This window comes from Hafnia paralvei ATCC 29927, from assembly GCF_001655005.1.
GTDB classification, from domain to species: domain Bacteria; phylum Pseudomonadota; class Gammaproteobacteria; order Enterobacterales; family Enterobacteriaceae; genus Hafnia; species Hafnia paralvei.
Genome location: NZ_LXET01000062.1, coordinates 57,672 through 115,342, shown reverse-complemented (window position 1 = coordinate 115,342; position 57,671 = coordinate 57,672). Strand labels below are relative to the sequence as shown.

The following is a 57,671-nucleotide window of genomic DNA, read 5'->3' as shown; positions in this document are numbered from 1 at the left end:
AATTGAGCGCTCAGCGTGCCCTACCTGCGGCTCATGTTCCGGTATGTTCACCGCTAACTCCATGAACTGTTTAACTGAAGCGCTGGGTTTATCTCAACCAGGAAATGGTTCATTGCTGGCCACCCACGTTGACCGTAAAGATCTGTTCCTGAATGCGGGCAAACGCATTGTCGAACTGACTAAACGCTATTACGAGCAGGACGATGAACGCGTGTTGCCACGCAATATCGCTAACAAAGCGGCGTTTGAAAACGCGATGACGTTGGATATCGCCATGGGCGGCTCAACTAATACCGTTCTGCATCTGTTGGCTTCGGCACAGGAAGGCGAAGTTGATTTCACCATGACGGACATCGATCGTCTGTCACGTAAGGTTCCTCATCTGTGTAAAGTCGCGCCAAGCACCCAGAAATACCATATGGAAGACGTACATCGCGCAGGCGGCGTGATGGGGATCTTGGGTGAACTGGATCGTGCTGGGCTGCTAAATCGGGAAGTGAATAACGTTCTGGGCATGACCTTACCTGAAACGTTAGCAACCTACGACGTGATGGTCACAGAAGATGAAAGTGTCAAAAAGATGTATACCGCTGGCCCAGCGGGTATCCGTACAACAAAAGCATTCTCGCAAGAGTGCCGCTGGGATTCTCTGGATACTGACCGCCAAGAAGGCTGTATCCGAACCCGCGAGTTTGCCTATAGCCAAGACGGTGGTTTGGCCGTGCTGTATGGCAATATCGCTGAAGATGGCTGTATTGTGAAAACCGCCGGTGTGGAAAAAGAGAGCCTGATTTTCCGTGGCCCAGCGAAAGTGTATGAAAGCCAAGATGCGGCAGTAGACGCTATTCTGGGGGGGAAAGTTGTCGCGGGTGACGTTGTTGTTATCCGGTACGAGGGGCCAAAAGGCGGCCCTGGCATGCAAGAAATGCTGTATCCGACGACCTATCTGAAATCGATGGGGTTAGGTAAAAGCTGTGCGTTGATTACCGATGGTCGCTTCTCTGGTGGTACATCTGGTCTGTCAATTGGGCATGTTTCTCCTGAAGCGGCGAGCGGCGGCATCATTGCCCTAGTACAAGACGGCGACATGATTGATATCAATATTCCACAGCGTGGCATCAAGTTAGACATTTCGGAAAGTGAACTGGCCAATCGCCGGGAAGAAGAGCTGGCGAGAGGTGATGCGGCATGGACACCTAAAGCGCGTGAGCGTCAGGTATCCTTTGCTTTGCGTGCTTATGCCATGCTGGCAACTAGCGCAGACCGTGGTGCGGTACGCGATAAATCGAAGCTGGGAGGCTAACCATGACTTCCTCTGCTAAGGCGCAAAAAGAAGTGCTTCCAGAGCAGCCCTGTGGAGCTGAATATCTGCGTGCGGTGTTACGAGCTCCAGTGTATGAGGTTGCTCAGGTAACCCCGCTGCAGACCATGACTAAGCTATCCGAACGAATTGGCAATACGGTTTTAGTCAAACGAGAAGATCGTCAGCCAGTGCACAGCTTCAAATTGCGTGGGGCCTACGCGATGATCGCCGGTCTTAACGAAGAGCAAAAATCTCACGGTGTGGTAACGGCCTCCGCAGGCAACCATGCTCAGGGAGTCGCGCTTTCCGCCTCACGTTTAGGCATTAAATCCACCATTGTGATGCCGGTATCTACCGCTGATATTAAAGTAGATGCGGTGCGTGGCTTTGGCGGTGAAGCCGTGCTGTACGGTGCAAATTTTGATGAAGCCAAAGCCTACGCGATTGAATTAGCCAAGAGCAAAAATCTGACGTTTGTTCCTCCTTTCGATCACCCGGCGGTTATCGCGGGCCAAGGCACTTTGGCTATGGAGTTGTTACAACAGGATGCTCATCTGGATCGCGTGTTTGTTCCCGTTGGTGGCGGTGGCTTAGCCGCTGGTGTCGCGGTGTTGATCAAACAGCTGATGCCGCAGATTAAGGTGATCGGCGTTGAAGCCGAGGACTCGGCCTGTTTACGCGCGGCGTTGGATGCGGGGCATCCGGTAGATTTAGCCCGTGTTGGCTTATTTGCTGAAGGTGTGGCGGTGAAACGCATCGGTGATGAAACCTTCCGCCTTTGCCGCGAATACCTAGACGATGTGATCACCGTCGATAGCGATGCGATCTGTGCGGCAGTGAAAGATCTGTTCGAAGATGTGCGAGCTGTGGCAGAACCTTCTGGTGCATTGGCGCTAGCGGGTTTGAAGAAATACGTTCAGCAGCATCAGATACAGGGAGAGCGATTGGCGCATGTACTTTCGGGAGCCAACCTTAATTTCCATGGCTTGCGCTATGTTTCTGAGCGCTGTGAGCTTGGCGAACAACGCGAAGCGCTATTAGCCGTGACGATCCCAGAGCAGCAGGGCAGCTTCCTCAAATTTTGCCAATTGTTAGGTGGCCGTTCGGTCACTGAGTTTAACTATCGCTATGCCGATGCTGATAGTGCCTGCATTTTCGTTGGTGTACGTCTAACGCGCGGAGTGGCGGAGCGACAAGAGATTTTAGCACTGTTGCAGAATGGCGGTTATCAGGTAGTCGATCTTTCTGACGATGAAATGGCGAAGCTGCATGTGCGTTATATGGTCGGGGGACGTCCATCTAAACCACTGCAGGAGCGACTTTACAGCTTTGAGTTCCCTGAGTCGCCAGGTGCGTTGCTGAAGTTTTTAAGTACGCTGGGCACCCATTGGAATATATCGTTATTCCATTATCGCAGTCATGGCACCGATTTTGGCCGCGTTCTAGCTGCGTTTGAACGTGCAGATAGCGATCCAAACTTTGAATCGCGACTGCATGAACTTGGCTATGAGTGTCATGATGAAACGGATAATCCGGCTTTCCGTTTCTTCTTGAAGGGCTGATTTGAAGAGGGTGCTGGTGGCTATAACAGCTGCCAGAATGCATGAATCAACGGCTCTTCCAACCGTTTTTTCTGCACGCAAACGCCCAATTCGAAAGGAGCAACCATCGAGACATGTTCAAGTTCGGTGATACGAGCACGAATTGACTCAGGGCTGTTATTCAGCACCACATCGGGTAACAGGGCGATGCCGCAGCCGAGCGCGACCATCGACACAATCGCTTCATGGCCGGAGACAGTGGCGTAGATTTGCGGGTTACTGATTTTTTGCCGACGGAACCACAGATCGATTCGCTGACGCGAAGGCCCATGCTGCGGCAGGATAAAGGGAATCTGTGACCAGTCAGGCTGCTCTGCAAGCGCTAAAGAGCGAATGTGGCACGGTAGCGCAGGGGCAATCAGACGCAGCGGGATCTCACCAATCTTGGTGAATTCAATGCTGGTGGGCAGTGTTTCTGGGCGACCAGCGATGCCGAGGTCGGCTTCGTCCGACTGAATCTTGCTGACGGCATCGGCGGCGTCACCGGTGGTGAGCTTGATCTCGACCAACGGATGCAGAGCACGAAAGCGATCAAGCACTGACGGCAGGTGGCTGTAGGCGGCAGTCACCGAGCAGAACAGACGTAGTTCTCCAGTGAGTGCTGGCCCAGTCTGTCCGAGTGCATTGCGCAACTGTTGGTATTGCAGCAGCGTTTGTTGAGCAAAGATTTTGAACTGTTCACCGGCGCTGGTTAGCCGAACATCTCGGTTATCACGCAAGAACAGCGGCTGGCCGAGTTCTTCTTCGAGCCGTTGGATCTGTCGTGAGAGCGTTGATGGGCTAACGTGCACGGCATGCGCGGTGCGGCCAAAGTGGCGCGATTCGGCTAGGTGGATAAATAATTTTAAATCTCGAAGATCCATGGGTGATTTCCGCTCATTACATTGCAAAAACTGCAATGACATCTTCGTAATATATCAATTTAAGCAATACAAATCCTGTCATATGATGGGTTCATTCTCCTTGACGAGAACCTCCCCGACAGACAGGCGGGGAAGTGAAAAATAATTAACTTGCAGACGTCGCCTTTAGAGCGAAAACACAACGTCCAACAACAAAACAATGGAGCACACGATGGCTAACTATTTCAACACATTGAACCTGCGTCAGCAGTTGGCGCAACTGGGTAAGTGTCGCTTTATGGGGCGCGAAGAATTTGCAGATGAAGCGGGTTACCTGAAAGGTAAAAAAGTGGTGATCGTTGGCTGTGGTGCGCAAGGGCTGAACCAAGGCCTGAATATGCGCGACTCCGGTTTGGATGTGTCCTACGCGTTGCGTGCAGAGGCGATTGCCGAGAAGCGCGCCTCATGGCGTAAAGCGACCGAAAACGGTTTTAAAGTCGGTACCTACGAAGATCTGATCCCACAGGCAGATCTGGTGGTTAACTTGACTCCAGACAAACAGCATTCGGCGGTGGTAAAAGCCGTACAGCCGCTGATGAAAGATGGCGCAGCGCTGGGTTACTCGCACGGTTTCAACATTGTTGAAGTGGGTGAGCAAATTCGTAAGGACATTACCGTAGTAATGGTTGCGCCGAAGTGTCCGGGTACTGAAGTACGTGAAGAGTATAAGCGTGGCTTTGGTGTACCGACGCTGATTGCGGTTCATCCTGAAAACGATCCTAAGGGTGAAGGTATGGCGATTGCTAAAGCCTGGGCCGCAGCCACTGGGGGGCATCGTGCGGGGGTTCTGGAGTCTTCTTTCGTTGCAGAAGTTAAATCTGACCTGATGGGTGAACAAACTATTCTGTGTGGCATGCTGCAAGCAGGTTCTTTGCTGTGCTTTGACAAGCTGGTGGCGGACGGTACCGATCCTGCTTATGCAGAAAAATTGGTGCAGTTTGGTTGGGAAACCATCACTGAAGCGCTGAAGCAGGGGGGAATTACCCTGATGATGGATCGTTTGTCGAACCCAGCCAAACTGCGTGCTTATGCATTATCTGAACAGTTGAAAGGCATTATGGCTCCGCTGTTCCAAAAGCATATGGATGACATCATTTCTGGCGCATTCTCAAGCGGAATGATGGCTGACTGGGCTGAAGATGATATCAAATTGCTGACTTGGCGCGAAGAGACCGGCAAAACAGCATTTGAAACTGCGCCACAGTTCGAAGGCAAAATTGCGGAGCAGGATTACTTCGACCAAGGCGTTCTGATGATTGCTATGGTTAAAGCGGGCGTCGAACTGGCATTCGAAACGATGGTAGCCTCTGGCATCATTGAAGAGTCAGCATATTACGAATCTCTGCATGAGCTGCCGCTGATTGCGAACACCATTGCCCGTAAACGTCTGTATGAAATGAACGTGGTTATCTCTGATACCGCAGAATACGGTAACTATCTGTTTGCGAATGCGGCAGTGCCATTGCTGAAAGAGAAGTTTATGTCTTCACTGCAAACTGGCGATTTAGGCAAAGCCGCTAGCACAGCGACGGCGGTTGATAACGCTCAGTTGCGTGACGTGAACGAAGCGATTCGCAATCATCCAATTGAAGCCGTTGGTCATAAGCTGCGTGGCTATATGAAAGATATGAAGCGTATCGCCGTGGCGGGTTAATTCGCGAAAACATGAAAAAGGCGCCGAGGCGCCTTTTTTACTGCTTCAATTTTTACTAGTTGCGATAAAGCACTTTGATAATGTGATAACCGAACTGTGTATGCAGCGGACCATAAGGTTCCAGCAGTGGGCAAGAGAACACGACTTTATCGAAAGCAGGTACCATTGCGCCTTGCTTGAATTCACCTAAGTGACCACCTTTACGGCCAGATGGGCAGATAGAGTGTTTCTTGGCCAGCTTCTCAAAATCACCGCCATTTTTTAGCTGTTCGAGAAGATCCAGCGCCTGTTTTTCTTCCTTTACAAGGATATGCAATGCTGCCGCGTTTTTTGCCATCGAGGATACTCCAGATGAAGGCATTAGAGAGATTTTCTCTAGTGTACTCAGCTAAGGGTTATTTCTGCAATGGCACTGACTTCGAGCAGTGCTCCATAATGTAGGGCTGAGCAAGGTACCACGGTACGGGCAGGTCGATGATCTCCCATCCACTCGGCATACAGCCGATTGAGTTCTGGCCATAGGGCGACATCACAAAGATAGATCTGCACATTGATCAAATGGCACTTATCAATATTTTCAGTAGCTAGCAAGGCGTCAATATTGCTAAAAACGACATGCGCCTGCTCGGCTAAATCGCCTCGCGGTTGCGGGTTGTCGAGCGAAATTGGTAACTGACCAGAAATATAGAGATGGTTGCCCGAAAGCACCGCGGGGGAATAGTGCCCTCCGGGGGCTGGTAACTTATCTGAATGGATTATTTTCATGATAGACTCTGGCCGCGTTTAATAAAGTCACCATAGGACTCTGCGTCTACGTTGCCGCCGCTAACGATGATTCCCACACGTGCTCCGCGGATATCAATGTTTCCACTCATCGCTGCTGCAGCGGCTAAGCACCCAGTGGGTTCAACCACCATTTTCATTCGTTCCATGAAGAAACGCATCTGATTGCAGAGTTGCTGATCGCTGACGGTAAGAATATCTTCGACAAAGTTCCGAATAATTGGGAAGGTTAGTTCACCAACGCATTGGGTTTGTGCGCCATCGGCGATAGTATCGGGAACAGGGATGCTAACGCGCTCCCCGCTGCGCAAAGATTGCTGAACGTCGTTACCGGCTTCTGGCTCAACGCCAAATACACGACAGTCTGGAGCTAAGTGGTTAGCCGCGATGGTGCAACCAGAAAGTAATCCACCGCCGCCAGTACAGACAAATAAGAAATCAAGCTCACCAACCTCTTCGAATAACTCGAGAGCTGAGGTGCCTTGGCCTGCAATCACGTGTGGATGGTTGTACGGAGGTATGATGCTTAAGCCGCGTTTAGCCGCCAGATCGGCAGCGATCGCTTCTCGATCTTCTTTTTGGCGATTGTAAATAATGACCTCGGCCCCATAACCGCGTGTTGCTGCTAGTTTGGCCGCAGGAGCATTGTGTGGCATCACTATAGTCACCGGCACTTCTAATTCTCGTGCCGCTAGCGCCATCGCCTGCGCATGATTGCCGGAAGAGAAAGCGACGACCCCACGCTTCTTTTGTTCCTGTGTTAAATGGCTTATTGCGTTATAAGCCCCGCGAAACTTAAATGCTCCAACTCGCTGGTAGTTTTCACATTTGAAAAACAGATTTGCGCCAGTGATAGCGTTCGCTTGGGTGGAGGTGAGAACTGGGGTGCGGTGTGCCGCACCTTGAAGGTTTTTTGCCGCTTCTCTTACATCATCTGCACTAACTGCCATCGTTAACAGGGGCATGATTTTCTCCTCGGGGTGCAATTTTCTTTGTCATTTTGTATAATTTTATACGATCAGTAAAACAAAAAGGAAAGCGCTATATGAAAAATAATGAAAGCTCCACTGCAGAAGTGTTGAGCGAAAACCAGCTATTGCTGCGTGAAGGCGCTAAAATTGCTAAAGCGTTGGGAGAAATGTTTGCGCCTACCTGTGAAGTGGTACTGCACGATCTGACCAACCCGATGCATTCTATCGTGGCGATAGAGCAGCCATTGTCTGGTCGAAAGATTGGCGACCCCTCAACCGAGATGGGATTGGCTCGCATTCGAGATCCACACTATCCTGATGTGGTGCAAAATTACGCCAATCGATTTCCTGATGGGCGCCCAGCAAAAAGTACCTCGATCGGCTTGCGTAACAGTCAGGGCGAGTTTGTTGCCGCGCTATGCCTGAATATGGATGTTTCTTTGCTGGATTCCGTTCAGCGTGTGCTTTCTCAGCTTACCTCTGTGGATAGCGAGCATGCTCCTACTCAGGAAAGTTTACGCAGTAGTTTCGGGTCTAAGGATGTGAAACGCGCGATTGAAGATTATGCTGCGGCAATGTCGAGTCAGCCGCGTGCGCTATCGGCTCCACAACGAAAAGTATTGATCCGTCATCTGGCAACCTCCGGTTTGTTGCAACTGCGTGGGGCGGCAAAAATTGTCGCGGATGAACTGGGGATTTCACGTGCTTCGGTATATAACGCATTGAAGGTAGAACCCACGCGCTGAGTTTATTTTCGCTGCTTGGTTTCTGCTACAATTCGCCTCCGTCTTGTTCTTTTGTCGCAATCATATTCAGGTTAAGTCATTCATGCGTTTAAATCCCGGTCAGCAGCAGGCTGTTGAATTTGTTACTGGTCCTTGTTTAGTTCTGGCTGGGGCCGGCTCAGGCAAAACCCGTGTTATTACAAACAAAATTGCGCATCTGATCCGTGAATGTGGCTATCAGGCTCGCCATATTGCCGCGGTGACTTTTACTAATAAAGCTGCCCGTGAAATGAAAGAGCGCGTAGCGCAGACTCTGGGCCGAAAAGAAGCGCGTGGCCTGATGATTTCCACCTTCCATACCTTGGGATTAGAGATCATCAAACGAGAATATAAAGCGTTGGGAATGAAGGCGAATTTCTCATTGTTTGACGATCAGGATCAGCTGGCATTGCTAACGGATCTGACTGAACAATGGCTAGAGAAAGATAAGGATCTGCTCAAGCAACTGATTTCGACGATCTCAAACTGGAAGAACGATCTTATCGATCCCCAGCAGGCGGCGACGCATGCATTTTCTGAGCGCGACAAGATATTTGTGCATTGTTATCAGCTGTATGATGCTCAGCTAAAAGCCTGCAACGTGCTTGATTTCGATGACCTAATCCTGTTGCCAACGTTGTTGCTGCGTAGCAATGAAGAGGTGCGTGAACGTTGGCAGCAGCGCATTCGCTATTTGCTGGTGGATGAATATCAAGATACCAACACGAGTCAGTATGAATTGGTAAAACTGTTGGTAGGCAATCGAGCACGATTTACCGTCGTGGGCGATGACGATCAGTCGATTTATTCGTGGCGTGGTGCGCGTCCGCAGAATCTGGTATTGCTGAAAGAGGACTTCCCTGCTTTGCAGGTGATTAAACTGGAGCAGAATTATCGCTCTTCGCAGCGCATTCTGAAGTCAGCTAACATTCTCATTGCCAACAATCCGCACGTATTTGAAAAACGACTGTTCTCTGAATTAGGGTATGGTGAAGAGCTAAAAATCATTACGGCAAATAATGAAGATCACGAAGCGGAACGCGTCGTGGGGGAGCTCATCGCTCATCACTTTATCAATAAAACCTCCTATAGTGACTATGCGATTTTGTATCGCGGGAACCATCAGTCTCGCGTATTTGAAAAAATGCTAATGCAAAACCGCATTCCGTATCGTATATCCGGGGGGACTTCATTCTTCTCGCGCCCAGAAATTAAAGATTTATTGGCCTATCTGCGTGTTCTGACCAACCCAGACGACGACAGCGCTTTTCTGCGCATTGTTAATACGCCGCGGCGTGAGATCGGCCCTGCGACGCTGCAAAAATTGGGTGAATGGGCCAATCATCGAGGCATTAGCTTGTTCCGTGCCAGCTTTGATTTTGGTCTTAGCCAAACGCTGACCGGACGGGGGTTAGAATCTCTGCAGCGTTTTACGCACTGGATGCAGGAAGTTTCTGCGCTGTCAGAGCGTGAGCCAATAGCGGCGGTGCGAGATCTTATTCATGGCGTTGACTACGAGAGCTGGCTGTTTGAAACCTCGCCTAGCCCAAAAGCAGCCGAAATGCGCATGAAAAACGTCAATCAGCTGTTTAGCTGGATGACAGAAATGCTAGAAGGCAGTGATATTGATGAGCCAATGACGCTGACTCAGGTCGTCACACGTTTTACTCTGCGCGATATGATGGAGCGAGGCGAAAGTGAAGATGAGGCCGATCAGGTACAGTTAATGACGCTACATGCTTCTAAAGGGCTAGAGTTTCCGTATGTTTATCTTGTCGGCATGGAAGAAGGTTTACTGCCACATCAGAGCAGTATTGACGAAGATAACGTCGACGAAGAGCGGCGATTGGCCTATGTGGGAATAACCCGAGCACAAAAAGAGCTCGTGTTTACCCTATGCCGCGAGCGCCGCCAATACGGAGAATTAGTGCGTCCTGAGCCAAGTCGGTTTCTATTAGAGTTACCACAAGACGATCTGAATTGGGAGACGGAGCGTAAAGTGGTCAGCCCACAAGAGAGAATGCAAAAGGGTCAAGCAAACGTCGCGAATATTCGTGCGATGTTGGCGAAGGCAAAGGGCGGAAGCTAATTGTTATTGCGCGTATTTCATCGTTCATAATGAGAAAAGGCATCTGTTAGGATGCCTTTTTCATATCATTAAATCGGGCTTATTCGATTTCTTCTACCAACAGGGTCCAGTGTACATAGCTTTCCCACAGGCTTTCCTGATGTAGGTTTTCCGCGCGTAGCGGGTGTGCCTGTAGCCAACCCGCGGGTAGGACAACATGTAATTTGTCGCCTTCAGCTTTTAGATTCAGGAGTGGCATGGTGTCATCACGGCGGCGGCTAGCAAAGATAATCGCCAACCGTAGAATGCGGCACAAGCGATGTGCTATTTCTTGTGGAACCGCATTTTGTTGACTTAAAGCAGTCATATCTAGCATGCCGTTTTGATTTTGCAGCAAAGCAGCCAGTAGCTTCTTTTGTGCCGGGGTAAACCCTGGCAGATCTATGTTTCTAATCAGATAGGCGGCATGCTGCGTTGACTGTTTGAAGTCTACGCTTAGGCCAACTTCATGCAGCAAACAGGCCCAGTGCAGTAGCTCAGCACTGCGGCTATCGATTTGCCAACTTTTAGATAATTGCAGAACAAAACTTTCGGCCAGCAGGCTGACACGCTCAGCTTGCTCGATATCGAGCTGATAGCGGCGCTGAATATTACGAATTGTCCGCGAGCGAATATCCTGCTCCACGGGAAGATCTAGCATGCCATACACCAGACCTTCGCGCAGAGCGCCGCCGGATAATGTCATGCTTTCGATCTCTAAGGTTTCGAAAATCGCAATCAGGATCGATAAGCCGCTCGGAAACACCAGCGCTCGCTCAAGAGTGAGCCCTTCAATTTCCAGCTCTTCGAGTTTGCCACACTGAATCGCGCGTTGGCGCATTTGCAGTAGTTTGTTCAGCGTGATGCGTTCATCCATCCCCTGAGCAACCATTATTTCCTGCAACGCTTGAACCGTGCCTGACGCCCCGACGCAGATCTGCCAGCCATGCTGTTTTAAGCTGTCGACCACGGGCAACAGCATCTCGCGCGCAGCCAGACCTGCACGATCGAAGTTTTCTTGGGTGAGATTACGATCGTTAAAATAGCGTTCAAGCCATGTCACACATCCCATTTGAAGGCTGTGTAGGACATCTGCCGTCGCGCCTGTCCCAGCCGCTAATTCGGTGCTACCGCCACCGATATCCACCACTAAACGTTGCGCCGAGCCACCTGTGGTATGTGCTACGCCTTGATAAATCAGGCGAGCTTCCTCTTCACCACTGATAACTTGGACTGGGCGGCCGAGGATTTCTTCAGCTTGAGTAATAAACTGCTGCGCATTTTTAGCAATGCGCAACGTCGCGGTTGCCACCACGCGGATTTGTTCGCGCGGAATATCCTGTAAGCGCTCAGAGAATAAGCGCAGGCATTGCCAACCGCGTTGCATGGCTTCGTCAGATAGTTGATTCTCGCTATCTAAACCCGCAGCTAAACGTACTTTGCGCTTAATACGGGCCAGTACCTGAATACTTCCCGCCACCTCACGCACAACCAGCATATGAAAGCTGTTAGAACCAAGATCAATAGCGGCATACAATGAGGCGGAGCTGCGCATAAATAATTAACTCGTACGTTTACGACTTTGACGCATCGAACCGTTATTACGGCGCGGACCTGAACTACGGCGTTGGCCGTTGTTACTCCGAGGGCGAGTTAATCGCTTCGGTGCAGGTAAATCAGTCAGCAGCGCTTCGCTATTGTACTTACTTACGGGGATTGAGTGCTCGATATAGGCCTCAATTGCCGGCAGATTGAGTACATATTCTTCACAAGCTAGTGTGATGGAATAGCCACTTTCACCTGCACGCCCAGTTCGGCCGATACGGTGAACGTAGTCTTCACAATCGTCAGGTAAGTCGTAGTTGAATACGTGAGTCACCAGTGGGATATGTAATCCACGGGCAGCCACGTCGGTTGCCACTAAGATATCCAGATTGCCTTTGGTGAAGTCATCCAGAATACGCAGACGTTTTTTCTGAGCCACATCGCCTGTCAGCAGGCCTACACGATGTCCGTCTGCGGCTAAATGGCCCCAGATATCTTCGCAGCGGTGCTTGGTATTGGCAAAAATAATGCAGCGATCTGGCCACTCTTCTTCGATCAGCGTCTGTAATAAACGCATTTTTTCTTCGTTAGAAGGGTAGAACAGCTCTTCTTTAATGCGATGACCCGTTTTTTGTTCTGGTTCCACTTCAATATATTCAGCGTTGTTCATATGTTCGAAGGCCAGTTCGCGTACACGATAAGATAATGTAGCGGAGAACATCATATTTAGGCGCTGATTGGTCGCAGGCATCCGACGGAATAGCCAGCGGATATCTTTAATAAAGCCTAAGTCGAACATGCGGTCGGCTTCATCAAGAACCACAACCTGAATACAGCCGAGGTCAATATGGCCTTGTTTAGCATAGTCGATCAAGCGACCCGTAGTGCCAATCAGAATATCAACACCACTTTCGAGCACTTTCAGCTGTTTATCGTAGCCATCGCCACCGTATGCCAAACCAAGTTTCAGACCTGTTTCGTGCGCAAGTGCCTCGGCATCAGAGTGAATTTGAACGGCTAATTCACGTGTCGGAGCCATAATCAGCGCTCTTGGCTGATTGGTTTTACGGTTCTCTGCGACAGGATGAGTGAGTAAATAATGGAAAGTTGACGCTAAAAAAGCCAGCGTCTTGCCGGTGCCTGTTTGTGCCTGACCTGCTACATCACGCCCATTCACTGTCAGGGGTAATGCGAGTGCCTGAATAGGCGTGCAGTTATGAAAGCCTTTAGATTCAAGGGCTTTGACCACCGTTGGGTGCAGGGCGAAGTCGGCGAACTTCTGTTCAGTTAAGTGTGTTTTGCTCATAGTGTCGTAGAATAACAGTTAACGCTATGTTCACGAAAGACGTTCACGAAAGTATTGCTTTACGAACGCGTATCCGTTGAAATAAAGTCAACCCTTTATTGGAAGATGATCGGTCTAGTAGGTTAAGATTATACCAATAAAGGCAGACTTAATCCTGTGGAGTAGAACATGAGCGATAAAATTGTTCACCTGAGTGACAACAGCTTCGATACCGATGTATTAAAAGCTGAAGGCCCGATTCTGGTTGATTTCTGGGCAGAATGGTGTGGTCCATGCAAGATGATTGCTCCGATTTTGGATGAAATCGCGACTGAATACGAAGGCAAGTTGACCATTGCTAAACTGAATATCGATGAAAACCCGGCGACTGCGCCGAAGTTTGGCATTCGCGGTATTCCAACCCTGCTGCTGTTTAAAAACGGCGCAGTGGCTGCGACTAAGGTCGGTGCTTTGTCCAAAACTCAATTGAAAGAGTTCTTGGACGCGAATCTGTAACCATCATATTTATGATGTTGTCTGGTGGTTAGTCGTTTTCTTGCGACTGACCGCTAGACGTCCGCGAATAAGCGTGTTAAGTTTAACCTCACTGCAATACAGTACTTACCTGTAGTTTGAATCATAAAGTTAGAATCTAAGTTTTATTCTGTTTTGAGACCTCTGTGTTTTAAACCCTAGTGTGACCTTCGAGAACTACTGCGGTCATCACGGTTGGGGCCAGCAAGCTAAAACATAGGTTTTAAACCGTAAGGCACCTTCATATCATCAATGAGTACACGCGAATTGGATCTGCAATCTTTTGGCATGGGTGCGATTTATCCGCGCTGTAATCCATACTGGGTGCTATGAAAGTCCACAAACAGGCATGGATGACCCCTGTCATACCATTCACAATACGTTCGAGATATACCCCGAGTTTAAAGAACCCACCATTATGAATCTTACCGAATTAAAGAATACGCCGGTCTCTGAGCTAATTACTCTCGGCGAAAACATGGGCCTAGAGAATCTGGCTCGTATGCGCAAACAGGACATTATTTTTGCAATCCTGAAACAACATGCAAAAAGCGGCGAAGATATCTTCGGTGATGGGGTGCTAGAAATATTGCAGGACGGATTTGGTTTCCTCCGTTCAGGCGATAGTTCCTACCTAGCAGGCCCTGATGATATCTATGTTTCTCCAAGCCAAATCCGCCGTTTCAACCTTCGCACTGGCGATACTATTTCCGGTAAAATCCGTCCTCCTAAAGAAGGTGAACGTTATTTTGCCCTGTTAAAAGTTAACGAAGTTAACTACGACAAACCAGAAAACGCCCGCAGTAAAATTCTGTTCGAAAACCTTACTCCTTTACATGCAAACTCTCGTCTTCGTATGGAACGCGGCAATGGTTCCACTGAAGATTTGACGGCTCGTGTCTTGGATTTGGCATCTCCGATCGGTCGTGGTCAACGTGGTCTGATCGTGGCGCCACCGAAAGCGGGTAAAACGATGCTGCTGCAAAACATTGCACAGAGCATCGCTTATAACCACCCTGACTGTACTTTGATGGTTCTTCTTATCGACGAACGTCCAGAAGAAGTTACCGAGATGCAGCGATTGGTGAAAGGTGAAGTTATTGCTTCTACCTTTGACGAACCAGCATCTCGCCACGTTCAGGTTGCTGAAATGGTTATCGAAAAAGCCAAGCGTCTGGTTGAACATAAGAAAGACGTTATTATTCTTCTGGACTCTATCACCCGTTTGGCTCGTGCCTACAACACCGTTGTTCCAGCGTCAGGTAAAGTGTTGACCGGTGGTGTAGATGCTAACGCCCTGCATCGTCCAAAGCGCTTCTTCGGTGCTGCACGTAACGTGGAAGAGGGCGGTAGCCTGACAATCATTGCCACCGCATTAGTTGATACCGGTTCTAAAATGGATGAAGTCATCTATGAAGAATTTAAAGGTACCGGCAACATGGAACTGCATCTTTCCCGTAAAATTGCGGAAAAACGCGTGTTCCCTGCGATTGATTACAACCGTTCTGGTACTCGTAAAGAAGAGCTTTTGACCACGTCTGAAGAGCTGCAGAAAATGTGGATTCTGCGTAAGATTATTCATCCTATGGGTGAGATTGATGCCATGGAGTTCCTCATCAATAAGCTTGCGATGACAAAAACGAACGATGATTTCTTCGATATGATGAAACGTTCGTAATAGCCAGAAAACTCGGGGAAACGCCATGTTAGAGATAACATGGCGTTTTTCTCATTTAACGGATACGATTGTTGATTAAAATATAGGAGCGCGCATCGCATACTTTTCTAAATGAGGACTATTGTTTTAGCACAGACATTTTAAGTGCGAGGTTAACAATTGAGTCTATTTGGGATGTATTTAGCTTTTAGTGCGGTGTACTATCCATGGGATATAGGTTGTTATAGCGTTGTTTAGCAAACTAATTCTTTTGTTGGCAATAAGAACAGAGAGCAGTTAACCGTGAATTTACTCGATATGAGTATGAGTCTTCTCCTTATCTTCCTATTCTCATTTGCGTTCTTGTTTTTTGCTCGGAAAGTTGCAAAAAAAATAGGGCTAGTAGATAAGCCGAACTATCGTAAACGCCATCAAGGGTTGATACCTTTGGTCGGCGGTATTTCTGTTTACGCGGGTATTTGTTTTACTTTCCTCTTCTTCCAGCCGTATATACCCCATGCGAAGCTTTACCTGATTTGTGCAGGCATCTTAGTGCTGGTCGGTGCATTGGATGACCGATTTGATATCAGTGTGAAATTCCGAGCAACGGTACAGGCATTGATCGCCATTGCCATGATGGTTTACGGCGGCTTATATCTCATGACCTTGGGGCATGTGTTAGGCCCGTGGGAGCTAAATCTTGGGCCATTTGGCTATGTCGTCACTCTGTTTGCCGTTTGGGCCGCCATCAATGCGTTCAATATGGTGGATGGGATCGATGGCCTGCTGGGCGGGTTATCTTGTGTGACCTTTGCCGCCATGGGGATTCTGCTTTTTCAGGATCACCAAGGAGATTTAGCGCTATGGTGTTTCGCTATTATTGCGGCAATCTTACCTTACATCGTGCTAAACCTTGGGATTTTGGGGCGCCGTTATAAAGTCTTTATGGGCGATGCGGGTAGTACCCTGATCGGTTTCACGGTGATTTGGATCCTGTTGCAGAGCACTCAGGGAAAATCACATCCGATGAATCCGGTGACGGCGCTTTGGATGATAGCGATCCCACTGATGGATATGATTGCCATCATGTATCGCAGATTGCGCAAAGGAATGAGCCCTTTCTCACCAGATCGCCAGCATATTCATCATTTGATTATGCGTGCCGGCTTTACCTCCCGTCAGGCTTTCGTTCTTATCACTGTCGCTGCGGCACTGTTGGCGGCAATTGGCGTATTAGGCGAAAGGTTACAATTTATGCCTGAATGGGTAATGTTGGCATTATTCTTGCTTGCATTTTTCATGTACGGATATTGTATAAAACGCGCGTGGCGTGTAGCCCGTTATATTAAGCGTATGAAGCGGCGACTCCGTAACGCGGCGCAGCGCAAAAAAGCTTAACCTGATGTAGTGATGGAAATTGAGACAATGTCGAACCAGAACGAAATGCCCGTTGAAAACGAGTTGGATATTCGCGGTTTGTGCCGCACCCTTTGGCAGGGCAAGGCTTGGATAATTGGTGTAGCTGCCGCTTTTGCTATCGTTGCGATACTTGTTTCTTTTCTGATGAAGCAGGAGTGGAGTGCTACCGCTATCACTGATAAGCCGACGGTAAATCTGTTGGGCGGTTATTATTCTCAGCAGCAGTTTTTACGCAATCTTGATCAACGAATTGGCGGTAACCAGACACTTGAGCCCAGTATTGCTGATGAAGCCTATAATGAGTTCATTATGCAATTAGCGGCGTATGATACTCGTCGCGATTTCTGGCTAAAGAGCAAATATTACCAAGAACGCAAAGAGGGCGATGTTAAAGCTGATGCAGCCTTGCTGGATGAGATGGTGAATAACATTGTGTTCATTCCCCGCGACGATGCGAAAAAAACCAATGATAGCGTCAAATTAATCGCAGAGACGGCAGCAGATGCGAATACGTTGCTACGACAATATGTTGATTTTGCCAGTCAGCAAGCAGCTAGCCATTTGAATGAAGAGATTCAGGGCGCGTGGGCTGCTCGTACTATTTCTCTCAAAGCGCAGGTGAAACGCCAAGAAGAAGTGGCCTCCGCCATTTATCAGCGAGAGGTTAAGGGGCTTGAGCAAGGATTAAAGATCGCACAGCAGCAGGGTATTAGCAGTTCTCGCACTGATACTCCAGCAGAGCAACTGCCTGCAGCGGATTTGTTTATGTTAGGCCGCCCTATGCTGCAGGCTCGTTTAGAAGCACTTCAGGCATCAGGACCAAGCTACGATCTGGATTATGATCAAAATCGCGCGATGCTCAATACGCTCAATGTTGGACCAACATTGGATAGCAAATTCCAGACCTATCGTTATCTTCGCACACCGGAAGAACCGGTTAAACGCGATAGTCCACGCCGAGGCTTTATGCTCGTGATGTGGGGAGCTATCGGCGCTTTAGTCGGCGCTGGGGTGGCGTTAGTGAGACGAACTCGCCCGTAAGTTATCTGAATTCATCCTATTGGGCACCGGAAGGTGCCCAAACTACGGCTGATGGCCGTAATTTACTGATAAAAAGAGATCTACAGTGAAAGTATTGACTGTATTTGGAACCCGTCCTGAGGCCATTAAAATGGCTCCGCTGGTTCATGCTTTGGCAAAGGATAGTGCCTTTGAGGCGAAAGTCTGCGTAACAGCTCAGCATCGTGAGATGTTGGATCAGGTACTAAACTTATTTGAAATTACGCCTGATTATGACCTGAATATTATGAGACCTGGCCAGGGACTCAGTGAAATAACTTGTCGCATTCTGGAAGGTTTGAAGCCGGTATTGGAGGATTTCAAACCTGACGTAGTATTAGTTCACGGTGATACGACGACGACCATGGCCGCCAGCTTGGCTGCCTTTTATCAGCGTATTCCCGTCGGTCACGTTGAAGCGGGGCTGAGAACCGGGAATCTGTATTCTCCATGGCCGGAAGAGGCGAACCGAACATTGACCGGTCATATGGCTATGTTCCATTTTGCCCCGACGGAAACTTCAAAGCAGAACCTCATCAGAGAAGCCATCTCAGATACAAATATTTTTATCACAGGTAATACCGTCATTGATGCGTTGATTTGGGTTCGCGATCGTGTGTTGGGCAATGAAGAACTGAAAAAAAGTCTAGACCTTCGCTATCCGTTCCTAGATAAAACGAAAAAGCTGATTTTGGTTACGGGACATCGTCGAGAAAGTTTTGGAGGTGGTTTTGAGCGTATCTGTAGCGCCTTAGCTGAAATCGCCCGTTCTCATCCTGATGTACAGGTTGTATATCCTGTGCATCTGAACCCGAACGTCAGCGAACCTGTTAACCGTATTTTACGCGGCATCGATAACGTTATTCTCATTGAGCCTCAAGACTATCTGCCGTTTGTCTATCTCATGAATCACGCCTATATGATCCTAACGGACTCCGGTGGTATTCAGGAAGAAGCGCCTTCTCTCGGAAAACCTGTATTGGTTATGCGAGATACCACTGAACGTCCTGAAGCTGTTACGGCAGGGACAGTACGTTTAGTTGGAACAGATACTAAAAAGATATTGGAACAGGTCAGTCGGTTGCTAACGGATGATGAGGAATATCATGCGATGAGCCGAGCACATAACCCGTATGGCGACGGACATGCCTGCCAACGAATCCTTGAAGCATTAAAAAATCATCAGGTGACGTTATGAGTTTTGAAACTATCTCTGTTATTGGTCTGGGTTATATCGGTCTGCCAACTGCGGCTGCATTCTCCTCGCGCCAGAAAAAAGTGATTGGCGTGGATGTGAACCAACATGCTGTAGATACGATTAATCGCGGTGCAATCCATATTGTTGAGCCTGATCTTGATAAAGTGGTTAAACAGGCCGTTGACGGCGGTTTCCTGCGTGCAGTGACAACGCCTGAAGCCGCAGATGCATTTTTGATCGCAGTCCCAACCCCGTTTAAAGGCGATCATGAACCGGATATGGTTTATGTCGAGTCTGCAGCCAAATCGATAGCCCCCGTGCTGAAAAAAGGCGATCTGGTCATCCTAGAGTCTACATCCCCCGTGGGTGCTACAGAACAAATGGTGGCATGGCTGGCAGAATCTCGCCCAGATTTGAGTTTTCCGCATCAGGCCGGTGAATCTGCCGATGTGAATATTGCTTATTGCCCAGAGCGTGTCTTGCCGGGAAAAGTGATGGTTGAACTGATTCAAAATGATCGCGTGATCGGCGGGATGACGCCAAAATGTTCAGCCCGAGCTAGTGAGCTTTACAAGATTTTCCTCGAAGGCGAATGTGTGGTGACCAATTCCCGCACTGCCGAGATGTGTAAATTGACGGAAAACAGCTTCCGTGATGTCAACATTGCATTTGCTAACGAGCTTTCGCTGATTTGCGATACTCAAGGCATTAATGTATGGGAGCTGATCGCGTTGGCGAATCGCCATCCTCGAGTCAATATTTTACAGCCCGGTCCAGGCGTCGGTGGCCACTGTATCGCCGTCGACCCATGGTTTATCGTATCTCAGAATCCACAGCAAGCACGTTTGATCCATACCGCACGTCTGGTGAATGATGGCAAACCTATTTGGGTGGTTGACTGCGTTAAAGCCGCGGTTGCCGATTGCTTGTCCCAGTCTGGTAAGCGAGCCGCTGAGATTAAAATTGCCTGTTTCGGTTTAGCCTTTAAGCCCGATATTGACGATCTGCGCGAAAGCCCAGCGATGGAAATCGCTCATATGATTGCTGAATGGCATGCGGGACAAACGTTGGTTGTTGAGCCGAATATTGAGCAGTTGCCGAAAAAGTTAATTGGTCACGCTGATTTGGTCACTACCGCAGACGCACTACGTCAGGCGGATGTGATTGTCATGCTGGTCGATCACAAGCAGTTTAAAGCGATTCCAGCCGCGCAAGTGACTCAGTCCTATATTGTCGATACTAAAGGGGTATGGCAGTGAAGCGTATTCTTGTAACCGGCGGTGCTGGTTTTATTGGTTCCGCCGTGGTGCGCCATATTATTGCTGATACTAACAACAGCGTTGTGGTCGTGGATAAGCTGACCTATGCCGGCAATCTAGAGTCGTTGACTCCGGTTTCTGATAGCGATCGCTATGCATTTGAGCAAGTAGATATTTGCAATCGTACCGAACTCGATCGGGTATTTGCCCAATATCAGCCAGACTACGTGATGCACTTGGCTGCGGAAAGCCACGTTGATCGCTCTATTGATGGTCCTGCCGCTTTTATTGAAACTAACATCGTAGGCACCTATACGATCTTGGAAGCAGCTCGCCAATACTGGAATGGACTGGACGAGCAGCGTAAAAGCGCTTTCCGTTTCCATCATATTTCCACCGATGAAGTATATGGCGATTTGCATGGCACTGACGATTTCTTCACTGAAACGACGCCATATGCCCCAAGCAGCCCATACTCTGCCTCTAAGGCATCCAGCGATCACTTGGTACGCGCTTGGCTGCGTACCTATGGTTTCCCAACCATTGTGACTAATTGCTCCAACAACTATGGCCCATACCATTTCCCAGAAAAGCTGATCCCGTTGATTATTCTCAACGCATTAGCAGGGAAGCCGTTGCCGGTGTATGGCAATGGCGCGCAGATCCGTGATTGGCTATACGTTGAAGATCATGCTCGAGCACTGTATCTGGTGGTGACTGAAGGTGTTATCGGTGAAACCTATAACATCGGTGGTCATAACGAGCGTAAGAATATTGACGTAGTGAAAACTGTTTGCACGCTTCTCGAGGAGCTGGTTCCGAGCAAACCAGATGGCGTTGGGCATTATACCGATCTGATTACCTACGTAACGGACCGCCCTGGACATGACATGCGTTACGCGATTGATGCCGCCAAGATTGAACGCGAACTGGGATGGCGACCACAGGAAACCTTTGAAAGCGGTATCCGCAAAACGGTTGAGTGGTACCTAGCCAATGAGTCTTGGTGGAAACGCGTGCAAGATGGCTCTTATGCTGGTGAGCGTTTAGGATTGCAGTAACTTTTCTCCACCACTGGTGGCAAACAGTTTTTTATCGGCTGTTTCACTAAGGAGATATCATGAAAGGCATGATTTTATGAAAGGAATAGTCCTTGCTGGTGGGTCGGGTACCCGTTTACACCCAATTACTCGTGGTGTATCTAAGCAGCTGTTGCCAATTTATGATAAGCCAATGATTTATTATCCACTGTCAGTACTGATGCTGGCAGGGATCCGAGATATTCTGATTATATCAACCCCAGAAGACTTGCCTTCATTTCGACGTTTGCTGGGCAGCGGTGAAGAGTTTGGTATTAGCCTGAGCTACGCGGAACAACCAAACCCAGATGGATTAGCTCAGGCATTCTTGATCGGCGAAGAATTTATCGGTGGTGATACTTCCTGTTTAGTGCTTGGAGATAATATCTATTTTGGTCAGGGTTTCAGTCCAAAATTACGCAATGTGGCTAAGCGCCAACATGGCGCAACGGTATTTGGTTATCAGGTCATGGATCCTGAACGTTTTGGTGTGGTTGAGTTCGATGATGAATTCCGCGCTTTGTCTATTGAAGAAAAACCGGAGAAACCCAAGTCTAATTGGGCTGTGACGGGACTTTACTTCTACGATGACCAAGTTGTTGATATTGCAAAGCAAGTTAAACCTTCCTCGCGTGGTGAGTTGGAAATTACCAGTATCAACCAAATGTATCTGGAACGTGGCGAACTCAATGTCGAGTTGCTGGGCCGAGGGTTTGCGTGGTTAGACACTGGTACACACGACAGCCTCATTGAAGCCAGTACTTTCGTTCAAACGGTCGAGAAGCGTCAAGGCTTCAAGATCGCGTGTTTAGAGGAAATTGCGTGGCGCAATGGTTGGCTTGATGATGACGGTGTTAAATACGCGGCACAAAAGCTGGCTAAAACTGGCTATGGCAAATACCTAATGGATCTATTACATGTGCGTCCGCGCCAATATTGAGCCCTTAGCGTGGGAGAGTGAATATTTTCAGCTCCGTAGCGCAAAATTGGCTTTTTCATCGACGGCTCCACAACTAACAACGGCTGATCTTCAGCCGTTTGATATTGTGCAGGCTAAAATTCCTGCCAATCAATTGGTATTGGCGGATGACTTAGCGAACCTCGGTTTCAGGTTGGTTGAGGGGGAAATAGATTTATCGCTTTCCACCGGACTTGAACAGATTGGCACAAGAAATGCAAATAGCGCAGGGACGACTATTTTTGGCAGTCGTATTGCCATGCCTGAGGATATCCCTTGGCTCAGAGCACAGGCTGCGCAGGCTTTTGCGCTTAGCCGTTTTCGAGCCCCTTGGTATCAAGCTGGCGACAGCGCTCGTTTTTATGCCGAGTGGGTGGAAAAAGCGGTCCTAGGAACCTTTGACCATCAATGCTTGTTGGTGCTCAATACGCAAATGAAGCCTGCTGGATTCGTTACGCTACGCGCTCTTGCTAATGGAGAGGCCAGAATCGGTCTACTTGCCGTTGCTCCAGAAGCGGCAGGCTTAGGGATTGGAAAACAGCTTATGCAGCTGGCACAGAATTGGTGTCGGGATAACAACCTTTCGTGTCTGCATGTTGCAACACAAACGGGAAACATTCCGGCTTTACGGCTTTATATTCGCAGCGGTGCCGTGATTGAAAGCTCGGCCTACTGGCTATACAGGTGAACACATGATTCCATTTAACGCGCCTCCCGTTGTAGGGACAGAACTTGAGTATATGCAGGCCGCTATGAGCAGCGGCAAGCTGTGCGGGGACGGTGGTTTTACTCGCCGTTGCCAGCAGTGGATGGAGCAACGTTTTGGCAGCGCCAAGGTGCTGTTAACGCCTTCTTGTACTGCTTCGTTAGAAATGGCTGCTTTGCTGCTGGATATTCAGCCTGACGATGAAGTCATTATGCCAAGCTTTACCTTTGTTTCTACAGCCAATGCCTTTGTGTTGCGCGGTGCGAAAGTGGTGTTTGTCGATTTGCGTCCAGATACGATGAATATTGATGAAACCAAAATTGAAGCCGCTATTACCGATAAAACTCGCGCTATTGTGCCGGTTCACTACGCGGGCGTAGCCTGTGAAATGGACACTATTATGGCGTTGGCGAAGAAATATAATTTGTTTGTGGTTGAAGATGCCGCTCAAGGCGTGATGTCAACTTACAAAGGCAAAGCGCTGGGCTCAATTGGCCACATCGGTTGTTTTAGCTTCCATGAAACCAAGAATTACACCGCGGGTGGTGAAGGTGGCGCGACGCTGATTAACGATCCTGCATTGATTGAGCGTGCGGAGATTATTCGCGAAAAAGGAACTAACCGTAGCCAGTTCTTCCGTGGCTTAGTGGACAAGTATACCTGGCGTGATATTGGTTCCAGCTATTTGATGTCTGACCTACAGGCTGCTTACCTGTGGGCGCAGTTAGAAGCCGCAGAGAAGATCAACCAACGTCGTTTGCAGCTATGGCAGAATTATTATGATGCGTTCCTGCCATTAGCCCAAAAAGGCAAAGTTGAGCTGCCATCGGTACCGAATGATTGCCAGCAAAACGCGCATATGTTCTATCTGAAACTGCGTGATATCGATCAGCGTTCAGACTTCATTAACTATCTTAAAGAAGCTGAAATCATGTCGGTATTCCATTACATCCCTCTGCATGAGTGCCCTGCAGGTGAGCGTTTTGGCCGTTTTGAAGGTAAAGACGTATATACCACCAAAGAAAGCGAGCGTTTAGCACGTTTACCGCTGTTCTATAATATGTCTGACGTTAACCAACGTACGGTGATTAGCACTATTCAGAGTTTCTTTGGCTGATGTCATTAGCAAAAGCATCTTTATGGACGGCCGGCTCTACCCTGATCAAAATTGGGGTAGGGCTGCTGGTCGTTAAGCTGCTGGCGGTCTCTTTTGGCCCTAGCGGTGTTGGGCAGGCGGGAAATTTTCGTCAGATGGTTACCGTGCTCGGTGTTCTCTCAGGTGCGGGTATTTTTAACGGCATCACCAAGTATGTGGCTGAGTATCATCAACAACCTGAGCGCTTAAAGGCGGTGGTGGGGACTTCGTCCAGTATGATTCTGGGCTTCTCCACCTTGTTGGCGGTGGTATTCCTGCTCGCGGCTGAACCAATAAGCGTTGGTTTGTTTGGCCATGCGGACTATCAACCGATTGTGCGCGCAGTCGCTTTTATCCAGATGGGCATTGCCTACGCCAACTTCTTTATGGCGGTATTGAAAGGCTTTCGTGATGCGCGTGGTAACGCGCTCTCCATCATCGGCGGTAGTTTACTGGGTGTCATCGCGTATTATTTCTGTTATGCGTTTGGCGGTTATCCTGGCGCGTTGGCGGGTTTAGCGTTGGTTCCAGCTATTGTAGTGATCCCTGCGAGCTTCATGCTGTTTAAGCGTCGACATATACCGCTGAGCTATTTTCGCTTGGGTTGGGACAAGGCGATTGCCAGCAATCTCGGCAAGTTCACCATTATGGCGTTGATCACATCGGTAACGCTGCCGGTTGCTTACGTGATGATGCGAAACTTGCTGGCACGGTACTATAGCTGGGATGAAGTGGGAATTTGGCAAGGGGTCAGCAGCATTTCTGATGCCTATCTGCAGTTTATTACCGCTTCATTCAGCGTATATCTGTTGCCAACATTGTCGCGATTGGTGAGTAAACATGACATTAGCCGCGAAATCAGCCGCTCGCTCCTGTTTGTTTTGCCTGCGGTGGCAGCGGCCAGTTTTACCGTTTGGTTGCTGCGGGACTTTGCTATTTGGCTGTTATTCTCCAATAAGTTTATTGCGATGCGCGATTTGTTCGCATGGCAGTTGGTTGGCGATGTATTGAAAGTGGGTTCCTATGTCTTTGGCTATCTCGTGATCGCCAAAGCATCGCTGCGCTTTTATGTCATGACTGAGGTGAGCCAGTTTATCTTGCTCACCGGTTTCTCTCATTGGCTCATTCCGCAGCATGGCGCTCTTGGAGCAGCGCAGGCATATATGGCGACTTACATCGTCTATTTCCTGCTCTGTACATCTGTATTCTTGATTTATCGTAGACGGGCATGACGACACTGATTCACGTTCTGGGATCGGATATCCCACACCATAACCTGACCGTACTGCGCTTCTTTAACGATGTGTTGAGTGAACGCGTGCCAAAAGAACAAGCTCGGCACTTTATGGTTGCAGCGCGTGATGCTTCGGCGTTTAGCGCATTCGAGCAGCTTGATATTACCGTTTGGCCGGATAAAAAAACCTTGGCTGAGGCGGTTATCGCACGAGCCAAAGCCGATCGTTCAGTGCGCTTCTTTATGCATGGGCAATTTAATCCCACGCTCTGGATTGCTTTGCTTACTGGGAAGATTAAATCTTCACAGGTTGCATGGCATGCGTGGGGGGCGGATCTGTATGAGGACGCCACCAGTTGGAAATTTCGCTTATTCTACCAATTGCGCCGTGTGGCACAGGGACGAGTGGGGCACGTATTCGCTACTCGCGGCGATCTGATTCATTATCAGCAACGCCACCCTCGAGTACCGGCCTCATTGCTCTATTTTCCGACGCGTATGGATCCCGCGCTTACGCTGGAGAACCCCCAAAAATCGGTGAATGGCCCACTGACTATTCTGGTTGGGAATTCGGGTGATCGGACCAATCGCCACAGAGAAGCGCTGGAAGCGATCAAAGAGCAATTTGGTACAGACAACCGCATCATTATCCCAATGGGGTATCCCGCCAATAACGCCGAGTATATCGCTCAGGTTAAACAGGCGGCAGAGCAGTTATTCCCTGCAGAGAATGTGCAGCTTTTGACACAGCAGGTGGCTTTTGCTGACTATCTGGATATCCTGCGTCGCTGTGATTTGGGCTATTTCATCTTTAATCGTCAGCAGGGAATTGGCACGTTATGTTTGCTGATCCAGTTTGGCGTGCCGTTTGTGTTGAGCCGCAAAAACCCATTCTGGCAGGATTTAGCTGAGCAGCATCTGCCGGTACTGTTCTACGGCGATTCTCTCGACGCAAATGTTGCACGTGAAGCACAGCGCCAGATGAATGTCGTTGATAAAAGCCAGATCGCATTTTTTAATCCAAACTACATTGATGGTTGGCAGCAGGCCTTGGAAATTGCCGCAGGGGAACATGTATGACTCTGGCGCAGTTAGGCGGCTTATCGTTAGTCTATTTCTTCTCGGTAGTGTTTGTTTTATTCCTGACATACAAGGAATTTCGCCGCGTTCGCTTTAACTTCAACGTGTTCTTTTCCCTATTGTTTTTACTCACGTTTTATTTTGGCTTCCCGCTGACATGTATGCTGGTTTTCCGCTTTGATGTCACGGTCGTGCCCGTTGAGTATCTGCTTTATGCTCAGCTTTCGGCCACGGCGTTTTATGCCATCTATTATGTAACCTATAAAACACGTCTAAGGCCGGTTCAAAAGGTTCAAACCGAGCGTTCGATGTTTAGCATTAATCGGGTTGAAGCGCACCTGACGTGGATCCTGTTAGCGTTGATCGCTATTGGCACCGTCGGCGTGTTCTTTATGAATAACGGCTTCTTATTATTTAAGCTGCATTCATACAGCCAAATTTTCTCTAGTGATGTCTCGGGCGTGGCGCTTAAGCGTTTCTTCTACTTCTTTATTCCGGCCATGCTAGTGGTCTATTTCCTTAAGCAGGATCAGCGAGCTTGGTTGTTTTTCCTCGTTAGCACCGTGGCGTTTGGTATTTTAACCTATGTGATTGTCGGCGGAACTCGTGCCAACATCATCATTGCCTTTGCTCTGTTCTTGTTCATTGGCATTGTACGTGGCTGGATAACGTTGTGGATGCTGGCTGCTGCTGGTGTACTAGGTATTGTTGGTATGTTCTGGCTGGCGCTAAAACGCTATGGCATGAACGTGAGCGGCGATGAAGCGTTTTATACCTTCCTATATCTGACGCGAGATACTTTCTCCCCGTGGGAGAATCTCGGGTTGTTGCTGCAAAACTACGACAAGATTGATTTCCAAGGCCTAGCGCCGATTATCCGCGACTTCTACGTCTTCATTCCAAGCTGGATGTGGCCGGGACGTCCCGACCAAGTATTCAACACCGCCAATTATTTCACCTGGGAAGTACTTAACAACCATTCTGGTTTAGCTATTTCTCCAACGCTGATTGGTTCTCTGGTTGTGATGGGCGGAGTCGCTTTTATCCCGTTGGGAGCGATAGCTGTAGGTCTGATTATCAAATGGTTTGATTGGCTATATGAAAAAGGCAAGCGTGAGGCCAACCGTTATAAGGCAGCGATAATGCAGGCATTCTGTTTCGGCGCTGTGTTCAACATTATCGTACTAGCCCGAGAGGGAATGGACTCTTTCGTATCACGCGTGGTGTTTTTCTGCCTGATATTTGGATTGTGTCTGTTGATCGCAAAACTACTTTATTGGCTGTTTGATAGCGCTGGTTTGATTCGGCAGCGAGTTCGCCGGAGCCGTATGCCTCGAGTGACGTCTCCCGCAAGAAAAGTTTTACAAGGATAATGAACATGCAGACGACGAACCCCATCCCTAAATATGACATTAGAGGCATCGAGCTTTGGGGCTTCCGTGATATGCCACAGTTTCTTGAGCACCTGTTTGATGACGGCGAACTGAAAACCGGTACTTTGGTGGCAATTAACGCTGAGAAAGTGATGACCGCTGAGGTCGATAAGCCTCTTCGCGATTTGATCGATGCAGCCGAATATAAGTATTGCGATGGCATCAGCATGGTTCGTGCTATTCGCCGCAAATACCCAGGAGCTCAACTTAGTCGCGTTGCAGGGGCTGATCTCTGGGAAGCGTTAATGCAGCGCGCGGGAGAGAAGGGAACGCCTGTTTTCCTTATCGGCGGCAAACCTGAAATTTTGGCTGAAACCGAAGCCAAGCTACGTCAGCAGTGGAATGTTAATATTGTAGGTAGCCAAGATGGTTACTTTAAACCGGAAGAACGTACTGCCTTGTTTGAACGTATCCGCGCAAGTGGTGCAAAAATAGTGACGGTAGCAATGGGATCGCCAAAACAGGAAATCTTGATGCGTGACTGTCGTAACGTCTATCCTGGTGCGCTGTATATGGGGGTTGGCGGTACTTACGATGTTTTCACTGGGCATGTCAAACGTGCGCCTAAGGTATGGCAGAATCTTGGGCTGGAGTGGCTATACCGTTTATTAGCTCAGCCAACGCGTTGGCGTCGTCAGTTCAAGTTGCTTAAGTTTTTAGGGTATTACTACGGCGGGCGTTTATAGCGTGTAGACCAAAGGGGCTTTTTGCCCCTTAATGCCTTATCTCTATTCGCTATCTTCAGTATGTTTATTTGTTAACGCGTTGGGGAAATAAATCATCGATAGCTGATAAACAGTGATGATTTGATAGAAGTCGTAGGGTAAAGCGTCGACATTTGCGTCAGAATGCGCAAAGTCTAATCAAACGCAATATTTATGACAAAAAGCACTAGACAGCATGGCACCAAGTCCGTAATATCCGTTCCCGCAACGGCGCTAAGCGCCCGTAGCTCAGCTGGATAGAGCGCTGCCCTCCGGAGGCAGAGGTCTCAGGTTCGAATCCTGTCGGGCGCACCAGTTTTTTAAAGAGCTTTACGAAGCTTTGTGTGCAAGAGCTGCGGTGGTATGCAGTACAAAATACGATACCGCGTTATAAGAATTGATGGTGGCTATAGCTCAGTTGGTAGAGCCCTGGATTGTGATTCCAGTTGTCGTGGGTTCGAGTCCCATTAGCCACCCCAGATTTAAGTGGCATTGCGAAGGTGGCGGAATTGGTAGACGCGCTAGCTTCAGGTGTTAGTGTCCTTACGGACGTGAGGGTTCAAGTCCCTCTCTTCGCACCACAACCAATCTAGAATTGGTAATCTGTGAGTAGTAAAATGACCGAGGTCATTCAGTAGTACGAACTCTTAGGCGTAAGTCAGAGTTATCGGCGAGTAGCGCAGCTTGGTAGCGCAACTGGTTTGGGACCAGTGGGTCGGAGGTTCGAATCCTCTCTCGCCGACCAATTAATTGAATGTGATTTGTAGAATAAAATCGTGTTCAGACAGTTAGAAAGCTCTAATGCAACTTAAGCATTATGGGTGAAAAGAATTGCATCGGCGAGTAGCGCAGCTTGGTAGCGCAACTGGTTTGGGACCAGTGGGTCGGAGGTTCGAATCCTCTCTCGCCGACCACTCTTGAGAAAGACCCCGCAATGCGGGGTTTTTTTTCGTTTAAAATTCCTCAAACAACCCTCTGATATTTTCCTTTTGGCTTCGACTTTTAGTACTGTCTGCTTCTTATTCCAGCCTTGTTACTCTTTTGGTCAATAAAACAATTTTCACTATGTTGGTTTTTAACGACATAGCTTATTGGCTATGTCTCTTAATTGAGACTCATAATTAATTGATTTTAAATATGAATTTCTCTTGCGAAGAAAGGTGTCGTTGGTGGGCGACACATTGATGGGTAAACGGGTTCTGTGTCTCTACGAGACGACGAGTGATTCGCCTGCTGCTTTTATAAGTTGCCTAGCGCAAGCTTGCTGTAGCGCACTGAGTATAAAAATATCGCTGGATAGGGCTTAGTTTTAAAAGTTGGCACGCTAAGTGCATTATTATCTACGTAGATGCTCATTCACCTTCTTATGTTTGCGAAAGCTTCATAAACCTCCGAATGATGCAGAGCCAATTTACGGTGTCTATTGTCCGATCCTGATGATAGTGGTCTTGACCCTTCATCAGCCCACGGGCGTAACGTTGAGTGAGACACCAATCAGTTGTCCTAAGATCTGATTGTCCTTTTAGACACTTGCCCTATGGCAGGTGTTTTTTTTTGCCTAAAAATCGCATAAAAAAGCCCGCATCATGCGGGCTTAGAAGAAGAGCGAGTAGTGCTTAGGCTGGATTAGCGGGCTGATCTTGCTTTAGCGTCAGTAATAGGCCATCACGTCGCATCTGAGCGGCCTCTTCAGGACGATGGAGTTTATCTAACACATCGGCTAACCAAGCGTAGTCGTAAGCGTCTGGGCGCTGTTTAAGCGCAGCACGGAAGGCTTCGCTGGCCTGCTGCCACTCGCCGTGACGCATTAATAGTTGGCCTAAGGTGCTGTTGAGCAATGCGCTAGCGCCATGTTGCTTAATTTGCTGATTTAACAGCTTCTCTAACTGTTCAGGGTTACCTGATTTGAGTTTTGGCATCAAGAGCACCAAGCGTTCGTCGAATTTACGTTTCAGCCCATCAACTAAAATCTGTTGGGCTGTATCGTGATCGTTACATTCGATGAGATGCTCTATCATTGCGACTTGCAAAGCGGTCTCATGGCGCGTTTTGCGACTCTGGTCATTCCACCAACTTTTTAGGCCAAGACTGCCACCGTTAGCCATGCGCTCGTTCATCAGGCCGATGTAAGCTTTTAGCTGTAGTTGCTGGATCTCGTCATCGTTATAAACATTAGCTTTGGCAAGGCTGGGTAAAATCTCAAGTAGTGACTGATATGCCTGCGTTCTGACATACGCCTGCTCTGCCAAACGAAGTACTTCAGGGTGACGCGGTGCAACATTTAGCAGAGCGTCAACGCCGTGGCGTGCTGCATGATTTTCACCACGAGCCAATTGAATGCGCACTCGAGTGATATCGACAGGAAGCTGGTTGCTGTCAGCAACTTCGGAAGCTCGTTCTAAGTACTGATTAACGCGTAGCTCGTCACCGCGCTGCTGTGCCGCTTCAGCCGCCAGTAAATAGTTGACCACAGGTTGTTCTGCGTGATCGGCATTGCGGGAAAGCAGTTTTTCCACTTGGGTGTAGTCGCCTTCAGCAAGCTTCATTAAGCCTTCGCGAGTTTGCTTACGCGCACGTGTACGCTTGCGCCCAACGAACCAGCCGCGTGTACGAGCTCCAGTGCGAAAGACGCGGCGGAGTATCCACTCAATCGCGAATAACACAACAATCAATAGGATCAACATGATCACCAGCGCAGTAACGCTAGTTTCGATGTTGTAGGTATCCGTCTGAATCAAAACGTAGCCCTGATGGCCGGCAAACATGGGCCCCAATACAATCCCTGCGATTAGGATTATAAAGAGCAATAAGACCTTAAGCATGCTTATTCTCCCTGTGCTGTGGGCGCGGCGGCTGGCACAGAAGGTGTCGCCATCAGATTACGCACGCGGGTTTGCATCAGTTTTTCCAACAGTGGTTGGCTCTTTAGCTCTGTTGGGACATCCATATTAATAGACTGCTGACTAAGCTCATCTAACTGGCTCAGGAAGGCTTTTGTCGTGGGGTCATTCACATCGAAGTAAGCACGCACCCACGTTGAGACGGTTTCAAGGGACTGCTGATAAACTTCATTTTGATGGCGTGGTACCGCTTGGGCGGCGACCAGCAAGCGCGAGCGAATGTTTTCACGCAGGTACACATCTTGGTTTGGTGCCAGCAGCGGCTCAGCGCTACTGTCGCGGCGACGTACAGTGATAAACTCAGACATAAAGTTATGCCAGCTTTTCACCAAATTTTGTCGCCATTCGTTTAATGAACTAGACACTTCACCGTCATCTTCGTCCATCGGGGCCTCATCGCTGTTATTGTCAGCGAGACGCAAATCGTCAACTTGGTTAGATAGCTGATTCAGTTTGAGAATAATGCCATCAAAATCAATTTGGCTGACGCTCGCTAATGATGAGATATCTTCAGTCAGCGCACGGCGTACATCGATCAGGCTTGGATCGTTCATTTCAGCCAAACTCTCATCGGCGCTTTTCAACAGCGCACCGGCGGTTGTGACGTCCTGATCGCTCCATAACTTGCGACCGGCCAGCTTAACCAGAAAATCAGCCTGAGCGAGTAACCAGTTTTTTGCATCACTACCTGAAATCGCGGCAACTTTGGCTTCTAGCTCTTTCAACTGCTGTGATTGAGATGTTTGCAATTGATCGGCAACGCTAAGCGCTTTATTTTGCTGGTTGATCAGTGCGTTGATACGCAGTTTTTCTTGTGCCTGCTCGTTATGCAGCGCAGTCAGTTGATCGCTGAGTTCATTATTCTCAGCCTGTTGCGCCAAGGCCTGTTGATGGCCGTGATAATATAAACCAGCACCGAGTGCGATCACCAAAACAATGGCAATGGCGCCCAGCACAGGCCCTTTAGCGGATTCTTTTTTCACAGTTTTAGCGACCTGCTCACTGGAGATATTATTGTTGAGATTAGATGCTGGCTGGATCTCGTGTTCAGTCGCGGTGTTCTTTTCCTCAACCTTTTCGGATGGGGTTGTCGGTTCCGTCATCTTGGCACTTCCCATAGTCAGTTATTGTAGCGCGCGGATCAGCGCGTCATTATCAGCACTTTCAGCTACCTGAATGTCTTTCCAGCCCAATGCCTGAGCGAGGGTAGCTAACCGTTCGCTAACCACAATCAAACGGCAATGTAATAGCCACATTATCCGATCGTAATCAGGAACTAAATCATACAGTTGTTGTAGCATTTCGCCACTGGTCACGACGAGTGTTGAAATCCCTTGCCGTTGCCAGTGAGCGCTTTGTTCAGCACCATTATAGTGGATAGCACAACGTTGATAACATTCACACAGTGTTACGTTCACGCCGCGTTGGGTCAATGTTTCGGCTAATAACTCTCGACCACCGTTGCCACGTAATATTAGTGCCCGCTTTCCTGCTATGTCTCTTAATTCAGGGAGAAGTAGTAAGGACTCAGAAGTTTCTGGCGGCCGTGGATAACCGACGGGCAGGCCACTGGCGGTGTGCAGGCGTAGCGCCGTTGGGCGTCCAATGGCAAAATAGTTGAGCTCACGGGGCCATGTCATTCCGTTTCTTTGCAGATAGGGATGGGCATAGCGTACCGCATGTTGTGATAAGGCGAAAACCAGATCGCCCGAAGCAAGCCGTTGAAGTTGGGTGGGTAACGTTGTTAACCCTGAACCAGGCGTAAAGTCGATAAGCGGAACATGATAGGCCGCTCGCCCCAGCGTTCGCAGTCTACTGACTAGGGCTTCACCAGCAGGTGATGGGCGAGTGACCAAAATACTCATCGCGGCGTTTGCCCTTGATAAACGTCTTCCAGAATTTCCCGTGCACCGCGTTCAAGTAATTCTTCCGCCAGAGAAACACCCAACTCCGCGGCTTTAGCGCGCGGGCCACGGCGTTCACCGCGAATAATGAGGGTACCGTCGGGTTTCCCCACTAAAGCACGCAGCCATATTTCATCGCCATTTAGTTCAGAATAGCTGCCGATAGGAACCTGACAACCTCCTTCCAAACGCGTATTCATCGCGCGCTCAGCACTGACGCGAGTGGCTGTATCAATATCATTAAGCGGAGCGAGTAGCGCTTGGGTTCGAGTGTCATTCAAGCGGCACTCTATACCCACGGCGCCTTGGCCGACAGCTGGCAGAGATTGTTCTGGCGGTAGCGCATAGCGGATACGTTCTTCAAGCTCCAAACGTTTTAAACCCGCAGCGGCCAGAATAATAGCGTCATAGTCACCGTTATCCAGTTTTGCCAAGCGAGTTCCCACGTTGCCACGCAGATCGCGCACGATGAGGTCTGGGCGAATCTCTCTTAGCTGACACTGACGACGCAGACTAGAGGTGCCAACGATGCTTCCTTCAGGCAAATCCTCCAAACGCGCATATTTAGGCGAGACAAAAGCATCGCGCGGATCTTCGCGTTCGCAGATGGTGACGAGTCCTAAACCTTCGGGGAAGGCGACCGGAACATCTTTCATTGAATGCACGGCAATATCGGCACGCCCATCCAGTAACGCTAGCTCCAGTTCTTTCACAAACAGGCCTTTGCCGCCTACTTTTGCCAACGGAGTATCCAGCAGAACGTCGCCGCGAGTCACCATAGGCACCAACTCCACGGTCAAATCTGGCCAATGTGCTTGCAGATGATCGCGGACATAATATGCCTGCCACAGTGCCAGTGGGCTCTGTCTGGTGGCAATGCGTAGGGTCTGGTTTGGCTGAGACGTATTTTCTTGCATATGAATATCCATTTTTATCCTATGCTTCATCCTATCATTTTGTTAGCAAACCTGCAGCGCTGGAACCTGATGGCTGTTTAGTGGGAAAATAATTGGGAAGGGGAAAGGATGAAATAGTCGGTAAGATCAACGACAAGAAAGGCGCTACAATAAGTGTGTGGCTTTACATACTTTACGGTCAACCAGCAAGGTGTTAGATTGATCACGTTTCCAGCAATTTCTTATTAAAACATTTCTTACTAAAAAACGGTGAGATACGGAAACAGGGTTCTCTCAGACACTGGAATAATCAGGCGAAACGTCTTGTACCTCTACATCGAGACACTGAAACAGAGACTGGATGCGATAAATCAACTTCGGGTTGATCGCGCTTTAGCGGCTATGGGGCCGGCCTTTCAACAGGTTTACAGTCTGCTGCCAACCTTATTGCATTACCACCACCCTCTGATGCCAGGTTACCTTGATGGTAACGTTCCCCATGGCATCTGCTTCTACACGCCTGATGAAAATCAGCAAACCTATTTACATGAAATCGATCTCCGCTCTCCCGGCTTTATTGCTGCGGATAATCCAGGCCAACTGCCGATTACTGGCGTTTACTCAATGGGAAGCACTTCATCCATCGGTCAAAGCTGTAGTTCGGATTTGGATATTTGGGTATGCCACCAATCTTGGTTGGATGGCGATGAGCGCAATCGGTTACAGCAAAAATGTACACGGTTGGAAAAATGGGCTGCATCGCTTGGCGTGGAGGTCAGCTTCTTCCTAATCGATGAAAACCGTTTCCGCCATAATGAAAGCGGCAGTTTAGGCGGGGAAGATTGTGGCTCCACTCAGCATATTCTCTTGCTTGATGAGTTCTATCGCACTGCGGTACGTCTAGCGGGCAAGCGTATTCTGTGGAATATGGTGCCAAGCGAAGAAGAAGCACACTATGACGAATACGTCATGTCGCTGTACTCTCAGGGCGCGTTAACGCCAAACGAATGGCTAGACCTTGGCGGTCTCAGCTCACTTTCCGCTGAAGAGTACTTTGGTGCGAGTCTGTGGCAGCTGTATAAAAGCATCGATTCTCCTTACAAGGCAGTGCTGAAAACCTTGTTGCTCGAAGCTTATTCGTGGGAATACCCGAATGCTGAACTGCTCGCGATCACGATTAAACAGCGTCTGCACAAGGGGGAGATAGTCTCTTTCGGGCTTGACCCTTACTGCATGATGCTAGAGCGTGTCACGCATTATCTGGAGCAGATTAACGATACTGCGCGTCTCGATTTAGCTCGCCGCTGCTTCTACCTGAAAGTGTGTGAAAAATTATCACGTAGCCGCGCCTGTGTAGGCTGGCGACGCGAAATTCTGAGCCAACTGGTCGAATCTTGGGGCTGGGATCAAGAGCGTATTGAAGTGCTCGACGATCGCGCTAATTGGAAAATTGAACGGGTTCGCGAAGCGCATAATGAGCTGCTAGATGCCATGATGCAGAGTTACCGCAATCTGATCCGCTTTGCGCGTCGAAATAACCTTAGTGTAAGCGCCAGCCCGCAGGATATCGGGGTGCTCACCCGTAAACTCTATGCGGCGTTTGAGGCATTGCCGGGTAAAGTCACACTGGTGAACCCGCAGATTTCTCCTGATTTATCAGAAAAAAACCTGACCTTTATTCACGTACCGATTGGCCGAGCCAACCGTACCGGTTGGTACTTGTACAATCAAGCGCCGACTATCGACACGATCATCAGCCATCAGCCACTGGAATATAACCGCTATCTGAACAAACTTGTGGCGTGGGCGTATTTCAATGGATTACTGACTGCGGATACCAAGCTACACATCAAGAGCAATAACAACCTGTGCGATATTAATAAGCTACAGGAGCTGGTTCATGATGTGTCTCAGCATTTCCCTATACGTTTGCCTGCCCCATCGCCGAAAGCGTTGTATAGCCCGTGTGAAATCCGTCATCTGGCGATTATCGTCAACTTGGAAAATGATCCAACGGCGGCGTTTCGCAATCAGGTGGTACATTTCGACTTCCGCAAGTTGGACGTATTCAGTTTTGGGCAGCAACAGCAATGTTTAGTCGGTAGTATCGACCTGCTGTACCGTAACTCATGGAATGAAGTGCGTACCTTGCACTTCAGCGGTGAGCAGGCGGTGTTGGAAGCGCTGAAAACGATTTTAGGCAAAATGCATCAGGACGCGGCGCCACCGGAGTCGGTTGAAGTTCTGTGTTATAGCCAGCATCTGCGTGGTTTGATCCGTACGCGGTTGCAGCAGTTGGTATCTGAATGTATTGATTTGCGCTTATCGAGTACTCGCCTCGAGCCAGGTCGTTTCAAAGCCGTGCGTGTGGCGGGACAAACCTGGGGACTGTTCTTTGAGCGCTTAAGCGTTTCGGTGCAGAAACTCGAGAACGCCGTTGAGTTCTACGGGGCGATTTCGAATAACAAACTGCATGGCTTATCCATTCAGGTCGAAACTGAACAGGTACATTTGCCAGCGGTGGTTGATGGCTACGCAAGCGAAGGGATTATTCAATTCTTCTTCGAAGATGGTGATAACGAAGGATTTAACATCTATATTCTGGATGAAACTAATCGCGTAGAAGTGTATCACCATTGCGAAGGCAGTAAGGAAGAACTGGTGCGTGATGTTAGCCGTTTCTACTCTTCATCGCACGATCGATTCACCTATGGTTCAAGTTTTATCAACTTTAACCTGCCGCAATTCTATCAAATCGTGAACGTTGATGGTCGCTCACAGGTGATGCCGTTTCGTGCAAACACCTTGCCACAGTGTAATGTGAACGACGATAACGACGGCACGCCGCTGAAACAGCAGTTCCAACTGCATTAAAAACATAACGACACAGTGTTATTAAAACTAACCTGTGTCGTTATTTTATTTAAATTCCATATGCCACAATTAATTCTATTTGCTTTGGCGAAATTGAGCCAATTTAAATGATACGAAATACTTGAAATATAATGTCCATAAATGTATCTGTCTATATCGTAAAGCCAGTAGACTCATTTGGTATCATAATAATTCACTTATAATCATGAGCCTTTGTCTGATAGTTAGTTTCATATTAGAGGTCGTGAGTTTTTAGAATGAAGTTTTACCTTTATTAAAGTTGTGATTTATATTCTTGTGAGCTTTGATTCTATGCCATAAAAAGCTATTACTTGGCAGAAATACAAAGGTGAACTTAAATATTTAAATGTACAGTCTTCGTCAGAATACGTTCGTTCTGCCAATTTATATTGGCAATATTATATGTGTCTCTAAAACAATCCGAATTGTAACCAGAGAGCATATGATTTTAATTATGGTAAGACTATTTTTTATCCAGTATCAGGGCCCCTCTTTTAATATGGAATGTTAATGATGAAGAAAATCGCGTTTCTATTATTACCTCTATTATCCAGCACAGCTAGCGCAGTCATGGTCGATTTGCGTCATGAGTATCTTGACGACTCAAAGGCAAACTACGATCGCGTTTACATTTCACATCGCTTTGACAATGGTTTCGGTTTCGCCGTAGAGGCCAAAACCCGCTCAGGCGGGGATGACCAAGAGAGACCATTCAGTGAGTTCGGTGATAACGGCGATGAATATACGCTAAGCTATCAATTCTCAGCGTCTGATTTTGTTATACAGCCGGGCTTTGTATTGGAAACGGCCTCATCAACGGCTATTTATAAGCCATATCTTCGAGTTCAATATAATATTAATGAGCAGTGGTGGGTGGCAGGTCGTTACCGCTATGAATATAGTCGTAATACCGATAGTGGTTCAGAGGTGGATAAAGATGATGGCCATATGAATCGTGGCGACGTTTGGCTTGGATATAATGTGGGTAACCTTGGCTTTGAGATTAATGCGTTGTATAAGAAATCAGACTTAGTCATTTATAATAATGATAAGGATGATTATGAATATAATTTCCGCACTTCTTATAAAATAGATAACGTGACTCCTTATGTAGAGGTCGGCAATGTTTCTGTTTCTTCTTCCTCAGAAGATCGTCAAACTCGTTTCCGTGTTGGGATGGCATATACATTCTAATACCTAATGCTACCATCTATGAGTTGTTCGTCTATTGATGGAATGTATCATTTCTTTATATGTTGAGTGTCATCCTTTATTTATTTTGATGATATATATCGTATATAGTTTGCATTGCAAACAATAAGGAATCTACCCTTTAGCATTATGCAACGTAAAGTATCGGCGGTATAAATACTTCCTTGTCATGAATATCTCATGACAAGGCGTTTTTTTCTCACATCAATCGCTGATGCTGTTGGCTTCGTCCAACGTATTCCCTATCAAGAGATCTTAATTTCTTCACCAGACTGTGCGCTGCACGCCGTTGACAGCAGGGCGTAAAACTCTTCGCCACTACGGTCGCAGATCCATCCGGTATCGCGGAAGTTGAAGTGATAGCCGCCCGCTTTGGTTGCCAGCCATATCTGATGCAACGGCTCTTGACGGTTGATCACGATTTTGCTGCCATTCTCAAAAGTCAGCGTCATCACTCCGCCATTGGTTTCGTAATCGATGTCGGCATCACCTTCATAAGCGTCAATGGCCTCTTCGATGTTTAACATCAGCTTATCTGCTAACTGGTGAAACTCGGTATCGTTCATATTCATTTCCTATTGCTTTTCAGGGTCCAACTGCGATTATAGAGAGCTTATAAGTTGGATCCACACGCATTAATACAATAAATGGTAATGACCATGAAAAAACAATTTCGTCTGGCCTTGGTGGCTTTTTCCCTATTCGGTCTTGCTGGTTGCGGCTTGAAAGGGCCTTTGTACTTCCCGCCGGCTGATGCGCCAGCAGCAAAACAGAGCCAGCCAGACACACAGACTAATGCACCTGCCGCTAATCAGGGTGCGAATACACCCTCCAATATTGCCGGTGTAGAGCAAGGCCAATAATCCAAGATAGCGAGAACTGTCAGGATGTTATTTAGGTGACGACGGAAGTTAAGACGTAGGGTTGAGAGGTAGGTATGCAGTTCTCTAAAATGCACGGTTTAGGCAACGATTTCATGGTCGTTGATGCTGTAACACAAAACGTTTACTTCTCGCCGGAGCTTATCCGCCGTCTGTCCGATCGACACAATGGTGTGGGCTTCGACCAGATGCTGATAGTTGAACCACCCTATGATCCTGATTTAGATTTTCACTATCGAATCTTTAATTCCGATGGCAGTGAGGTAGGACAGTGTGGCAATGGCGCGCGCTGTTTTGCCCGTTTTGTCCGGTTGAAAGGATTGACCAATAAACGTGAAATTCGCGTGAGCACGCAGAATGGCCGCATGGTGTTGAAGGTCAGCGACGATGAGTTGGTTACGGTGAATATGGGTGAACCGATTTTTGAGCCATCCAAGATCCCGTTCAAAGCGGTGAAAGCAGAAAAAACCTATATCATGCGCGCGGCTGAACACACCATTCTATGCGGCGCGGTATCCATGGGAAATCCGCACTGTGTGTTACAGGTCGATGACGTTGAAACTGCGTTAGTTGAAACCATTGGTCCGGTTCTGGAAAGCCATGAGCGCTTCCCTGAGCGGGTAAACGTTGGTTTTATGCAGGTAATTAACCGTAATCAGATCAAATTGAGAGTGTATGAACGCGGTGCAGGCGAAACACAAGCCTGCGGCAGTGGTGCTTGTGCTGCGGTTGCCGTGGGTATTCAGCAAGGCCTGTTAGATGAGAATGTACAGGTTGATTTGCCAGGCGGCCGCCTGCAAATTCGCTGGAAGGGGCCGGATAATCCGTTGTTTATGACAGGGCCAGCCACGCATGTTTATGACGGCTTCATACACCTATAATTCATCCGTTTATGAGTGAGCGATAGACAACTATGAGCGACATCGAAGATCGGGTATTGGACAATCTGGCGCTAAATGATGCACAGGTGATGGAGTATCTGCTACAGAACCCTGACTTCTTCATTCGTAATGCGCGCAATGTGGAACAGATGCAGGTTCCCCACCCGGTGCGCGGTGCTGTTTCATTAGTTGAATGGCAGTTGAATCGACAACGTCAGCATATCTTCAATCTGGAAGAAGAGATCACGTTGCTGATGGAACAGGCCAGTGCCAATGAAGTTTTATTTAATCGTTTGTTAGAGTTACAAGGCCATTTGGCAGGGGCTGACAGCCTCTCTGATTTCCTCCAGCGCTTTAATCGCTGGGCACGTTCTCTCGGGCTGGCAGGCGCGAATATCCGTTTGTTTAGCGACAAATGGTATCTGAATGCGCCATCTGATTTTGCTCATTTAGCTCTTTCACGCAATGACTTTGAGATGATGCGGATCCAACGGCTCGGCAATCAGAACCACTATCTCGGGACGTTGAACGGTCCTGAACTGCTGCTAGTATTACCGCAGGCCAAAATGGTGGGCTCGGTGGCGCTATCTCTGATGGGCGAATTTGGTGATTTAGGGCTAATTATCTTTAGTAGCCGTGACAGCCATCATTATCAGCAAGGTCAGGGCACTGTGTTGCTCGATCAGCTTGCTTTGCTGATGCCGGGGCTAATAAGCCGATGGATTGAACGCCAATGAGCGTAGAAACTCAGACGTTAGCGTTGCCCGTTGAGGCGTTTCTGCGTTTTTTGCGCGTCGAGCGCCAGCTTAGCCCACATACGATTGAAAGCTATCATCATCAGTTGATGGCGATTATTGAGATTATTTCGGCCTCGGGTCTACGTGACTGGCGGCAGCTTGATTCCAATCAGGTACGCATGATTACTGCGCGTAGCAAACGCATGGGGCTGGAGGCTGCCAGTATTGCGCTTCGCCTCTCCTCGTTGCGCAGCTTTCTCGATTGGCAAGTCAGCCAAGGTGTCATGTCTGTAAATCCAGCCAAGGGGATTAGCGCCCCCAAACAAGCGCGTCATTTACCTAAAAATCTCGACGTTGATGACGTCAACCGACTGCTGGAGATTAATTCCAGCGATCCTCTTGCCGTTCGCGATCGCACCATGCTTGAGGTGATGTACGGTGCAGGCCTCCGTCTATCCGAGCTGGTAGGGCTCGACTGTCGTCACATGAATATGGCTTCGGGCGAAGTCTGGGTGCTGGGGAAAGGGAGTAAAGAGCGTAAACTACCCATTGGTCGCACCGCGATCCATTGGTTAGAGCAGTGGCTACCATTGCGTGAAATTTACGATCCGGTTGATGATGCGGTTTTTGTATCCAAATTGGGAAAGCGAATTTCTGTGCGCAGCGTACAGAAGCGGTTCGCCGAATGGGGCGTTAAACAGGGCGTCACCAGCCATATCAACCCGCATAAACTACGCCACTCGTTTGCAACGCACATGCTAGAGTCCAGCGGCGACCTGCGTGCGGTGCAAGAGCTTCTTGGTCACGCCAATCTGACGACGACCCAAATCTATACCCACCTCGATTTCCAACATTTGGCGAAGGTGTACGATGCGGCGCATCCACGCGCTAAACGAGGAAAATCCTGATGTATTCGAATCTCCATTTTTATCGCCCGCTCAAAGCGATTGCGGCTTTCACCTTTGATCTTGATGATACGCTGTATGATAACCATCCGGTCATCATGCGTACCGAGCGGGAATCATTGGCATTTTTACAGCAAAATTTTGAACCGTTACGCGAGTGGCAAAGTGCAGACTGGCAGCGTTTACGCGCAGAACTCCGCGCCAAAGACCCAGAAATTTGTCACGATGTGACCGCATGGCGCTGGCAAGCGGTGTATTTAGCGCTAACACGCGGCGGCTTTAGTGAAGCGCAGGCTAGCGCGGGTGCTGATTCTACAATGGAAAATTTTGCTCACTGGCGCAGCCAGATTACGGTACCGGAATCTACGCATACCACGCTGCGAGCGTTGGCAGAAAAGGTTCCTTTGGCAGCCATTACTAACGGTAACGCCGATCCGACATTGTTTGGCCTCGCTGATTACTTTGCGTTTATTCTGCGTTCAGGTCCAGACGGTCGCTCAAAGCCTCATGACGACATGTACCGTACGGCCCAGCAACGTTTGAATGTTCCAATGACTCATATTCTGCATGTCGGCGACGATCTCACTACGGACGTGGCTGGCGCGATACGCAGCGGCATGCAGGCTTGCTGGATCAACGACCGTGAACGTAGCTTAACCACGGCCTCAGATAGCCGTTTGTTACCTCACGTTGAGATTTCACGGTTGGATTCGCTCACCGCGCTGATATAATCTCCAATAATCTGTATAAATTCCCAGTGAAAAAGACGTATTTCGTTTAACGAAGCGCCTATTTCCCCATTTTAAAACGGTGCCTATGGACGTTTCCGATCTGCTCAACAGCCTTAATGATAAACAACGCGAAGCCGTTGCTGCACCGCGCAGCAATCTTCTGGTGCTGGCTGGAGCCGGAAGCGGCAAAACTCGCGTGCTGGTACATCGCATCGCGTGGTTGTTGTCGGTAGAAAACTGTTCGCCATACTCAATTATGGCGGTAACGTTCACCAACAAAGCGGCTGCAGAAATGCGCCACCGTATCGAGCACCTGATTGGTACGAGCCAAGGCGGGATGTGGATTGGTACTTTCCACGGTTTAGCACACCGCTTACTGCGCGCGCATCATTTGGATGCTAATTTGCCGCAGGATTTCCAAATTCTCGACAGCGACGACCAACTGCGTTTGCTCAAGCGGATTGTTAAAGCGCTTAATCTTGACGAGAAACAGTGGCCGCCGCGTCAGGGCATGTGGTACATCAACAATAAAAAAGATGATGGCCTACGCCCGCAACATATCGAAAGCTATGGCAATCCGGTAGAACAAACCTGGTTGCGTGTCTATCAGGCATATCAAGAGGCTTGCGACCGCGCAGGTTTAGTCGATTTCGCCGAGCTGCTGCTTCGCGCTCATGAGCTGTGGCTCAACAAACCGCAAATTCTCAATCATTACCGCGAACGCTTCACCAATATTTTGGTGGACGAATTTCAAGATACTAACCGCATTCAATACGCTTGGATCCAAATGCTGGCCGGTAATACGGGTAAAGTGATGATCGTGGGCGATGATGACCAGTCAATCTACGGCTGGCGCGGTGCGCAGGTAGAAAACATCCAACGTTTTCTGGATGATTTTCCCGGTGCAGAAACCATTCGCTTGGAACAGAACTACCGTTCAACCAGCAATATTTTGAAAGCAGCCAATGCCCTGATTGAAAACAACGACGGGCGTTTGGGGAAAAAACTGTGGACGGAAGACGGCGACGGCGAAAAGATTTCGCTCTACTGTGCATTTAACGAATTAGATGAATCACGTTTTGTGGTCAATCGCATCAAAGCGTGGCAGGACAACGGCGGTTCCCTGAATGACTGCGCAATTCTGTATCGCAGCAACGCCCAATCACGCGTATTGGAAGAAGCACTGCTACAGGTGGCGATGCCATACCGTATTTATGGTGGGCAGCGGTTCTTTGAACGTCAGGAAATCAAGGATGCGTTGGCTTATTTACGCCTAATTTCTAACCGTAATGACGATGCAGCCTATGAGCGTGTGGTAAATACGCCAACGCGTGGGATTGGCGATCGCACTCTCGACGTGATTCGTCAGGCAGCGCGAGATCGCCAACTGACGTTATGGCAGGCGACCCATGAGCTCATCCAAGAGAAAGTATTTGCAGGCCGCGCATCGGGGGCACTACAGCGCTTCATCGAGCTGATTGATGCTCTGGCAAGTGATACGGCGGATATGCCGCTGCATGTACAAACGGATCGGGTGGTACGTGATTCTGGTTTGCGCCAGATGTATGAGCAGGAAAAGGGCGAAAAAGGCCAGACGCGTATTGAGAACTTGGAAGAGCTGGTGACCGCAACGCGTCAGTACAGCTACGAGGATGAAGACGAAGACTTGCTGCCATTGCAGGCATTCCTATCACATGCAGCGCTTGAGGCCGGTGAAGGGCAGGCAGACGCCTATCAGGACGCCGTTCAACTGATGACGTTGCACTCGGCGAAAGGTTTAGAGTTTCCTCAGGTATTTATCGTGGGAATGGAAGAGGGGATGTTCCCAAGCCAAATGTCGCTGGACGAAGGTGGACGTTTGGAAGAGGAGCGCCGTTTGGCCTACGTTGGCGTAACGCGAGCGATGCGCAAGCTAACGATAACCTATGCGGAAACTCGCCGGCTGTATGGCAAAGAGGTTTACCACCGCCCTTCTCGTTTCATTGGTGAATTGCCGGAAGAGTGCGTGGAGGAGGTTCGTCTGCGAGCCAGCGTTACACGTCCGGTAAAACATGCCAGTATGGGGACGCCAATTAGTGCTAACGACAGCGGATTCAAGCTGGGGCAGCGCGTTAAACATGCCACCTTTGGTGAAGGTACAGTAATCAATTTGGAAGGCAGCGGAGAACATAGCCGTCTACAGATTGCGTTTCAGGGCGAAGGCATCAAGTGGCTGGTTGCCGCCTATGCCAAGCTAGAGGCGATGTAATCATTTTCTGTCATCCTAGCTCTTTTTACTGTGTATGGAGCTAGGATGAATCAGCTAATCAGCCGCAGTATTTATCCCCAATTTGCGCTTGTGCGTACCACGTCATGAGTTCCTGAGTCCCTGTCTCTCCTTCGGCTGGAGCCCAAGGTGCAGAATCTTGCTCACTGACTGGCACATAGCCACCGTGTTTAACCTCAAAAATCACGCCACCGTTATCCAGAGACAGCACTGAATGCCATGTGCCTGCATCCATTTCTAATGCGACACACTCTTCGCCTAATACCACGCGACGAGTCACGGTGCCGTTCTCATCAAAGTTTAGTACGAGAAAGCGCCCACTCAGTGGTAGCAGGAGTTCAAAGGTATGCGGATGGCGGTGTGGCCGAATGTAGGTGCCAGGCTCCATGGCAATCGCGAGTCGTTGCACAGGATCGCTCAGTTCGGGATGGAAATTGCGATGGGCACGTAATCGAGGAGCCGCTGCTGCCGTGGCGCTTTGCTGTTTTAGGTCATCAAAAGTGATTTGTTTCATTGGGTTTACCTGATTTTAGGACTTGTAGAGTCCATATGATGGATGCTTTGGTATAAGGTAATAGAAGGGCGTATTTAACGATATAATTTTTATGTGACAGCCTTTATGCAAATGCGGTGGTGAGGGCGAGACTCATAAATATTTTGGTATGAAACATCCTGAGCGAATAATGTTCTGTAATTACTCACAACGCCAGTTGACAGGCTTTTTCGTATCGGCGTAACATGCGCGCACTATTATCTGTGAGGACATACGCCTTGGACACACCCAGTAGATACTGGCTCAATGAACCCGTTTGCGGGTACAACTTCTAAGGCTATCCACTTATGCTGATAGCCTTCGTGGTTGTCAGCGACCTCTTTATGTCGCTATGAGTCAGATCTGATATGGTCTGAAACAGCTAGGTGACGCTATCCCTCGTTTGTTTCCTGTGCTCCATGCGTGATCCTTAATGTCACCGCAACGGAGTTTAAAAGCATGCTAAGTGCATTTAGATTAGACAACAGCCGCTTATCCCGTCTGGAGCTGGATGACACGGAAGATCTGACATCATCTTTGTGGGTCGATTTGGTCGAGCCGGAAGAAGATGAGCGTCAACGAGTTCAAGATGAGCTAGGGCAAAGTCTGGCAACTCGCCCAGAGTTGGATGATATCGAAGCATCTGCACGTTTCTTTGAAGATGAAGACGGCCTGCATATTCACTCATTCTTCTATTATGAAGATGCGGAAGATCACGCGGGTAACTCCACCGTGGCATTTACCATCCGCGATGGTCGCTTGTATACGCTACGCGAGCGCGAGCTTCCGGCATTTCGCTTGTATCGCATGCGGGCGCGAAACCAGATGCTGGCCGATGGCAATGCCTATGAGCTGTTGCTCGATCTGTTCGAAACTAAAATTGAGCAGTTAGCGGATGAAATCGAAAACATCTACAGCGATTTGGAAAAGCTAAGCCGCGTCATCATGGAAGGCCATCAGGGTGATGAGTACGATGAGGCACTTTCGACGCTGGCAGAACTGGAAGATATCGGTTGGAAAGTGCGTTTGTGTTTGATGGATACCCAGCGAGCACTTAACTTCTTAGTTCGTAAAGCACGTTTGCCCGCTAGCCAGTTAGAACAGGCGCGCGAAGTGCTGCGAGATATCGAATCCCTGCTGCCACACAACGAATCCCTGTTCCAGAAAGTCAACTTCTTGATGCAGGCGGCAATGGGCTTTATCAACATTGAGCAGAACCGCATCATCAAGATCTTCTCGGTGGTTTCCGTGGTGTTCCTGCCACCGACGCTGGTGGCATCCAGCTATGGTATGAACTTTGAGTTCATGCCGGAGCTGAAATGGTCGTTCGGTTATCCGGGGGCGATTGGCTTGATGTTGCTGGCAGGACTTGCGCCATATTTATATTTCAAACGTAAAAACTGGCTGTAACCCGCAGTATTTCCTCTCATCCCTCCCCTTGATGGGGAGGGATATCCGCGTTAGCTCCGCAACTTTCTCTGCGTATACAGTGCATCCAGAATAAACAGCAACAGCGCCGCCCAGATAAAGCCGAAGGCAACTAATTTATCCTGCGTCATCTGCTCGTTGTAGAACGTAATGGCCAGAATAAACATCAGCGTTGGGCCAAGGTACTGGAAGAAACCTAGTGTGGACAACCGCAGGCGCGTCGCGGCAGCGGTGAAGAACAGCAGTGGAATCGTTGTGACAATACCTGCTGCGATCAGCAGTAGGTTAAGCGAGATTGGGTTTGCGCTCAGGTGGCTGGTCGCACTGTCAGCGATGCCAAATAGATAGATAGCGGCAACGGGCAGTAACCACAGAGTTTCAATCAGCATACCGGTTTGAGCATCGACCGCGATTTTCTTACGAATCAAACCATAAAATGCAAAGCTGAAGGCTAGCCCAAGTGAAATAACTGGCACTGAGCCAAATTTCCACAGCTGAATGAGCACACCACAAACGGCGAGAGCTAACGCAATCCACTGCATCCGGCGGAAGCGCTCACCGAGGAAAACCACCCCGAGCAAAACGTTTACCAGCGGATTAATAAAGTATCCGAGGCTGGCCTCTAGCATATGATTATTGTTTACCGCCCAGATAAACAGCAACCAGTTGCCGCCGATTAAACAGGCGCTAAGTGCCAGCAAGCCGATCTTGGCAGGCGTTTTGGCCAGTGCGCGAACCTTAGACCAGTTTTTGCTCAATGAAAGCAAGACCAGCATGAAGAAGAATGACCAGATTACGCGGTGGGTCAGGATTTCAGTGGGGGGGACCTGCTGAATCAGCTTGAAATAAGCAGGTGCTATGCCCCAGATAAAATAGGCAGCCAGAGCAAACAGAATGCCATGACGAGTTTGTTGCGAATCCATGAAACACTTCCGAAAAAATGAATAGGCGCTGAGTCTACTGTATTTTCTCGGAATGTTTCATAGTGGTAACGAAGATGATCCTATTAACCCTAACTTATCCCAAGATTTCGTGAGAAACCGGTAAAAAATGCTGCCTAACCGACCATATACGTGGCGGTCGCTGAAGCGATATGGAGGTTTTGTTCGTTGTGGAGTTCTACACGCGCTACGGCGACTTTATTACCGGCACGTAATAGGCTGCCGCTGGCGGTGAAACGCTCACCGCGTCCAGGGCGCAGATAGTCTACCCGCATATCGATGGTGCCCATTTTCGATAGCCGAGCCAACAACTCCTCTTGTGTTATTTCATCGTGGCGCAGCAGCGCGGAACCCACGCAAACCAGCCCAGCGCATACGTCTAGCACCGATGCGATAACGCCGCCGTGTAAAATCTTCTGATGCGCATTGCCCACTAACATCTCTTTGGAATCGAAAACCAGCTCGGCATAGTCTGCTTCGAAGCGCTGAAGTTCTAAACCCAGAGAGCGGTTAAACGGCATGTGGTAAACGAAGATTTCACTAATCAGGGCGCTAGCTTTTTCACGGGTTAAAAAAGTGGGAGACATGGAACGTTCCTTTCTTTCGCAGATGACATACAAACGTTATTGTTAATTTTATGTTGATATTATGCTTAATGATTGTTTGTTTCCAGCGCCAATAAGAATGATGAACGTTCACGCAGCGCCCCTTCCGTGTAGAATGTCGCCTTTGAATCATTTATGGCGTAACTATTTTCCTCGAAGGGGTATCAATAATGCGGATGGGATGGATGATGTTAGCGGGACTGCTAGCAGTTCCTGCGGCGGTTCAGGCGGAAGAGGCTACGGTAAAGCAGGTTCACGATAAGCCATTGGTGAAAGGTAGCATTATTGCGAACATGTTACTTGAACACGATAACCCATTCACGCTTTACCCTTATGATACGAACTACCTGCTCTACACTGAAACGAGCGACGTGAATAAAGAAGCTATTCAGTCGTATGATTGGGCAGATGACGCACGTAAAGATGAAGTTAAATTTCAGTTGAGTTTGGCCTTCCCTCTCATTCGGGGTATCGCGGGCGATAATTCGGTGTTAGGGATGTCCTATACTCAGCGCTCGTGGTGGCAGGCCTTCAACCGCAGTGCTTCTTCTCCCTTCCGCGAGACAAACTACGAGCCACAGCTGTTTGTTGGCTGGTCGACGGACTACCAGCTCGGTGACTGGACTCTGCGTGATATTGAAACGGGTTTTAATCATCAGTCTAACGGGCGCTCCGATCCCACCTCGCGCAGTTGGAACCGCGTTTATGCGCGCCTGATGGCGCAAAATGGTAACTTCCAGGCGCAGATTAAACCGTGGTATCGCATCCCCGAAAGCAGTAGCAAAGATGATAATCCAGATATCACCAAGTATATGGGCTATTACGAAGCCCAGATCGGTTATCAATGGGGGGAAAGCATCTTGACGGCGAAGGGGCACTATAACTGGAATACCGGCTATGGTGGTGGTGAGTTGGGCTGGAGCTACCCGTTGACCAAGAGTGTTCGTTTTTATACTCAGCTATTTAGCGGCTATGGTGAGTCGATGATTGACTATAACTTCAATCAAACTCGCTTCGGCGTCGGTATTATGCTCAACGATTTTATGTAATTTGTAATCAGCGCACATCCGCTAACGACAAAACCGGTGCATACGCCTAAAATAGCGCCGGTATTTACTATCACCCCCTTTGGTTGAGGAGCAGCGTGGCAACGGCAGCAGTTATCAACGCAGAAATGCTGGCAGAACAGGTTTTGCGCGATACGTTCGGGTATCAGCAATTCCGTCCTGGGCAGCAAACGATTATCAATGCTGCGATCGCTGGCCGGGATTGTCTGGTTGTGATGCCAACCGGGGGCGGCAAGTCTCTGTGTTATCAGATCCCTGCGTTAGTTATGGATGGCTTAACGCTGGTGGTTTCACCGTTGATTTCCCTGATGAAAGATCAGGTCGATCAGCTACAGGCCAACGGTGTGAGCGCTGCGTGTCTTAACTCCACGCAAAACCGTGAACAGCAACAGGAAGTTTACGCTGGGTGTCGCAGCGGAGCGATAAAGCTGCTGTATATCGCGCCAGAGCGGTTGATGATGGATAACTTCCTCGATCAACTTCCCCACTGGAACCCCTCGTTGCTTGCGGTCGATGAAGCGCATTGTATTTCGCAGTGGGGACATGATTTCCGCCCTGAATATAGCGCGTTAGGTCTAATAAAACAGCGTTTCCCAGATATTCCGGTTATCGCGTTAACCGCGACCGCCGACGATGCAACGCGGAATGATATTGAGCGTTTGCTGTCGCTCAACGATCCTCTGGTGCAGGTCAGCAGCTTTGATCGCCCAAATATTCGTTACACCCTGATTGAAAAATTCAAACCGCTCGATCAGCTGATCCGTTTTGTTCAAGAACAGCGTGGAAAATCCGGCATTATCTACTGTAACAGCCGTGCGAAAGTGGAAGACACTACCGCCCGTCTGCAAAGCCGTGGTTTCAGCGTCGGAGCCTATCATGCAGGGCTCGATCACGAGCATCGCTCTTCGGTGCAAGACGCTTTTCAGCGTGATGATTTGCAGATTGTGGTGGCGACAGTGGCGTTTGGCATGGGGATCAACAAGCCTAACGTGCGCTTCGTGGTTCACTTTGATATTCCACGTAATATCGAAGCTTACTATCAGGAAACCGGTCGTGCTGGGCGCGATGGTTTACCTGCTGAAGCCGTGTTGCTTTACGATCCTGCCGATATGGCGTGGTTGCGTCGCTGTTTAGAAGAGAAACCTGAAGGGCAGCAAAAAGAGATTGAGCGCCATAAACTCAATGCGATGAATGCGTTTGCCGAAGCACAGACCTGTCGTCGTTTAGTTCTGCTGAATTACTTTGGGGAAGGGCGACAGGAATCGTGTGGCAACTGCGATATTTGTCTCGACCCACCCAAGCGTTACGATGGTTTGGAAGATGCGCAAAAAGCGCTGTCGGCGATTGCTCGCGTTGGACAGCGATTTGGTATTGGTTACGTGGTGGAAATTTTGCGCGGCGCAAACAATACCCGTATTCGCGAGTTCGGGCATGACAAACTCAAGGTTTATGGGCTAGGGCGCGATCACACTACTGAGCACTGGGTTAGCGTATTGCGTCAGCTCATTCATTTAGGATTAGTGACACAAAATATTGCTATGCATTCCGCGCTACAGCTAACGGAGTCTGCTCGTCCCGTGCTGCGCGGTGAAGTACCTTTGCAGCTTGCTGTTCCGCGCGTGATAAATCTCAAATCACGCAGCAGCAGTAGCCATGCCAGTAAAAATTACGGCGGAAACTATGATCGCAAGCTGTTTGCCAAATTGCGTAAGCTACGCAAAGCCATTGCCGATGAGGAAAACATTCCGCCATACGTGGTTTTCAACGATGCAACATTGTTAGAAATGGCCGAGCAGATGCCGATTCGTGCCAGCGAATTGCTGAGTATTAACGGTGTGGGGCAGCGTAAACTCGATCGTTTCGGTGCACCGTTTATGACGCTGATACGAGAGCACGTCGACGGTGATGATGAGTAGTCTTTAGGGGGAATTTCGTCTCCCCCAGTTCTTCCGAGGGAGACTTCCGTTATTTCTTACGTCTTACTTTTTCTTACTCAGGCACAATCCATTCCACTTTCGCGTGGCCAGTACCTTCAGGTACCAATACCTTGTGTAGCCAAGGCAGCACGTCGCGCATTTGCTGTTCCAGCTTCCACGGCGGGTTAATGACAATCATGCCGGAAGCGGTCATGCCGCGCTGATCGCTGTCTGGGCGGACCGCGAGCTCAATTTGCAGAATGCGACGGATACCGGTGTCTTGTAAATCGCGCGTCATTCGTTTGATCTGCTGACGCAGGACAACGGGATACCACAACGCATATACGCCAGTAGCGAAGCGCTTATAGCCTTCCTGAATACCTTTCACCACGTCCTGATAATCGGTTTTCATCTCGTACGGCGGATCGATTAGCACGAAACCACGGCGCGACAGGGGTGGCAGCTGTGATTTCAACTGTTGGTAACCGTCAGCTTTCATCACTTTTGCGCGCTCGTCTTTAGCGAATTCATTACGCAGGAGAGGGAAATCGGTCGGATGCAGTTCGGTCAGATGAATTTTGTCAAAATCGCGTAATAACTGACGAGCAATCAACGGCGAACCTGGGTAGTAACGCAGTTGCTCCCCGCGGTTAAAGTGTTTAACCGCGCTAAGATAGGCTTCCAGCTCGGCGGGAATATCGTCACGCTGCCAGATACGAGCGATACCTTCTAGGTATTCACCCGTTTTTTCAGCATGCTCACCACTGAGCTGATAACGCCCCGCGCCGGAATGCGTGTCCAGATAAAGGAAAGGCTTATCCTTTTCTTTCAGCGATTCAATGATCAAGCTCTGAACGGTATGTTTGAGGACATCGGCATGATTGCCGGCGTGAAAACTGTGGCGATAACTGAGCATAGTGAATTTAAACTTTCGTATATTCTAATAACTAAAACAAAATCATTAGGATAGGTAAATTAGGACCGTGACAAGGCACAGCGAGTCTGCTCTTTTGGGCTGCGGGCGTCGCGGCATGTCAGCAGGTGACGGTTAAGTATAAACGGTATGGCGATGAAAGACTTTATGGATTATCGCATATTGGTTTTGTGATACAGATAAAGAATGGTCGAATCTTGAAAGCAGATAATTGTGTGACAAGGAATGCCATGCAAAAGGGATTTACAATGGGGTTATTGCAGCAATTTGATATGTTGAGTGAGTCGGAAAAATTATTTGTGGCGAGTTGTCCTTACAGCGCCCCGGTAATACGCTTCTCGGCAGATGAGGCGACGCAAAAAACTATCCAGATATTTGGTCACAATGGCCATAATGATATGTCTGATGCATTTAGGCATTGCTATTTCGCGGCTTTATTATCGAGGGATTTGGGGTATTACGACGCACTGGATTACCTCAACGCGCATGAGCGCTTTCCTAATAACCCGAGAGAAGAAAGGCGTATGGACATGGCTAATAACTATGTTGGTGCGGATATTGGACAAACACAAAGACCCAATAATGAGCTTGCAGAAATGTGCTTAAAAGCTGCGCAAGGAGGGAGACTTGTACATTTTTAGTATCATAGCCCTCGTACTAACGTTGTGTAGCTGTAAGGACTCTTCTAGCTTAGAACAGCTTAAACGCTATGGCTCAAGTCCATTTGATCAGCAACGCTGGAAGCTTTCTAAGCACCGGCTTGATATGGTGTGGCGTCTGGCTGTTGATCGCGATTTATGTACAAAAAGCACGTCACAGTTAGTTGATTTATTAGGCAATGGTGACGGGTATTTCATCAGTGAAAAATACCTGTCTTGGCAATTGTCCTCTCACCAGCAATTAGCGTTTAAAACGCAGCAACAAAGCCCTTATCCTGCGTTTTTTGCCATTACTTACGATAATCATGTTATGGAGCAGATTTCTTGCTCTTAGATGTATTTGGGCTTGTTGTGCCTCCTATCAAAGCGATTGAACCTACCAGCCATTGATTTTCGCTACACTTAACCTCATCTTAGATCTAAACACGAATTTTATACCGGTTGCTCGCAGAGTTGGGCGGCTGGTTGAATCTATTCATATGCCGCGTTGCTGCGGCTAAGACCGTTAACCTTCGTTGTTAATGGCAAAACTATACAGGACGCTTCCTTATGACCAATCCGTTACTGACGCCGTTCGAACTGCCACCCTTTTCTAAAATCAAACCTGAAGACATCGTTCCTGCGGTGAAAGCTGCACTGGCAGATTGTCGTGCTGAGGTTGAGCGCGTGGTCGCACAAGATGCGCCATTTACATGGGACAACCTGTGTCAGCCACTGGCTGAAGTTGATGACCGTTTGAGCCGTATCTTTTCTCCGGTCAGTCATTTGAATTCCGTACAAAATAGTCCAGAGCTGCGCGAAGCTTACGAACAGTGTCTACCTTTGCTGTCTGAGTATGGCACGTGGGTTGGACAACATGAGGGGCTATATCAAGCCTATCGTAGTCTGAAAGAGGGTGCCGGTTTTGCGGTACTCACCAAGCCGCAGAAGAAAGCGGTAGAAAATTCACTGCGCGATTTTGAACTGTCAGGCATCGGTTTACCGAAAGAGAAACAGCAGCGTTATGGTGAAATCATGGCGCGTTTGTCTGAGCTGGGTTCAGCATTTAGCAACAATGTGTTAGATGCCACTATGGGCTGGAGCAAGCTGATTACCGACGAAAAAGAGCTGTCGGGCCTACCTGAAAGTGCGATGGCTGCGGCGAAAGCGTTAGCAGAATCCAAAGAAAAAGAAGGCTGGTTACTCACTCTGGATATTCCGAGTTATTTGCCGGTTATGACCTATGCCGATAACCGTGAACTACGTCATGAGATGTATCAGGCGTTTACCACGCGGGCATCCGATCAAGGACCAAATGCAGGTCAGTGGGACAATAGCGAAATCATGGCTGAAACGCTGCAGTTGCGTCACGAACTTGCACAGCTGCTGGGCTTTAAATCCTATGCCGATAAATCATTGGCGACCAAAATGGCAGAGAACCCACAGCAGGTTCTGGCATTCCTCAATGATTTAGCTGAACGTGCTCGCCCACAGGGTGCTCAGGAATTAGCTGAGCTGCGTGAGTTTACCCGCAAGCACTATGATGTGACGGAGTTGGAAGCGTGGGATATCACCTACTACAGCGAAAAACAGAAACAGCACCTTTACTCCATCAGCGATGAGCAACTGCGTCCTTACTTCCCTGAGCAGCGTGTATTAAGTGGTTTGTTCGAAGTAGTAAAACGCATTTATGGTATTACCGCTAAAGAACGCCATGATGTCGATGTGTGGAATTCTGAGGTACGTTTCTTTGAGCTGTATGATGAAACGGGCGAACTGCGCGGTAGCTTCTATCTTGACCTCTACGCGCGCGAACACAAGCGCGGCGGGGCATGGATGGATGATTGCGTTGGGCGTCTGCGTCGTGCCGACGGCAGCTTACAAAAACCGGTCGCTTATCTAACCTGTAACTTTAATCGCCCAATCGGCGATAAACCTGCGCTGTTCACTCACAATGAAGTGACAACGCTGTTCCATGAGTTTGGCCACGGTTTGCACCACATGCTAACCACCATTGAAACCGCGGGTGTTTCTGGCATTAACGGGGTGCCGTGGGATGCCGTCGAGCTGCCAAGCCAGTTCATGGAAAACTGGTGCTGGGAGCCAGAGGCGTTGGCGTTCATCTCAGGTCACTATCAGACCAATGAACCGTTGCCTCAGGAAATGTTAGATAAAATGCTGGCAGCGAAGAACTATCAGGCGGCGCTGTTTATCCTGCGTCAGCTCGAGTTCGGGATGTTCGACTTCCGTCTGCATACCGAGTTTGATCCTGCGCAGGGCGCTCGTATTCTTGAGACGTTGAAAGAGGTAAAAGCGTTGGTTGCAGTGATGCCATCGCCGAGCTGGGGACGTTTCCCACATGCCTTCAGCCATATTTTCGCTGGTGGTTATGCTGCTGGGTATTACAGCTATCTGTGGGCAGAATTGTTATCGGCTGATGCTTTCTCTCGTTTTGAAGAAGAAGGGATTTTCAACGTCGATACCGGTCGTGCGTTCCTCGACAATATCCTGTCGCAGGGTGGTTCAGATGAGCCAATGAATCTCTTCAAAAACTTCCGTGGCCGTGAGCCTAAAATCGATGCGATGCTGCGTCATTATGGCATCAAGGGCTAATTCGTTGAGTATTCAGTTATTGTTGGAAGAGGGCGCCGATAGCGGCGCCTTATCGCATTTAGCCGAACGTTGGGGACTGGTTCACGATCCTGAAGCGCTGATGGCGCTGGTATTAACGCAGGAACATTTGGAACTGCGTAAACTGGATGAACCTAAGCTAGGCGCGATTTTCGTCGATTTTGTTGCGGGAGCCATGGCTCATCGTCGCAAGTTTGGCGGTGGTCGTGGTGAAGCCGTCGCTAAAGCGGTAGGCATCAAAGGTAGCTATGTGCCAAGCGTTGTGGATGCTACCGCAGGGTTAGGCCGTGATGCCTACGTGTTAGCTTCCGTGGGTTGCCATGTACGAATGCTAGAGCGCCATCCCGTGGTGGCGGCTTTGCTCGACGACGGCTTGCAGCGTGGCTATGCCGATCCAGAAATTGGGGGGTGGCTACAAGAGCGTTTAACGCTGCTGCATGCGTCCAGTATTGATGCGTTGAAAGATCTCACGCCCGCTCCGGAAGTGGTTTATCTCGATCCGATGTATCCGCACAAACAGAAAAGTGCGTTAGTGAAGAAAGAGATGCGAGTGTTTCAATCATTGGTCGGGGCGGATTTGGATGCTGACGCATTGTTGGCGCCAGCGCGAGCTCTGGCCACGAAACGCATTGTGGTGAAGCGTCCTGATTATGCCCCTCCGCTGGCAGATGTTCCTGCGCATGCGGCGACCACAACCAAGAATCATCGCTTTGATATCTATACGCCGCTAAAGTGAATCTGGCGAGAATCCCTCTGCCTAGCCCCTTAATCGGGGCTAGGTCATTTAAGTTTTAGTACCCTGAACTCGTTTTTTTCATCGTATCTCCCGATTTCATCGGTTGTTTATCCATCTGGTCTTTGCTCATTTCATCTTGTTTTGGTGCTTCGCCTTTTTGCATGGCGTCCAGATGTTGCTTTTTCATTTCCTGCGGTTTTTTGCTGGTGTGATCCATTTTATGCGGATCGTTATGCATGCTTTTATCTGACGTACTGGTTGAATCCGCGGCGAAAGCAAATCCAGTACCCATCAGTAAAGCGCTACACATCACGGTGGTAATGAGTTTTTTCATGGTCAGATCCTTATCCAGTTATGGGGGCGAAGCCAGTATTGCCTTCACGTGTTCATTAAATCCTCACCGAGTTATAAATTATTTGTGATAACTCAGGACACAAACCCTGTGTAGACTGAATATATTCCCGTAGTCCTTCAAGATGCAGGTACTTGGGTATAAACCATCCAGCTTGGAGTGAGAACGCGATGGAAGGAATGAAGCGAATTCTAATTGTAGAAGATGACTCACATATTGCCGATCTACTGGCTTTGCATCTACGCGATGAAGGCTATCAGATAGAACACGCCGCCGATGGTATTGCGGGGATGTCCATGTTAGAGCAAGGCGGCTGGGATGCGCTGATTCTGGACTTGATGCTGCCGGGAATTGATGGGCTCGATATTTGTCGCCGAGCCCGCAGCATGACGCGCTATACACCGATTATTATGATCAGCGCTCGTTCTAGCGAAGTTCATCGCGTTTTGGGACTAGAGCTGGGTGCTGATGACTATGTGGCTAAGCCTTTCTCCATGGTTGAGCTGGCTGCGCGAGTAAAAGCGCTATTTCGCCGTCAGGAGGCGATGAGCCGTAATCTCCAGATGGATGCAGGACGTTTGGATATGGCGGGTCTGACAATCGACCCTATTGCGCGTGCGGTGTGGATGAATCAGCAGCCTATCGATCTTACTCCGCGTGAGTTTGATCTCTTGTATTTTTTCGCCAAGAATCCAGACAAGGTGTTTTCGCGTTTGCAATTGCTTGATCAGGTCTGGGGTTATCAACATGATGGTTACGAACATACGGTGAACACCCACATCAACCGCCTACGAATCAAGATCGAAGCGGATCCCTCAGAGCCGCAATATATTCTGACTGTTTGGGGTTCTGGCTATAAATTTACGGCGTCGGGTGCGGGTAACTAAATGAATCGATTGAGTCTCTCTCAGCGTTTAACGCTCGTTTTTGCGCTGTTGCTGGTGGTTTGCTGCGCGGTATCTGGCTGGCTTCAGGTTCGCAGCAATACCCAATACAGCCAGCAGGTGATCCAGCGTTTATCGGTCAATCTTGCTCAGCACATCACTGAAAATAATAAACTTTTGGGGTCACAAGGGCTGAATCCTGCGTCGGTAAAAAAGCTATTTGATCAGCTTATGTCAGTGAATCCGAGCGTCGAGGTTTATTTGTTAGATAAGCAAGGACACATCATCGGAGATGCCGCGCCGGAAGGGCGGATTAAACGCCGCGATGTGAATCTAAAACCTATCAATGCGCTGATGCAGGGGCAAAGCATGCCCGTTTTGGGTGATGATCCGCGCAGCATTGATGGGCAAAAAGTCTTTAGCGTCGCG

General features: G+C 48.8%; 52 protein-coding genes and 5 tRNA genes (2 of these 57 cut by a window edge). 41 read left to right on the top strand and 16 right to left on the bottom strand.

Going from position 1 to position 57,671, the window contains the following annotated elements; all coding sequences use genetic code 11:
* Together ilvD and ilvA are read left to right on the top strand one after the other, a co-directional pair.
* A protein-coding gene (gene ilvD, locus M988_RS20000; protein WP_039189858.1) for a dihydroxy-acid dehydratase crosses the window boundary here: on the top strand, positions 1 to 1,303 show its 3' portion. Its footprint begins 548 nt before the window's first position; only the last 1,303 of its 1,851 coding nucleotides appear in the window; its start codon lies off the left edge, out of view; it ends in the stop codon at positions 1,301 to 1,303.
* Between the two features lie 2 nt (positions 1,304 to 1,305).
* Positions 1,306 to 2,865: a threonine ammonia-lyase, biosynthetic gene (ilvA, locus tag M988_RS19995; RefSeq protein WP_008815822.1), complete on the top strand. Its 1,560-nt coding sequence runs from the start codon at positions 1,306 to 1,308 to the stop codon at positions 2,863 to 2,865.
* A gap of 20 nt (positions 2,866 to 2,885) precedes the next feature.
* Here the strand turns inward: ilvA and ilvY are convergent, their stop codons facing one another.
* Positions 2,886 to 3,767 (bottom strand): HTH-type transcriptional activator IlvY, encoded by an 882-nt coding sequence (gene ilvY / locus M988_RS19990; RefSeq protein ID WP_008815823.1) that lies wholly within the window; start codon positions 3,765 to 3,767, stop codon positions 2,886 to 2,888.
* A 211-nt stretch (positions 3,768 to 3,978) separates the two neighbouring features.
* Between ilvY and ilvC the strand changes: the two genes are divergently transcribed.
* On the top strand, positions 3,979 to 5,460 hold the full coding sequence (ilvC, locus tag M988_RS19985; protein WP_008815824.1) for a ketol-acid reductoisomerase: 1,482 nt from the start codon (positions 3,979 to 3,981) through the stop codon (positions 5,458 to 5,460).
* A gap of 55 nt (positions 5,461 to 5,515) precedes the next feature.
* Here the strand turns inward: ilvC and ppiC are convergent, their stop codons facing one another.
* The 3 genes from ppiC to M988_RS19970 are packed head-to-tail and all read right to left on the bottom strand — an operon-like array spanning position 5,516 to position 7,208.
* Complete coding sequence (gene ppiC, locus M988_RS19980) at positions 5,516 to 5,797, bottom strand: peptidylprolyl isomerase PpiC (protein WP_004089245.1); 282 nt, start codon at positions 5,795 to 5,797, stop codon at positions 5,516 to 5,518.
* Positions 5,798 to 5,844: 47 nt separating this feature from the next.
* Positions 5,845 to 6,225 carry a RidA family protein gene (locus tag M988_RS19975; protein ID WP_061059348.1) on the bottom strand — a complete coding sequence of 127 codons (381 nt, stop codon included), beginning with the start codon at positions 6,223 to 6,225 and terminating at the stop codon, positions 5,845 to 5,847.
* Positions 6,222 to 7,208: a threo-3-hydroxy-L-aspartate ammonia-lyase gene (locus tag M988_RS19970; protein WP_064575461.1), complete on the bottom strand. Its 987-nt coding sequence runs from the start codon at positions 7,206 to 7,208 to the stop codon at positions 6,222 to 6,224. The genes M988_RS19975 and M988_RS19970 overlap by 4 nt, the downstream gene beginning before the upstream one ends.
* Before the next feature lie 80 nt (positions 7,209 to 7,288).
* On the opposite strand from M988_RS19970, the gene M988_RS19965 reads away from it, so the two are divergent.
* Positions 7,289 to 7,960: a helix-turn-helix transcriptional regulator gene (locus M988_RS19965; RefSeq protein WP_004089248.1), complete on the top strand. Its 672-nt coding sequence runs from the start codon at positions 7,289 to 7,291 to the stop codon at positions 7,958 to 7,960.
* Positions 7,961 to 8,042: 82 nt separating this feature from the next.
* On the top strand, positions 8,043 to 10,067 hold the full coding sequence (gene rep / locus M988_RS19960) for a DNA helicase Rep (protein ID WP_008815827.1): 2,025 nt from the start codon (positions 8,043 to 8,045) through the stop codon (positions 10,065 to 10,067).
* Positions 10,068 to 10,146: 79 nt separating this feature from the next.
* Here rep and gppA read toward each other — a convergent pair whose 3' ends face one another.
* Entirely contained in the window at positions 10,147 to 11,640 is a 1,494-nt protein-coding gene (gene gppA, locus M988_RS19955) for a guanosine-5'-triphosphate,3'-diphosphate diphosphatase (RefSeq protein ID WP_008815828.1), read from the bottom strand.
* Positions 11,641 to 11,646: 6 nt separating this feature from the next.
* The gene (rhlB, locus tag M988_RS19950; RefSeq protein ID WP_004089253.1) at positions 11,647 to 12,936 is read right to left on the bottom strand and encodes an ATP-dependent RNA helicase RhlB; all 1,290 of its coding nucleotides are present in this window, start codon (positions 12,934 to 12,936) and stop codon (positions 11,647 to 11,649) included.
* 168 nt (positions 12,937 to 13,104) lie between these two features.
* On the opposite strand from rhlB, the gene trxA reads away from it, so the two are divergent.
* The 19 genes from trxA (at position 13,105) to M988_RS19855 (ending at position 29,284) form a co-directional block, all read left to right on the top strand.
* Positions 13,105 to 13,431: a thioredoxin TrxA gene (gene trxA / locus M988_RS19945; protein WP_004089255.1), complete on the top strand. Its 327-nt coding sequence runs from the start codon at positions 13,105 to 13,107 to the stop codon at positions 13,429 to 13,431.
* 436 nt (positions 13,432 to 13,867) lie between these two features.
* The gene (gene rho / locus M988_RS19940; protein ID WP_008815829.1) at positions 13,868 to 15,127 is read left to right on the top strand and encodes a transcription termination factor Rho; all 1,260 of its coding nucleotides are present in this window, start codon (positions 13,868 to 13,870) and stop codon (positions 15,125 to 15,127) included.
* 282 nt (positions 15,128 to 15,409) lie between these two features.
* On the top strand, positions 15,410 to 16,504 hold the full coding sequence (wecA, locus tag M988_RS19935) for a UDP-N-acetylglucosamine--undecaprenyl-phosphate N-acetylglucosaminephosphotransferase (RefSeq protein WP_064575459.1): 1,095 nt from the start codon (positions 15,410 to 15,412) through the stop codon (positions 16,502 to 16,504).
* Positions 16,505 to 16,516: 12 nt separating this feature from the next.
* Positions 16,517 to 17,566, top strand: a complete 1,050-nt coding sequence (wzzE, locus tag M988_RS19930) for an ECA polysaccharide chain length modulation protein (protein ID WP_008815831.1) — start codon at positions 16,517 to 16,519, stop codon at positions 17,564 to 17,566.
* 85 nt (positions 17,567 to 17,651) lie between these two features.
* Positions 17,652 to 18,782: a non-hydrolyzing UDP-N-acetylglucosamine 2-epimerase gene (gene wecB, locus M988_RS19925; RefSeq protein WP_008815832.1), complete on the top strand. Its 1,131-nt coding sequence runs from the start codon at positions 17,652 to 17,654 to the stop codon at positions 18,780 to 18,782.
* Positions 18,779 to 20,041, top strand: coding sequence for a UDP-N-acetyl-D-mannosamine dehydrogenase (gene wecC / locus M988_RS19920; protein WP_064575457.1), 1,263 nt, complete (start codon positions 18,779 to 18,781; stop codon positions 20,039 to 20,041). The genes wecB and wecC overlap by 4 nt, the downstream gene beginning before the upstream one ends.
* Positions 20,032 to 21,102, top strand: a complete 1,071-nt coding sequence (gene rffG, locus M988_RS19915) for a dTDP-glucose 4,6-dehydratase (RefSeq protein ID WP_211271693.1) — start codon at positions 20,032 to 20,034, stop codon at positions 21,100 to 21,102. Before wecC ends, rffG begins: the two co-directional genes overlap by 10 nt.
* Before the next feature lie 76 nt (positions 21,103 to 21,178).
* Positions 21,179 to 22,060 carry a glucose-1-phosphate thymidylyltransferase RfbA gene (gene rfbA / locus M988_RS19910; protein ID WP_064575455.1) on the top strand — a complete coding sequence of 294 codons (882 nt, stop codon included), beginning with the start codon at positions 21,179 to 21,181 and terminating at the stop codon, positions 22,058 to 22,060.
* Positions 22,038 to 22,766, top strand: a complete 729-nt coding sequence (gene rffC / locus M988_RS19905; protein WP_064575453.1) for a dTDP-4-amino-4,6-dideoxy-D-galactose acyltransferase — start codon at positions 22,038 to 22,040, stop codon at positions 22,764 to 22,766. Before rfbA ends, rffC begins: the two co-directional genes overlap by 23 nt.
* A 4-nt stretch (positions 22,767 to 22,770) precedes the next feature.
* Positions 22,771 to 23,901, top strand: coding sequence for a dTDP-4-amino-4,6-dideoxygalactose transaminase (gene rffA / locus M988_RS19900; RefSeq protein WP_039189837.1), 1,131 nt, complete (start codon positions 22,771 to 22,773; stop codon positions 23,899 to 23,901).
* Positions 23,901 to 25,151: a lipid III flippase WzxE gene (gene wzxE, locus M988_RS19895; protein WP_064575452.1), complete on the top strand. Its 1,251-nt coding sequence runs from the start codon at positions 23,901 to 23,903 to the stop codon at positions 25,149 to 25,151. The genes rffA and wzxE overlap by 1 nt, the downstream gene beginning before the upstream one ends.
* The gene (locus M988_RS19890) at positions 25,148 to 26,233 is read left to right on the top strand and encodes a TDP-N-acetylfucosamine:lipid II N-acetylfucosaminyltransferase (RefSeq protein ID WP_064575450.1); all 1,086 of its coding nucleotides are present in this window, start codon (positions 25,148 to 25,150) and stop codon (positions 26,231 to 26,233) included. Before wzxE ends, M988_RS19890 begins: the two co-directional genes overlap by 4 nt.
* Positions 26,230 to 27,606: an ECA oligosaccharide polymerase gene (wzyE, locus tag M988_RS19885; protein ID WP_008815839.1), complete on the top strand. Its 1,377-nt coding sequence runs from the start codon at positions 26,230 to 26,232 to the stop codon at positions 27,604 to 27,606. The genes M988_RS19890 and wzyE overlap by 4 nt, the downstream gene beginning before the upstream one ends.
* Positions 27,606 to 28,352 carry a lipopolysaccharide N-acetylmannosaminouronosyltransferase gene (gene wecG / locus M988_RS19880; protein ID WP_039189828.1) on the top strand — a complete coding sequence of 249 codons (747 nt, stop codon included), beginning with the start codon at positions 27,606 to 27,608 and terminating at the stop codon, positions 28,350 to 28,352. The genes wzyE and wecG overlap by 1 nt, the downstream gene beginning before the upstream one ends.
* A gap of 256 nt (positions 28,353 to 28,608) precedes the next feature.
* A tRNA-Arg gene (locus tag M988_RS19875) sits at positions 28,609 to 28,685 on the top strand.
* An 88-nt stretch (positions 28,686 to 28,773) separates the two neighbouring features.
* Positions 28,774 to 28,849: transfer RNA gene (locus M988_RS19870), tRNA-His, on the top strand.
* A gap of 15 nt (positions 28,850 to 28,864) precedes the next feature.
* Positions 28,865 to 28,951: transfer RNA gene (locus tag M988_RS19865), tRNA-Leu, on the top strand.
* An 87-nt stretch (positions 28,952 to 29,038) separates the two neighbouring features.
* A tRNA-Pro gene (locus M988_RS19860) sits at positions 29,039 to 29,115 on the top strand.
* A 92-nt stretch (positions 29,116 to 29,207) separates the two neighbouring features.
* A tRNA-Pro gene (locus M988_RS19855) sits at positions 29,208 to 29,284 on the top strand.
* Between the two features lie 702 nt (positions 29,285 to 29,986).
* Here the strand turns inward: M988_RS19855 and hemY are convergent.
* The 4 genes from hemY to hemC are packed head-to-tail and all read right to left on the bottom strand — an operon-like array spanning position 29,987 to position 34,091.
* A complete protein-coding gene (hemY, locus tag M988_RS19850; RefSeq protein ID WP_039189825.1) occupies positions 29,987 to 31,192 on the bottom strand; it encodes a protoheme IX biogenesis protein HemY in 1,206 nt (401 codons plus the stop codon).
* Positions 31,193 to 31,194: 2 nt separating this feature from the next.
* The gene (hemX, locus tag M988_RS19845; RefSeq protein ID WP_008815842.1) at positions 31,195 to 32,373 is read right to left on the bottom strand and encodes a uroporphyrinogen-III C-methyltransferase; all 1,179 of its coding nucleotides are present in this window, start codon (positions 32,371 to 32,373) and stop codon (positions 31,195 to 31,197) included.
* A 21-nt stretch (positions 32,374 to 32,394) separates the two neighbouring features.
* Complete coding sequence (gene hemD / locus M988_RS19840) at positions 32,395 to 33,135, bottom strand: uroporphyrinogen-III synthase (protein WP_064575448.1); 741 nt, start codon at positions 33,133 to 33,135, stop codon at positions 32,395 to 32,397.
* Complete coding sequence (gene hemC, locus M988_RS19835; protein ID WP_039189878.1) at positions 33,132 to 34,091, bottom strand: hydroxymethylbilane synthase; 960 nt, start codon at positions 34,089 to 34,091, stop codon at positions 33,132 to 33,134. The genes hemD and hemC overlap by 4 nt, the downstream gene beginning before the upstream one ends.
* 303 nt (positions 34,092 to 34,394) lie before the next feature.
* On the opposite strand from hemC, the gene M988_RS19830 reads away from it, so the two are divergent.
* Positions 34,395 to 36,944 carry a class I adenylate cyclase gene (locus M988_RS19830; protein ID WP_039189819.1) on the top strand — a complete coding sequence of 850 codons (2,550 nt, stop codon included), beginning with the start codon at positions 34,395 to 34,397 and terminating at the stop codon, positions 36,942 to 36,944.
* A 534-nt stretch (positions 36,945 to 37,478) separates the two neighbouring features.
* Positions 37,479 to 38,159: an oligogalacturonate-specific porin KdgM family protein gene (locus tag M988_RS19825; RefSeq protein ID WP_226229100.1), complete on the top strand. Its 681-nt coding sequence runs from the start codon at positions 37,479 to 37,481 to the stop codon at positions 38,157 to 38,159.
* A gap of 263 nt (positions 38,160 to 38,422) precedes the next feature.
* Here the strand turns inward: M988_RS19825 and cyaY are convergent, their stop codons facing one another.
* Entirely contained in the window at positions 38,423 to 38,743 is a 321-nt protein-coding gene (gene cyaY, locus M988_RS19820; RefSeq protein ID WP_008815847.1) for an iron donor protein CyaY, read from the bottom strand.
* 93 nt (positions 38,744 to 38,836) lie between these two features.
* Between cyaY and lptM the strand changes: the two genes are divergently transcribed.
* The 6 genes from lptM (at position 38,837) to uvrD (ending at position 44,560) form a co-directional block, all read left to right on the top strand.
* On the top strand, positions 38,837 to 39,040 hold the full coding sequence (lptM, locus tag M988_RS19815; protein WP_035502137.1) for an LPS translocon maturation chaperone LptM: 204 nt from the start codon (positions 38,837 to 38,839) through the stop codon (positions 39,038 to 39,040).
* 74 nt (positions 39,041 to 39,114) lie between these two features.
* Complete coding sequence (gene dapF, locus M988_RS19810) at positions 39,115 to 39,939, top strand: diaminopimelate epimerase (RefSeq protein WP_064575446.1); 825 nt, start codon at positions 39,115 to 39,117, stop codon at positions 39,937 to 39,939.
* Positions 39,940 to 39,971: 32 nt separating this feature from the next.
* Complete coding sequence (locus M988_RS19805; protein ID WP_004089291.1) at positions 39,972 to 40,676, top strand: DUF484 domain-containing protein; 705 nt, start codon at positions 39,972 to 39,974, stop codon at positions 40,674 to 40,676.
* The gene (xerC, locus tag M988_RS19800; RefSeq protein WP_064575444.1) at positions 40,673 to 41,584 is read left to right on the top strand and encodes a tyrosine recombinase XerC; all 912 of its coding nucleotides are present in this window, start codon (positions 40,673 to 40,675) and stop codon (positions 41,582 to 41,584) included. The genes M988_RS19805 and xerC overlap by 4 nt, the downstream gene beginning before the upstream one ends.
* Entirely contained in the window at positions 41,584 to 42,312 is a 729-nt protein-coding gene (gene yigB / locus M988_RS19795; protein ID WP_064575443.1) for a 5-amino-6-(5-phospho-D-ribitylamino)uracil phosphatase YigB, read from the top strand. Before xerC ends, yigB begins: the two co-directional genes overlap by 1 nt.
* Before the next feature lie 85 nt (positions 42,313 to 42,397).
* Positions 42,398 to 44,560 (top strand): DNA helicase II, encoded by a 2,163-nt coding sequence (gene uvrD, locus M988_RS19790; protein ID WP_004089297.1) that lies wholly within the window; start codon positions 42,398 to 42,400, stop codon positions 44,558 to 44,560.
* Positions 44,561 to 44,618: 58 nt separating this feature from the next.
* On the opposite strand, the gene M988_RS19785 is transcribed toward uvrD, so the two are convergent.
* Positions 44,619 to 45,092 (bottom strand): WbuC family cupin fold metalloprotein, encoded by a 474-nt coding sequence (locus M988_RS19785; protein ID WP_064575441.1) that lies wholly within the window; start codon positions 45,090 to 45,092, stop codon positions 44,619 to 44,621.
* Between the two features lie 477 nt (positions 45,093 to 45,569).
* On the opposite strand from M988_RS19785, the gene corA reads away from it, so the two are divergent.
* A complete protein-coding gene (gene corA / locus M988_RS19780; RefSeq protein WP_008815853.1) occupies positions 45,570 to 46,520 on the top strand; it encodes a magnesium/cobalt transporter CorA in 951 nt (316 codons plus the stop codon).
* Positions 46,521 to 46,570: 50 nt separating this feature from the next.
* On the opposite strand, the gene rarD is transcribed toward corA, so the two are convergent.
* Together rarD and M988_RS19770 are read right to left on the bottom strand one after the other, a co-directional pair.
* Positions 46,571 to 47,461 carry an EamA family transporter RarD gene (gene rarD / locus M988_RS19775; protein WP_004089305.1) on the bottom strand — a complete coding sequence of 297 codons (891 nt, stop codon included), beginning with the start codon at positions 47,459 to 47,461 and terminating at the stop codon, positions 46,571 to 46,573.
* A gap of 134 nt (positions 47,462 to 47,595) precedes the next feature.
* Positions 47,596 to 48,066 carry a thioesterase family protein gene (locus M988_RS19770; RefSeq protein ID WP_008815855.1) on the bottom strand — a complete coding sequence of 157 codons (471 nt, stop codon included), beginning with the start codon at positions 48,064 to 48,066 and terminating at the stop codon, positions 47,596 to 47,598.
* Between the two features lie 188 nt (positions 48,067 to 48,254).
* Between M988_RS19770 and pldA the strand changes: the two genes are divergently transcribed.
* Both pldA and recQ read left to right on the top strand, forming a co-directional pair.
* Positions 48,255 to 49,133: a phospholipase A gene (pldA, locus tag M988_RS19765; RefSeq protein WP_039189802.1), complete on the top strand. Its 879-nt coding sequence runs from the start codon at positions 48,255 to 48,257 to the stop codon at positions 49,131 to 49,133.
* A gap of 95 nt (positions 49,134 to 49,228) precedes the next feature.
* A complete protein-coding gene (recQ, locus tag M988_RS19760; RefSeq protein WP_008815857.1) occupies positions 49,229 to 51,067 on the top strand; it encodes an ATP-dependent DNA helicase RecQ in 1,839 nt (612 codons plus the stop codon).
* Between the two features lie 73 nt (positions 51,068 to 51,140).
* Here the strand turns inward: recQ and M988_RS19755 are convergent, their stop codons facing one another.
* On the bottom strand, positions 51,141 to 51,983 hold the full coding sequence (locus M988_RS19755) for a 23S rRNA (adenine(2030)-N(6))-methyltransferase RlmJ (protein ID WP_008815858.1): 843 nt from the start codon (positions 51,981 to 51,983) through the stop codon (positions 51,141 to 51,143).
* A gap of 248 nt (positions 51,984 to 52,231) precedes the next feature.
* Here M988_RS19755 and M988_RS19750 point away from each other — a divergent pair, with 248 nt between their 5' ends.
* From M988_RS19750 to rsmJ, 4 genes are all read left to right on the top strand, one after another.
* A complete protein-coding gene (locus M988_RS19750; RefSeq protein ID WP_082919486.1) occupies positions 52,232 to 52,642 on the top strand; it encodes a DUF6973 domain-containing protein in 411 nt (136 codons plus the stop codon).
* A complete protein-coding gene (locus M988_RS19745) occupies positions 52,629 to 52,994 on the top strand; it encodes a hypothetical protein (protein WP_064575439.1) in 366 nt (121 codons plus the stop codon). Before M988_RS19750 ends, M988_RS19745 begins: the two co-directional genes overlap by 14 nt.
* A gap of 215 nt (positions 52,995 to 53,209) precedes the next feature.
* Positions 53,210 to 55,252: an oligopeptidase A gene (gene prlC, locus M988_RS19740; RefSeq protein ID WP_008815859.1), complete on the top strand. Its 2,043-nt coding sequence runs from the start codon at positions 53,210 to 53,212 to the stop codon at positions 55,250 to 55,252.
* Positions 55,236 to 56,006 carry a 16S rRNA (guanine(1516)-N(2))-methyltransferase RsmJ gene (gene rsmJ / locus M988_RS19735; RefSeq protein ID WP_373368209.1) on the top strand — a complete coding sequence of 257 codons (771 nt, stop codon included), beginning with the start codon at positions 55,236 to 55,238 and terminating at the stop codon, positions 56,004 to 56,006. Before prlC ends, rsmJ begins: the two co-directional genes overlap by 17 nt.
* Positions 56,007 to 56,061: 55 nt before the next feature.
* On the opposite strand, the gene M988_RS19730 is transcribed toward rsmJ, so the two are convergent.
* Positions 56,062 to 56,340 (bottom strand): hypothetical protein, encoded by a 279-nt coding sequence (locus M988_RS19730; RefSeq protein WP_008815861.1) that lies wholly within the window; start codon positions 56,338 to 56,340, stop codon positions 56,062 to 56,064.
* Positions 56,341 to 56,528: 188 nt separating this feature from the next.
* Here M988_RS19730 and M988_RS19725 point away from each other — a divergent pair, with 188 nt between their 5' ends.
* Together M988_RS19725 and M988_RS19720 are read left to right on the top strand one after the other, a co-directional pair.
* Positions 56,529 to 57,245 (top strand): response regulator transcription factor, encoded by a 717-nt coding sequence (locus M988_RS19725; protein ID WP_008815862.1) that lies wholly within the window; start codon positions 56,529 to 56,531, stop codon positions 57,243 to 57,245.
* A protein-coding gene (locus tag M988_RS19720) for a sensor histidine kinase (RefSeq protein WP_064575436.1) crosses the window boundary here: on the top strand, positions 57,246 to 57,671 show its beginning. The gene runs 1,044 nt beyond the window's last position; 426 of the gene's 1,470 nt are visible here — the first part of the coding sequence; it begins with the start codon at positions 57,246 to 57,248; the stop codon falls past the right edge of the window. It abuts the gene before it with no gap.

Coding starts and splice junctions, on each gene's coding strand:
- ilvA (WP_008815822.1), top strand. CDS start 1,306: ATGACTTCCTCTGCTAAGGCGCAAAAAGAAGTGCTTCCAGAGCAGCCC.
- ilvY (WP_008815823.1), bottom strand. CDS start 3,767: ATGGATCTTCGAGATTTAAAATTATTTATCCACCTAGCCGAATCGCGC.
- ilvC (WP_008815824.1), top strand. CDS start 3,979: ATGGCTAACTATTTCAACACATTGAACCTGCGTCAGCAGTTGGCGCAA.
- ppiC (WP_004089245.1), bottom strand. CDS start 5,797: ATGGCAAAAAACGCGGCAGCATTGCATATCCTTGTAAAGGAAGAAAAA.
- M988_RS19975 (WP_061059348.1), bottom strand. CDS start 6,225: ATGAAAATAATCCATTCAGATAAGTTACCAGCCCCCGGAGGGCACTAT.
- M988_RS19970 (WP_064575461.1), bottom strand. CDS start 7,208: ATGCCCCTGTTAACGATGGCAGTTAGTGCAGATGATGTAAGAGAAGCG.
- M988_RS19965 (WP_004089248.1), top strand. CDS start 7,289: ATGAAAAATAATGAAAGCTCCACTGCAGAAGTGTTGAGCGAAAACCAG.
- rep (WP_008815827.1), top strand. CDS start 8,043: ATGCGTTTAAATCCCGGTCAGCAGCAGGCTGTTGAATTTGTTACTGGT.
- gppA (WP_008815828.1), bottom strand. CDS start 11,640: ATGCGCAGCTCCGCCTCATTGTATGCCGCTATTGATCTTGGTTCTAAC.
- rhlB (WP_004089253.1), bottom strand. CDS start 12,936: ATGAGCAAAACACACTTAACTGAACAGAAGTTCGCCGACTTCGCCCTG.
- trxA (WP_004089255.1), top strand. CDS start 13,105: ATGAGCGATAAAATTGTTCACCTGAGTGACAACAGCTTCGATACCGAT.
- rho (WP_008815829.1), top strand. CDS start 13,868: ATGAATCTTACCGAATTAAAGAATACGCCGGTCTCTGAGCTAATTACT.
- wzzE (WP_008815831.1), top strand. CDS start 16,517: ATGGAAATTGAGACAATGTCGAACCAGAACGAAATGCCCGTTGAAAAC.
- wecC (WP_064575457.1), top strand. CDS start 18,779: ATGAGTTTTGAAACTATCTCTGTTATTGGTCTGGGTTATATCGGTCTG.
- rffG (WP_211271693.1), top strand. CDS start 20,032: ATGGCAGTGAAGCGTATTCTTGTAACCGGCGGTGCTGGTTTTATTGGT.
- rfbA (WP_064575455.1), top strand. CDS start 21,179: ATGAAAGGAATAGTCCTTGCTGGTGGGTCGGGTACCCGTTTACACCCA.
- rffC (WP_064575453.1), top strand. CDS start 22,038: ATGTGCGTCCGCGCCAATATTGAGCCCTTAGCGTGGGAGAGTGAATAT.
- rffA (WP_039189837.1), top strand. CDS start 22,771: ATGATTCCATTTAACGCGCCTCCCGTTGTAGGGACAGAACTTGAGTAT.
- wzxE (WP_064575452.1), top strand. CDS start 23,901: ATGTCATTAGCAAAAGCATCTTTATGGACGGCCGGCTCTACCCTGATC.
- M988_RS19890 (WP_064575450.1), top strand. CDS start 25,148: ATGACGACACTGATTCACGTTCTGGGATCGGATATCCCACACCATAAC.
- wzyE (WP_008815839.1), top strand. CDS start 26,230: ATGACTCTGGCGCAGTTAGGCGGCTTATCGTTAGTCTATTTCTTCTCG.
- wecG (WP_039189828.1), top strand. CDS start 27,606: ATGAACATGCAGACGACGAACCCCATCCCTAAATATGACATTAGAGGC.
- hemY (WP_039189825.1), bottom strand. CDS start 31,192: ATGCTTAAGGTCTTATTGCTCTTTATAATCCTAATCGCAGGGATTGTA.
- hemX (WP_008815842.1), bottom strand. CDS start 32,373: ATGACGGAACCGACAACCCCATCCGAAAAGGTTGAGGAAAAGAACACC.
- hemD (WP_064575448.1), bottom strand. CDS start 33,135: ATGAGTATTTTGGTCACTCGCCCATCACCTGCTGGTGAAGCCCTAGTC.
- hemC (WP_039189878.1), bottom strand. CDS start 34,091: ATGCAAGAAAATACGTCTCAGCCAAACCAGACCCTACGCATTGCCACC.
- M988_RS19825 (WP_226229100.1), top strand. CDS start 37,479: ATGAAGAAAATCGCGTTTCTATTATTACCTCTATTATCCAGCACAGCT.
- cyaY (WP_008815847.1), bottom strand. CDS start 38,743: ATGAACGATACCGAGTTTCACCAGTTAGCAGATAAGCTGATGTTAAAC.
- lptM (WP_035502137.1), top strand. CDS start 38,837: ATGAAAAAACAATTTCGTCTGGCCTTGGTGGCTTTTTCCCTATTCGGT.
- dapF (WP_064575446.1), top strand. CDS start 39,115: ATGCAGTTCTCTAAAATGCACGGTTTAGGCAACGATTTCATGGTCGTT.
- M988_RS19805 (WP_004089291.1), top strand. CDS start 39,972: ATGAGCGACATCGAAGATCGGGTATTGGACAATCTGGCGCTAAATGAT.
- xerC (WP_064575444.1), top strand. CDS start 40,673: ATGAGCGTAGAAACTCAGACGTTAGCGTTGCCCGTTGAGGCGTTTCTG.
- yigB (WP_064575443.1), top strand. CDS start 41,584: ATGTATTCGAATCTCCATTTTTATCGCCCGCTCAAAGCGATTGCGGCT.
- uvrD (WP_004089297.1), top strand. CDS start 42,398: ATGGACGTTTCCGATCTGCTCAACAGCCTTAATGATAAACAACGCGAA.
- M988_RS19785 (WP_064575441.1), bottom strand. CDS start 45,092: ATGAAACAAATCACTTTTGATGACCTAAAACAGCAAAGCGCCACGGCA.
- corA (WP_008815853.1), top strand. CDS start 45,570: ATGCTAAGTGCATTTAGATTAGACAACAGCCGCTTATCCCGTCTGGAG.
- rarD (WP_004089305.1), bottom strand. CDS start 47,461: ATGGATTCGCAACAAACTCGTCATGGCATTCTGTTTGCTCTGGCTGCC.
- M988_RS19770 (WP_008815855.1), bottom strand. CDS start 48,066: ATGTCTCCCACTTTTTTAACCCGTGAAAAAGCTAGCGCCCTGATTAGT.
- pldA (WP_039189802.1), top strand. CDS start 48,255: ATGCGGATGGGATGGATGATGTTAGCGGGACTGCTAGCAGTTCCTGCG.
- M988_RS19755 (WP_008815858.1), bottom strand. CDS start 51,983: ATGCTCAGTTATCGCCACAGTTTTCACGCCGGCAATCATGCCGATGTC.
- M988_RS19750 (WP_082919486.1), top strand. CDS start 52,232: ATGCAAAAGGGATTTACAATGGGGTTATTGCAGCAATTTGATATGTTG.
- prlC (WP_008815859.1), top strand. CDS start 53,210: ATGACCAATCCGTTACTGACGCCGTTCGAACTGCCACCCTTTTCTAAA.
- rsmJ (WP_373368209.1), top strand. CDS start 55,236: ATGGCATCAAGGGCTAATTCGTTGAGTATTCAGTTATTGTTGGAAGAG.
- M988_RS19730 (WP_008815861.1), bottom strand. CDS start 56,340: ATGAAAAAACTCATTACCACCGTGATGTGTAGCGCTTTACTGATGGGT.
- M988_RS19725 (WP_008815862.1), top strand. CDS start 56,529: ATGGAAGGAATGAAGCGAATTCTAATTGTAGAAGATGACTCACATATT.